The organism is Streptomyces sp. Ru72 (assembly GCF_002920635.1).
In the GTDB taxonomy this organism is placed as follows: domain Bacteria; phylum Actinomycetota; class Actinomycetes; order Streptomycetales; family Streptomycetaceae; genus Streptomyces.
In genome coordinates this window covers 1-46,434 of record NZ_PQSR01000063.1, presented here as the reverse complement: position 1 = coordinate 46,434, position 46,434 = coordinate 1, and the positions used below count along the sequence as shown (strand labels likewise).

Sequence of the window (46,434 nt, the reverse complement as noted above, 5' to 3'; positions counted from 1 at the left end):
CCGAAGCCCAAGCCCAACCAGCCCAGAGCCTCAACGTCCAACCCCGGCAAAAGCCCCTACGGCGCCACCGGCAGCCCCGCCGCTCTCCACGCCTGGAAGCCGCCCACCAGGTCGGTGGCGCGGTGCAGGCCCAGTTGGCGCAGGGACGCGGCGGCCAGGCTGGAGGCGTAGCCCTCGTTGCAGATGACCACGACGCGCAGGTCGTGTCCGGTGGCCTCGGGGAGGCGGTGGCTGCCCTGCGGGTCCAGGCGCCACTCCAGTTCGTTCCGTTCGACGACCAGCGCACCGGGGATGAGTCCGTCACGGTCCCGCAGAGCCGCATAGCGGATGTCCACGAGCAGGGCCTCGCCGGCCCGTGCGGCATCGTGGGCCTCCGCGGGCTCCACCCGGTCCAGATCCTCGCGGACCCGCTCCAGCAACTCGTCGATTCCCACGGGGTGTTCGGGTGCGGAACTCATCGCCAGTCCTCCGGGCGTTCGACCTGCTCCAGACGCAGCACCTGCCCCGTGCGACTGTAACGGCGGATCTGCGGCAGGGGTGGGTAGTAGGCGTGCACCGAGACGGCGTGTCGCTCGGTGGACTCGTTGAGCACCTCGTGCACATGGTGCCGGCCGAAGGAGCGGCCCTCACCGGCCGGCAGTCGCCGCTCCCGGTCGACGCCGTCGGTGAGTTCCAGGGTCTTCCAGCCGTCGGACGGCAGCCGGACCACGAGAGAGTTCTCCTTGAGCTCGCCCGAAGCGGTGACGAAGGCGCCGACCGACTCGGCGTGGTCGTGCCAGCCGGTGCCCGTGCCCGGCGGCCAGCCGATCAGCCAGGCCTCGCTGCCGCCGGGGCCCTCGAGCCGTACCCAGGTACGGCCCTCGGGGTCCAGTGGGAGTGAGGCGATCAGCTCGGTGTCGGCGGCCGTGCGGCGCGCGAAGTCGAAAAGTTCGGCCTGGGTGGGGGCCCCGGTCCGGGCGGAGTTCGCGGACAGGGGCACGGAAGGGGAGACAGACAAGGGGTACCGTCCTGAGGGTTCGCCGGGGCGCGCGGCGGCAGGGGCACTGCGCGCGGTGAGGGAAGCGAGATCAACAGGACGGGCGACACACGCAGCCCGCATAGCGGACGAGGTCCATATGGACCCTCCGCCACAGGCGCGCATACGTGTCGCTCATGGTCCGGAGTAGACCATGGCGGTGTCGACCGGTCAACTCACGGTCACCATGTGGACCTCATGGTGACCGTGAGTGCGGGCAACGGAGTTCCCCTCCGCGGCCACTAGCGTGCGTTCGCCGTCTCCTGTGTCTTCGCCGGGCCGCCCAGTGCCGCCTCGGCCGCCGCGTACAGGTCCGCGGGGCGCACCCCGGCGAGCGCCGTCACCAGATGGCCGTCCGGCCGGATCAGCAGGACGGTGTGGGCGGCGGCACCCGGGTAGCTCTCGGCGACCAGTAGTTCCGCGGGATGCGGCAGGGCCGTCACCGCCGCGGCGAGCCGGGGCATGATCCCGGCCGACACCCAGTGCTTGCGGTCCCATACGTCGGTGCCCGGCGCCACCAGCACCACCAGCAGGGATCCGCGGCCGAGCCGGTCGCGCAGCCGTACGGACGCCCCGTCCTCCGCGGTCACCCGCACGTCCACCACCTGCGCTCCGGGCTCCGTGCCCACGAACGCCGTCGACTCGCCGTCCGCTGCCGCGAGCGGTGAGGCGGCGTACGTCCCCGGCGTGCCCAGCGCGCCCCTCCCCAGGTGGCCGTCCGTGAGCAGCGCGTCATGGCCGCGGGCGGCCCCCGGTACGTAGGACCGCAGACCCCCGCCGCCGCGCAGCAGCGGCAGCGCCTGGTCGGCGGCGCGCAGCCGGGCCGCGACCACGGCGCGGCGCTCCGCCTGGTAGCTGTCGAGCAGGGCTTCGTGCGGCCCGTGGTGCCAGACCAGCGCCAGCTTCCAGGCGAGGTTGTCGACGTCCCGCAGGCTCTCCTCGAGGCCCTGTGTGCCGAGTGCGCCGAGCAGGTGCGCGGCGTCCCCGGCGAGGAAGACCCGGCCGGCGCGCCAGCGGCGGGCGAGCCGGTGGTGGACGGTGTGGACGCCGGTGTCCAGCAGGTCGTAGGCGGGCGTGGTGCCCCCGTTCCATCCGGCGAGGGTCTCCCGGATGCGGGTCACCAGCAGTTCGGGCGTGACCAGGTCCTTGCCCGGCGGCAGCAGCCAGTCCAGCCGCCACACCCCGTCGGGCAGGGGGCGCGCCGTGACCTCGCCGCCAGAGGGGCCGGACGTCCGCCACGGCGGCATGCGGTGCAGCAACGCCTCGCCGGGCCAGGGAAGTTCGGCGCGCAGGGCGGCCACGGCGTGCCGTTCCACCGCCGTCCTGCCGGGGAAGCGGATGTCGAGGAGCTTGCGTACCGTCGAGCGCGGCCCGTCGCAGCCGACCAGGTGGCTGCCGCGCCACCAGGTGTTCCGGGGGCCCCGGGTGTGCGCGGTGACGCCGGAGGGTTCCTGTTCGAGGGCGTCGAGGCGGCTCTCGACGGCGACCTTGACCAGTGGCTGCCCGGCGACGGCGGTGCGCAGGGCTCCGGTCAGCACATGCTGGGCGATGTGCAGCGGTGCCGGCCCTCCGGGTTCCTCCACCGTGCCCTTGCGGCCCTCGGCGGCCCCCTCGGGCGTGGGGCCGTATCCGCCGCCGCGCTCCAGCACCGTGCCGTCCGGCTCGAAGACGACCTTCCGGGTCAGCTGCTTGCGCCGCATCGACCGCCACCCGGTGAGGCGCAGCCCCGGCCCGGTGAGCGGCACGCCGGCCAGGCGCTCCATCAGGGCGGCCGTGTCCTCGCGCAGCACGACCGTGCGCGCGGCCCGTTGTTCGTCCTTGCCCGGGCCCTCGTCGAGGACCACGGACGGCACCTCCTGCCGCGCCAGAGCCAGCGCGAGCGAGAGCCCGACGGGCCCCGCTCCCACGATGATCACCGGGTCCACGGTGTGGCGCCCCCCGCCCTGCGTGGTGTGTGGGGGAACGTTGGGGAACAGGCAGGTGGAGCGGGGTGCACGATCACACACCGTATGCAACCCATTGCCGCAGCGCCCGTCAAGCGACGAGGGCAGTGGCGTGACGCCACTGCCCTCCGGGTCGTATGGGATTGAGGAGCCGTCAGGCGGCCGCGCCCGTCGACTCGGCCGCCCCGACCGCCGCCGGGGGCAGCACCGCGCCGGTCGACTTCTTGCCGCGCCGCAGCCGCTTCTCCAGCCAGCCGGCGAAGGTCGTCAGGGCGAAGTTGATGGCGATGTAGATGACGGCCACGATCGTGAAGCTGGCGATGGTGTTGGCGCCGTAGTAGGAGCTCATCGGCGAGACCGAGGCCAGCAGTTCGGGGAAGGTGAGGACCGCGCCGCCCAGCGCGGTGTCCTTCACGATCACCACGAGCTGGCTGACGATCGCCGGCAGCATCGCGGTGACCGCCTGCGGCAGCAGGATGAACCGCATCACCTGGTTCTTGCGCAGACCGATCGCCAGAGCCGCCTCTCCCTGGCCCTTCGGCAGGGCCAGGATGCCCGCCCGGACGATCTCCGCGAGGACGGAGGCGTTGTAGAGGACGAGGCCGGTGACCACCGCGTACAGCGGGCGGTCGTCCGAACTGACGTTTGTGTACTGGGAGAAGAGTGCGAGGCCGAAGATCATCAGGACGAGGACCGGGATGGCCCGGAAGAACTCCACCACGACCGCGACCGGGATCCGCACCCAGGCGTGGTCCGAGAGCCGTGCGATGCCCAGGACCGCGCCCAGTGGCAGGGAGATGAGCATCGCGAGGGCGGCGGCCTTCAGCGTGTTCTGCACCCCGGGCCAGATGTAGGTCGACCAGGCCTCCGTACCGCCGAAGAAGGGCTTCCACTTCTCCCAGTCGAGCTGGCCCTTGTCGTCGAGACTGGTGAACACCCACCAGCCGAGCCCGGCCACGGCGAGCAGGAACACCACCGTGTAGACGACGTTGCGCCGTTTGGCCCGGGGGCCCTGGGCGTCGTAGAGGACGGACGTCATCGCTTCACCGCCACCTTCTTGCCCACCCAGCCGAGGATCAGGCCGGTCGGCAGCGTCAGACACACGAACCCGAAGGCGATCACCGCGGAGATCAGCAGGAGCTGGGCCTCGTTCTCGATCATCTCCTTCATCAGCAGGGCCGCCTCGGTGACGCCGATCGCGGCCGCCACCGTGGTGTTCTTCGTGAGCGCGATCAGGACGTTCGTCAGCGGGCCGACGACGGAGCGGAAGGCCTGCGGCAGCACCACCAGCCTGAGCACCTGACCGAAGCTCAGCCCCAGCGCACGGGCCGCCTCCGCCTGCCCGACGGGCACGGTGTTGATGCCGGCCCTCAGCGCCTCGCACACGAACGCCGCGGTGTAGAGGATCAGACCGAGCACGGCGAGCCGGAAGTTGACGACCTTGAAGTCGGTCGCGCCGAGCTGTACCTGCAAGGTCTGGTTGAGACCGAGCGAGGTGAACAGGATGATCACCGTCAGCGGGATGTTCCGCACGATGTTCACGTAGGCGGTGCCGAAACCGCGCATCACCGGGACCGGACCGACCCGCATGGCGGCCAGCACGGTGCCCCAGATCAGGGAGCCGATCGCGGACAGGACGGCGAGCTGCACCGTCGTCCAGAACGCTCCCAGCACGTCGTAGTGATCAAGAAAGTCGAACATGAGGTCCCGCGCTTCCGCGTGTCGGACAGGCCCGGGTGCGCCGCTCCCCCGTAAACGGCGCACCCGTGGAGCCCTGCTTACTGGACGATGTTGCCGATCTTCGGCGCGGGCTCGTTCTTGTAGTTCGCGGGGCCGAAGTTCTTCTTCACGGCCGTGTCCCACGAACCGTCCGAGACCATCTTCTCCAGGGCGCTGTTGATCTTCGCCTTGAGATCGCTGCCCTTCTTGACCCCGATGCCGTAGTTCTCGTTGGTCATCTTGAAGCCGCCGAGCTTGAACTTGCCCTTGAAGGCGGCCTGCGAGGCGTAACCGGCGAGGATCGAGTCATCGGTGGTCAGCGCGTCGACGGCGCCGTTCTGCAGACCCGTCAGGCAGGCCGAGTACGTCGGGTACTGCAGCAGGTTGGCCTTCGGGGCGAGCTTGTCGTGGACGTTCTGCGCCGAGGTCGAGCCCGTCACCGAGCACAGCTTCTTGGAGTTCAGGTCCGAGGGCGACTTGATCGAGTTGTCGTCGGCGCGGAGCAGCACGTCCTGGTGGGCGAGCAGGTACGGGCCGGCGAAGTCGACCTTCGCCTGACGCTTCGGGGTGATCGAGTACGAGGCGACGATGAAGTCGACGTCGCCGCGCTGCAGCATGGTCTCGCGGTCGGCGCTCTTCGACTCGTGCCACTCGATCTGGTCGGCGTTGTAGCCGAGCTGCTTGGCGACGTACGTGGCGACGTCCACGTCGAAGCCGGAGTAGCCCTGCGGCGTCTTCTGGCCGATGCCCGGCTGGTCGAACTTGATGCCGACCTTGATCGTCTTGCCGCCGCCGGAGGACGAGCCCCCGTCGCTCTTCTTGTCCGACCCGCAGGCGGTGGCGGCGGTGGCGAGGGCGAGGGCGACGGCCGTGGCCGCGGTGACCTTGCGGAGCTTCATGGTGAACATCCTTTGCGTGGTGAAGAGAATGCGGACCGGGGACCGGCGCCCGGGAGGCGGGCCGTGCGCGGTGTCGGCGGTGGGACGCTCGGGGCGAGCGGACTTAAGGACGCGGACGGACGGTGCCCGGCGCGCGGCCTCAGTGGTGGAGGATCTTCGACAGGAAGTCCTTCGCGCGGTCGCTGCGCGGGGCGCTGAAGAACTGCTCCGGTGTGGCCTCTTCCACGATGCGCCCGTCCGCCATGAAGACCACCCGATTGGCGGCCGAACGGGCGAAGCCCATCTCATGGGTGACCACCACCATGGTCATGCCGTCCCGGGCGAGCTGCTGCATGACCTCCAGGACCTCGTTGATCATCTCGGGGTCCAGGGCCGAGGTCGGCTCGTCGAAGAGGATGACCTTGGGGTCCATGGCCAGCGCGCGGGCGATGGCGACACGCTGCTGCTGGCCGCCGGAGAGCTGAGCGGGGTACTTGTCCGCCTGGGTGCCGACGCCCACCCGGTCCAGCAGCGCGCGCGCCTTCTCCTCGGCCTTCTGCTTGTCGGTTCGGCGGACCTTGATCTGGCCCAGCATCACGTTCTCGAGCACCGTCTTGTGCGCGAAGAGGTTGAAGGACTGGAAGACCATGCCGACGTCGGCGCGCAGCCGGGCCAGCTCCTTGCCCTCCTGGGGCAGCGGCCTGCCGTCGATCAGGATCTCGCCCTCGTCGATGGTCTCCAGGCGGTTGATGGTGCGGCACAGGGTGGACTTGCCGGACCCGGAGGGGCCGATGACGACGACGACTTCACCACGCGCGATGGTCAGGTCGATGTCCTGGAGCACGTGCAACGCGCCGAAGTGCTTGTTGACGCTCCTCAGGACGACCAGTTCGTCGGTCGCGGCCACCGAGTCCTCGGCCACCGATACTTCGGTCATGTGCTCACTGGCTCCGTCCTCGCTCGGTTTCGCAGGACAGTAGTGAGACCGCACGACCAGCGTCATTACATCTGAGGGAGATCTGAGCATCACAATCCGATAGCGATCGGACACGAGTCGTAGCGAATCCGGCGGACCGCGTACCGGCTGGGTAACGGAAGCCGCCCGCGACCCGAAGCCTCTTGACGGCGTCCTCGTTCATCGGCGTGACTTCCTTGGTGCACGCGCGCGTGCCCACGTGTTCGGGTGGGTGACGACTTTCCGGTGCGGCGCGGGGGCGACGCCCTTGCGCACGCCGAGAGCGCACGGAGACCGTATGGCCGAACAGACCGTAGGGCCGAGAAACCGGAGGGGGCCGGCATGAGACTGCTTCTCGTCGAGGACGACAACCACGTCGCGGCCGCCCTGTCCGCGGTCCTGGCCCGGCACGGCTTCGAGGTCACGCACGCCCGCAGCGGCGAGGAGGCACTCCAGGCGCTGGTCCCCGAGGGCGCCGGCTTCGGCGTGGTCCTGCTCGACCTGGGCCTGCCCGACCAGGACGGCTACGAGGTCTGCGCCAAGATCCGCAAGCGCACCGGAACCCCGGTGATCATGGTGACCGCACGCTCGGACGTGCGGTCCCGGATCCACGGCCTGAACCTCGGCGCCGACGACTACGTGGTCAAGCCGTACGACACCGGGGAACTGCTCGCGCGCATCCACGCGGTCAGCCGCCGCACCCCGCACCTGGACGACACCGGCGCCACCGAGACCGCGCTGCGCCTCGGCCCCGTGCACATCGAGTTCCCCACCCGCCGCGTCAGCGTGGACGGCTCCGTCGTCCAGCTGACCCGCAAGGAGTTCGACCTGCTGGCCCTGCTGGCCCAGCGCCCCGGTGTGGTGTTCCGGCGTGAACAGATCATCAGCGAGGTGTGGCAGACCAGTTGGGAGGGGACCGGGCGCACCCTGGAGGTGCACGTCGCCTCCCTGCGCTCCAAGCTGCGCATGCCCGCGCTGATCGAGACCGTGCGCGGCGTCGGGTACCGGCTCGTCGCCCCGGCCGCGTAGCGGGTACGGGTGCGCACACGTCTCCTTCCGCTGCTCATCGTCCTGATGGCGGCCGTGCTGCTCGCGCTCGGTGTGCCGCTCGCGGTGAGCCTCGCGGCAGCACAGCAGCAGCGGGTCGTCGTCGACCGCATCGACGACACGGCGCGCTTCGCCGCCCTCGCACAGTTCGTCACCGACCGGCCCACCGGCTCCCGGACCGACGCCACGGACGAGCGCGGCGAGACCCTGGCCGGCGAACTGCGCATGTACTACAGCGTGTACGGCATCCGGGCCGGCGTCTTCTACCGCGACGACACACCCATGGCCAACGCGCCCGGGGACTGGTTCCTGCCCGAGAAGGGCGAGGGCCGCGACGCCTTCAACGAGGCCCTGCTCGGGCGGCGCAGCCACGATCCCGAGCAGGTCTGGCCCTGGCAGCGCAGCCGGCTCGTGGTCGCCTCGCCCGTCATCCGCGACGGTGACGTCGTCGCGGTGGTCGTCACCGACTCGCCCACCGGGCAGATGCGGTCGAGGATCCTGCACGGCTGGCTGTTCATCGGCGCCGGGGAGGTCGCCGCGATGCTGCTCGCCGTGGGCGCGGCGCTGCGGCTGACCGGATGGGTCCTCAGGCCGGTGCGGGTCCTGGACGCGACGACCCACGACATAGCGACCGGACGCCTGAAGTCCCGGGTCGCGGCGGCGGGCGGACCGCCGGAGCTGAGGCGGCTCGCCCGGTCGTTCAACGAGATGGCGGACAACGTCGAGCAGGTCCTCGAGCAGCAGCGCGCCTTCGTCGCCGACGCCTCCCACCAGTTGCGCAATCCGCTGGCCGCGCTGCTGCTGCGCATCGAACTGCTCGCGCTGGAACTGCCGGAGGGCAACGAGGAGATCGCCTCGGTGCGCACCGAGGGCAAGCGCCTCGCGCAGGTCCTGGACGATCTGCTCGACCTGGCGCTCGCCGAACACGCCGAGGCGGACCTGCGGCTCACCGACATCGGCGCGCTGACCGCCGAGCGGGTCGCGTCCTGGGGGCCCGCCGCCGAGGCCAAGGGCGTACGCCTGACCGGCACCTGCCCGGCCACCACGGCCTGGGCGGATCCCGTGACCCTGTCCAGTGCGCTGGACGCCGTCATCGACAACGCGGTGAAGTTCACGCCCGCGGGCCAGAGCGTGGGAGTGGAGGTCGCGGCCGCCGGCGACACCGCCACGGTGGTGGTCACCGACGGCGGCCCCGGCCTCAGCGACGAGGAACTCGCACGCGTCGGGGACCGCTTCTGGCGCAGCGCCGCCCACCAGAACATCAAGGGCTCGGGCCTCGGCCTGTCGATCACCCAGACGCTGCTGGCGGCGGGCGGGGGCTCGATCTCGTACGCGCATCACGAGCCGCACGGCCTCAGGGTGACGGTGTCGCTTCCGCGGACGGCGACGGGGGCGCGGCGCGCCGGGGCTTGAGGGATTTCGCGGCCGGGGCGGCACTGCCGGCCTGCCCGGTCCGGCGTTCGAGTACGAGGCCTTTCTGCGTTTGAGCACGAGGCCGTTCCGCACTCGAGTACGAGGCCGTTCAAGCCGAACGTGGCTCTGGGGCCAAGCCCCACGACGGCGAGCCGACCCAGGGGCGAGACTCTTGGCTGCCGGCGCCCCGAACTACGGCTTCACCGACCGGTAGTACCGCCGCGCGCCTTCGTGCAGTTCCAGCGGGTCCGTGTAGATCGCGGTGCGCAGGTCCACCAACTGTGCCGCGTGCACCTGTGCGCCGATCCGGTCGCGGCTGTCGATGACCACGCGGGTCAGCTCGTCGGTCAGGTCGGCGTTCATGTCCTGACGTGTCACCAGGAGGTTGGCGACGGCCACGGTCTGCACGGAGACGCCCTGCTGCGCCTCCGGATAGGCGTCGGCCGGCATCACAGCGGCCCGGTAGTAGCGGGACGCGCCGCCCTGCGCGTGCAGCTTCGCCACCAGGTCGCCGCCGATCGGCACCAGCCGGACCGGGAAATGCTGCGACAGATCCGTTATCGCGCTCGTGGGCAGCCCGCCCGACCAGAAGAACGCGTCGATCCGGTGCCGCCTCAGCAGCCCGGGCATCGTCCCGATGCCGTCGGACAGCGGCGTGATGTCCCTCTCGGGGTCCAGCCCGGCCGCCTTCAGCACATGCTCCGCGATCAGCCGCACCCCGGAGCCGCCCGGCCCGACGGCGACCGTGCGGCCCTTCAGGTCCGCCACCGACCGAACGGCGGACGACCGCGGCACCACCAGGTGCACATAGTCGTCGTACAGCCTTGCGCAGCCGCGCAGCCGGCCGGCGCCGGGCCCGTTCTGAAGCCGGTACGCCTCCACCGCGTCGGCCGCCGCGATCGTGAAGTCCACCTGCCCGGTGGCCACCCGGCGCACGTTCTCCTGCGACCCGTCGCTGTTCTGCAGCCGTACGTCCAACCGCGGCATGTCCCGCGCGATCGTCTGCCGCAGCAGGGTGCCGTACTTCTCGTAGACGCCGCTCGGGGTGCCGGTACTGAAGGTGACCGTGCCGTTCGGGGACTCCTCGCCGATCGGCAGCAGCCACCACAGCAGCAGCCCGAGGACCGCGCACACGGCCGCCGAGCCCAGCAGCGCGCGGCGTCTGCCGATACGGGGGAGTGCCTGAAGCATGCGCGCGATCCTGCCAGGCCGCGGCCCCTGTGACCAGGCCGGGACCGACGAGGGGAGGGCGCAGGACGGGTGCCGGCGAACGGTAGGGTCGGCGGATGCGTCCTTCCCCCGCCTCCCTCGTCCGTGAGTTCCACCTCGCCTTCGGTCTCGACGTGCGCTCCGAGCCGACGGAGGTCTCCGCGGAGCTGGCCGCGCACCGCGGTGAGCTGCTCGCCGAGGAGGCGGCGGAGGTCGCCGAGGTGTCCGTCACCGGCCCGCTCGACCGGCTGGCGCACGAGCTGGCCGACCTCGTGTACGTGGCGTACGGGACGGCCCTGGTGCACGGCATCGACCTCGACGCCGTCATCGCCGAGATCCACCGCGCCAACATGACGAAGATCGGCCCGGACGGCACGGTGTCGCGCCGGGCCGACGGCAAGGTCCTCAAGGGCGACCACTACCGCGCCCCTGACGTCTCGGCGGTCCTGCGCCGCCAGGGCTGGTCGCCCGCGGAGCGGTAGGGACAGCACCCCCCGGCGTCCGGCTCTGCGACCGGGGCCCGACGAGCCCGCCTAGACTGACCCCTTGCAAGGACGAGACGACCCCGGTGTGAACAGGAGGCCCACGGTGACGGCAGTCGGCGGTGGTTTCGAGGATCCGTCCGCCGAGGTGCTGTCCCAGGCGGCGGCCGCCTTCGGGCTGTTGGCCTCGTCCGCGCGGCTGCACATCGTGTGGGCGCTCGCGCAGGGCGAGAGCGATGTCACCGGGCTCGCCGAGCGGGTCGGCGGCGCTCTGCCCGCCGTGAGTCAGCACCTGACGAAGCTCAAGCTCGCCGGACTCGTCGGCTCGCGCCGTGAGGGCCGCCGCCAGGTGTACTTCGTCGACGACGCGGACGTCGTGACCGTGGTGCGCCTCCTGGTCGGCCGGCTGACCGACCGTGCCGCCCCGGCCGACGTCCCGGCACCCCGGCTCCGTGGCCTCTGAGACCGCCTCGGCGCCGGCACCCCAGCCCGGCCCGGACCCAGGTGCGGGCGGCCCCACGTCCCTTCAGGAGCTGCGCCGCCTGGAGAGCAGTCTGCGCGGGCTCACCGAGGCGGAGGCGGAGGCCCGGCTCGGTGAGGCCGGGGAGAACGTGCTCCCCGAGGCCCGTACGGCCTCCTGGGCCCGGCGCTTCGCCCGCGGGCTGCGCGACCCGTTCACCAGTGTGCTGCTCTGCCTCGGTCTGGTCTCGGCGACCGTCACCGCCTGGGGCACCGCCTGTGTGATCCTCTCCCTCGTCGTGGTCAGCTGCGTGCTGCGCGCCACCGGCGAGCACCGGGCCGACCGCTCCATGGCCGCGCTGCGCGATCTGGTCGCCACCACCGCGACCGTGGTGCGCCGACCGGAGGCGGACCGTCCGCCGCGCGAGCGCGAGATACCGGCCGCCGAACTGGTGCCGGGCGACGTGATCCGGCTGGCGCCCGGCGACCTCGTCCCCGCCGACGTACGGCTGCTGCGCGCCGGCGGTCTGACCGTGCACCAGGGGCCGCTCACCGGCGAGTCGGCGCCGGTCGCCAAGAGCGCGCCGGACGTCCCCGGCGCCTTCGGCGGCGGGCCCTTCGCCCAGCCCCACCTCTGCTTCCAGGGCAGCAGCGTGGCCTCCGGCAGCGGCACCGCGCTCGTCCTCCACACGGGCGCCCGGACCCGGTTCGCGCGGGCCCACGGCACGCCCGCCGCGCGCGGGGTGAGCGCCTTCGACCGGTCCGTGCACGGCATCTCCTGGGTGCTGATCCGGTTCATGCTGCTCACCCCGCCGCTGGTCCTCATGGCGAGCGCGGCGCTGCGCGGCCGTGGCCTGCAGACGCTGCCCTTCGCCGTCGCGGTCGCCGTCGGCCTCACCCCCGAGATGCTGCCGGTCATCGTCACCACCTGCCTGGCCCGCGGTGCCTCCCTGCTCGCCCGCAGCCACGGCGTGATCGTCAAGCGCCTGCCGGCTCTGCACGACCTCGGCGCCGTCGACGTGCTGTGCCTGGACAAGACCGGCACCCTCACCCAGGACCGGCCGGTGGTCGAACGCGCCCTGGACGGGGACGGCAAGGACGCGCCCGAGGTGCTGCACTGGGCGGCCGTCAGCGCCTGGTGGACCCTTCAGCTCGCCGACCTGCCCGCCCCCGACGCCCTGGACGAGGCGATCCTGGACGCGGCCGACGGCGCCTGGGAGGACTGCGAGGGCGTGGCCGCGCTGCCGTTCGACCCGGTCCGCCGCCGCGCCACCGCTGTGGTCCGCGGCGGCCTCGGCATGCACGTCCTCGTCGTCAAGGGCGCCGCCGAGGACGTACTGGAGCGCTGTGCGCTGGAGCCCGCCGAGCGTGAGCGCCTGCTGGCGCGGGCCGCGCGCGAGGCCGGCGACGGCCTCAGGGTGCTCGCGGTCGCCACCGCCGAACGTCCCGCTCGCACCCGTCCCTACACCGCCGCCGACGAACGCGACCTGGCCTTCCGCGGCTTCGTCACCTTCCGGGACGCCCTCGCCCCGACCGCCGCCCGCGCCCTCAAGGACCTCGCCGCCTGCGGCGTCAGCGTGCGGATCCTCACCGGCGACCACCCCGGCACCGCGGTCCGCGTCTGCCGTGACCTCGGCCTCCACCCCGGCCGGGTGCGGACCGCGGGCGCCCCGGACGACGCCGCCGCGACCGTCGTCGCCCGCTGCACCCCCGAGGACAAGGCCCGGATCGTCACCGACCTGCGCGCGGCCGGGCACACGGTGGGGTTCCTCGGCGACGGCGTCAACGACGTGCCCGCGCTGCACGCCGCCGACGTGGGCGTCGCCCCGCGCGACGCCGTCGACGTGGCCCGCGAGAGCGCGGACGTCGTCCTCGCCTACAAGGACCTCACCGCGATCGACCACGCCGTCGCCGCCGGCCGTCACGCCAGCGGCAACATCGCCTCGTATCTGCGCGTCACGCTCTCCTCGAACCTCGGCAACGTCGTCGCGATGCTCGCCGCGGGTCTGCTGCTGCCCTTCCTGCCGATGCTCCCGGCCCAGGTCCTCGCCCAGAACCTGTGCTTCGACGCGGCCCAGCTCGCCTTCGCCTACGACCGCCCCGCGGCTTCGGCCCTCGCCCGGCCCACCGTGCTGAGGCCGCGTGACTTCCTTCGCTTCATCACCGGCTTCGGACTGCTCAACGCGGTCGCCGACCTCGCCACCTTCGGCGTCCTGGCGTTCGCGCTGCACGGGCCGGACGCGCTCGACGACGACGCGGTGTTCCACTCGGCGTGGTTCACGGAGAACCTGCTCACCCAGGGCCTGGTGATGCTGCTGCTGAGGTCCGGCCGGCGTGTCGCGGAGGGACGCACGCCGGGCCCGCTCGGACGGGCCGCGGCCGCTCTGGCCGCCGTGGGGTTCCTGCTGCCGCTGTCCCCGCTGGGCTCCTTGCTCGGCCTGACCGCGCTGCCGTTGGCGTACTACCTCATGCTCGCCGCCGTCCTCGCCCTGTACGCGCTCGCCCTGTGGGCGGTCAAAGCGCGCTACGAACGACGGTCCGGCGCGCGGCGCTGACCGCCGGTCGGGTTCTGTCGGTTTCCGCGCGATTCGTCTTCGGCTCGGTTTCGCCGCCGCCTACGGGTTGTACAGTTGCGCAACGTAGCAACCAACATGGCACGGGCGAGCGGCGAGAGGCGTCCTCGGCCGACGCGAGGAAGGGCGGGCGCGTCATGCTCCGTAACGGACTGGAACCCTGGCACCTGCTGATCGTGGCGATCGTCGTCATCGTGCTGTTCGGCTCGAAGAAGCTCCCCGACACCGCTCGGGCGCTGGGCAAGTCGATGCGCATCCTGAAGAGCGAGGCGAAGGCGATGAAGGACGAGAACACGTCCGCGCCCGTCGCCTCCGCGGCCACTCCGGTGGAGCCGACGGCCGTCCGGACCTCCGCCGAGACGGCCACGGAGCGGCCGCCGGCCGCCGCCGGCTGAGGGCGCGCCCGTCAGGGGCTGGCGCTGTCGTAGCCGTAGGCCAGCGGCTCGCTGTTCACGCCCAGCTGGCGCCGGTAGACGTACAGCGCGTCCACGCGTACGCCGTCCGCCGCGGACTCGACCCGGCACGGGTACGTCACCTGCAGCACCGAGGGCCGGCCGGCCACCTGCATGCGCAGGCCGTCGGCCGGCCCTCCGGCGAGCACCGCCGTCTCCCACTTCGTCGCGACATGAAGATCCATGTCTGAACCTTAGAGTTGCGCAACCGCTGAAGTGTTGTGAGGTGCGCCACTGGTCCGGCCTCGAACGGCCGGCGTCGGACGCGTCGGCGGCTCGCCCGCGACCAGCTGTCGGCGTTGAGAGGGTGCAGCCAGTCGTCGCCGGAGCACAGCTCATGGCCCTTGAAGATGGTGCGCACATCCCCGAAGACGAAGCCGTGGGCGGCGGCCCGGTCGGCGAAGACGCTGTCCAGGACGTCCGCGGCCTCGTCGATCTTGGGGTGCTTGATCGGTGTCGCTGAAGCCGGCGTAGAAGACGTCGAGGGTGTACACGTGCGGGTAACGCAGCACGACCACCTCGGCGTTGGGCGCCTTGGCGCGGATCGCGTCATAGGTGGCGTCCAGGCGGGCGGGCAGCGCGTTCCGGGCGTGGCTCTCGGCCTGGTCGACGCGGTTGACGCAGTCGGAGTCCGAGCCGGACACACAGGTGGTGATGACGTCCGAGGAGCCCGCGTCATCGCCGCCCACGGTGAGTGAGACGAGTCCGGTGCCGGAGTTCAGCGGGCCGTTCGGTGTTCGCGGGGGTCTGGGACGCGGATGCCCGGTTCTTCGTCCGTGGCTCTGCGCCCCTGGGCAAGAAGTCGTGCACTCGGCGGCAACCCGCGGCGGGGCGTCCGCCCTAGCGTGAGTGCCTCGAGACATGCACCCGGTCATCCCGAAACGAGGAGCAACGCATGCCGTACATCACCGTGGGCCAGGAGAACTCCACCACCATCGACCTCTACTACGAGGACCACGGATCCGGACAGCCGGTCGTCCTCATCCACGGATTCCCGCTGGACGGCCACTCCTGGGAGCGGCAGAGTGCCGCGCTGCTCGACGCCGGCTACCGCGTGATCACCTACGACCGCCGTGGTTTCGGGCAGTCCAGCCAGCCGACGACCGGTTACGACTACGACACCTTCGCCGCCGACCTGAACACCGTGCTGGAGACCCTGGACGTGCGGGACGCCGTCCTCGTCGGGTTCTCGATGGGCACCGGTGAGGTCGCCCGGTACGTGTCCGCCTACGGTTCCGCCCGGGTCGCCAAGGTCGCCTTCCTGGCGTCGCTGGAGCCCTGCCTGCTCAAGACCGACGACAACCCGGACGGTGTCGCCCCGAAGGAGTTCTTCGACGGCGTCGTCGCGGCCGTCAAGGCGGACCGCTACGCGTACTACACGGCCTTCTACAAGGACTTCTACAACCTCGACGAGAACCTCGGCACCAGGATCAGCGAGGAGGCCGTCCGCAACAGCTGGAACGTCGCCGCGGGCGGCGGCTTCTTCGCCGCGGCCGCCGCGCCCTCGACCTGGTACACCGACTTCCGGGCCGACATCCCGGCCATCGATGTGCCGGCCCTGATCCTGCACGGCACGGGCGACCGCATCCTGCCCGTCGAGGGGACCGCGCGCCCGTTCCACAAGGCGCTCCCGTCCGCCGACTACGTCGAGATCGAGGGCGCCCCGCACGGCCTGCTGTGGACGCACGCCGAGGAGGTCAACCAGGCCCTCCTCGCCTTCCTGGCGAAGTGACCCGACGGCAGCCGGGCCGCCGTGACGAAGGCGGCCCGGCTCCCGCATGTCTGCGGCCGGTGTCCGACACCGCACACTCGGGGTCGGACGGAGCGCGGCCCGCCACGCCGGGCCGGAGAGGGCGCTGACGGGCAAGCCCCCCTGCACGCACAGGCAGCACGGCCGTCCGGCCGGTGCCTACATTTCTGGAACCCACACAGTTGCCGGAACGAAGAGGCCCCCATGCAGTTCGGAATTTTCTCGGTGGGGGACGTGACCCCTGATCCGACCAACGGCCGTACTCCCTCGGAGCACGAACGCATCAAGGCGATCGTCGCCATCGCGCTGAAGGCGGAGGAGGTCGGCCTGGACGTCTTCGCGACGGGCGAGCACCACAACCCGCCGTTCGTGCCGTCGTCCCCGACGACGATGCTCGGCTACATAGCCGCCCGCACCGAGAAGCTGATCCTGTCGACCGCCACGACGCTGATCACCACCAACGACCCGGTGAAGATCGCCGAGGACTACGCGATGCTCCAGCACCTGGCCGACGGCCGGGTCGACCTGATGATGGGGCGCGGCAACACCGGCCCGGTGTATCCGTGGTTCGGGCAGGACATCCGGGAGGGCATCAACCTCGCCAAGGAGAACTACGCCCTGCTGCGCCGGCTGTGGCGCGAGGACGTGGTGAACTGGGAGGGCAAGTTCCGCACGCCGTTGCAGGGCTTCACGTCCACGCCCCGGCCGCTGGACGACGTACCGCCGTTCGTCTGGCACGGCTCGATCCGCTCCCCGGAGATCGCCGAGCAGGCCGCCTTCTACGGCGACGGCTTCTTCCACAACAACATCTTCTGGCCCGCCGACCACACCAGGCGGATGGTCCAGCTCTACCGGCGGCGGTATGCCCACTACGGGCACGGCCGGCCCGAGGAGGCCATCGTCGGTCTCGGCGGGCAGGTGTTCATGCGGAAGAACTCGCAGGACGCCGTACGGGAGTTCCGGCCGTACTTCGACAACGCGCCGGTGTACGGGCACGGCCCGTCCCTCGAGGACTTCACCGAGCAGACCCCGCTGACGGTGGGCTCACCCCAGCAGGTCATCGAACGCACGCTGTCCTTCCGTGAGACAGTCGGCGACTACCAGCGGCAGCTGTTCCTGATGGACCACGCGGGACTGCCCCTGAAGACCGTGCTGGAGCAGCTCGACATCCTCGGTGAAGAGGTGGTGCCCGTGCTGCGCAAGGAGTTCGCGATCGGCCGCCCGGCCGACGTGCCGGACGCCCCCACCCACGCGTCCCTGCGTTCCGTCCAGGAGGTGTCCGCCGCATGAAACTCGTCGCCGTGTCCGCGGGGCTGAGCACCCCGTCGTCCACACGCCTGCTCGCCGACCGTCTCGCCGAGTCGGCCCGCGGTGAACTCGCCGCCCAGGGCCACGAGGTGGAGACGGAGGTGATCGAGTTGCGGGAACTGGCGGTCGCCGTCGCCAACAACCTCGTCACCGGCTTCCCGCCGCCCCAACTGGCCACCGCCATCGACGCGGTGGCGGGCGCCCACGGCCTGATCGCCGTGAGCCCCGTGTTCACCGCCTCCTACAGCGGGCTGTTCAAGTCCTTCTTCGACCTGATCGACCCGGACGCCCTCACCGGGAAGCCGGTCCTGATCGGGGCGACGGGAGGCACGGCCCGCCACTCCCTGGTCCTGGAGCACGCCCTGCGCCCGCTCTTCGCCTACCTGCGCGCGACCGTCGTCCCCACCGCGGTGTACGCGGCGTCCGAGGACTGGGGGTCCGGCGGTGACGAGTACACCGAGGGCCTGCCCGCGCGGATACGGCGGGCGGCCGGCGAGCTGGCCGCCCTGATGGCCGCCCGCCCCGCCGGGAAGACACCCGAGGACGACGTCACCGCGCTCGAACGGCAGCTCTCCGACCTGCGCTTCGACTGAGGCCGACCCGGGACGCGGTCCGCGGCCGTCGACGTCCCGTGCTCATCCGTCCGGCTGGAGCTTCTCCCGCAACTGGCCACGGGAGGTGATCCCCAGCTTCGGATAGATCCGGTACAGGTGTGCCGCGACGGTGCGGTGGGAGAGGTAGAGCTGCCGGCCTATCTCCCGGTTGGAGAGCCCCGTCGCGGCCAACTGCGCGATCTGCAGTTCCTGCGGCGTCAGCAGATCCCAGTCGGCGGGACCGCTCTGGGCACTCCCCTTGTTGGGCACACCCGCCTCGCCGGCGGAACGGAGTTCCTGGCAGGCCCGCTCGTACCACGGTTGGGTCCCCAGCGAGGCGAAGCACTCCCTGGCGATCCGCAGCGGTGCCCGGGACTCCATGACCCGGCGCCTGCGACGCAGCCATACGCCGTGGGCGAGCAGGAGGCGGGCCCGCGTGAAGGGATCACCGGAATGGTCCAGAGCGAGCGCCGACCGGAACGATTCCTCGGCGTCCTCGTCGTCGGCCAGGAGGGCGTGCGCGAACCCGAGGTTCGCCCGGATCATCCGCGCCGTGGTGGCCGCAGCCGCCGCGTCGAGCCGGCCGAGGACGCCACGCCCGGCGGCCCTGTCCTCGTCGCTCACGGCGGCCTCGGCGAGCACCGGGATGGCGACGGTCTGGAGATATGGATGGTGCGCGGGGTCCGCGGGGTCGAAGACCCGCCACACACAGGCGAACGCCTCCGCATGACGGCCGGCCGCGAGCCCGATCAGCCCTCGCGCGATCTGGATGAAGGCGAGGTTCGACGGGTTCGCCTGGGCGAGTGTCTGGCGTTCGGCCTGCTCGATGGCGCTCTGCGCCGTCTCCAGGTCACCGAGCACGGCCGAGAAGTGCGCTTTCGCGATGAGTGCACCGGTGAGCCAGCGGGCCTGGGCGGTCTCCTCCGCGAGCCGGATGGCCTCGGCCACGCTCGGCAGGCCCGACTCCCGGTCCACGATGTGCGCCGAGGCGAACGACAGCGACACCAGGGTCTGTGCCAGGAGCCCCAGCCGCCCCTGGGCCCGCAGACCGGCCGCCGCGTGCCGGAGGAAGCCCACCGCGTGGTCGTATCCGCCCATGGCCGTGGCCGCCGTACCGAGCGTGGCGGCGGCCGGGGCGTCGTAGCCGCCCTCGCTCTCCAGCCGCTCGAACCGCTGGATCACCGTCGCGCCACGCTCCAGTGGGGTCGCGAAGGCCAGGACGTACAGGAGATCGGGGTGCAGCTCCGGCACGGGCAGCCGCTCGGCTGCGGCCACCACACGCTCGCGCAGAGCAACCCCCGGGTCGAACCACCAGCACCGTCGAGCGGCGGCCCGCAGAAGCCGGAGCGCGAGTTCGGGATCACCGGCGGCCGCCTCCTCCGCCGTGGTGATGAGCAGGCGCAGACGCGGGACGCTGGTCGACACACCGACGTCGAGGCCCTCGCCCACCAGTACCGTGCGTGCCCGCTCCGGGACCTCGGCCGCAAGCGGGACCGCCGACTGCACAAGGGCCGCGGCCTGATTCGTCCTGCCGAGTTCGAGGGCCAGCTCCGCCGCCCTGACCAGGCGCTTTCCCATGCGCGACGCGTTCTCGCCGAGCGCGATGGACCGCTCGAGGGCCGCCAGGGCGACGGCCGGAGCGCCCCGTGCCTCCGCTCTGGCAGCCGTCCGGTCCAGTTCCACGGCGACGGATTCGTCCCGTCGGCCCGTGGCGGCGGCCCTGTGCCAGGTCCGGCGGTCGGACTGGCCGTCCAGGACCGCGGCCAGTGCGCCGTGCGCGGCGAGGCGTTCGGCGAGCGAGGCGGCCTGAAGCACCGCCGACCGCACGAGCGGGTGGCAGAAGCGGATCCGGTATTCGTCCGCCGTGACCAGGCCGATCTCCGCCGCGGGAGACAAGGATTCCGGCGATACGTCGGAGCCCGCCAGTACCGAAGCGGCCGCGAGGACCTCACCCAGCGCGCCGTCGTCGTCGGAGGCCGCGATGAGCAGCACGTTCCGCGTGTCTGACGGCAGGTCGAGCAGTCGGGAGGCGAAGGCGCGTTCCAGCCTTGAGGTGAGGGGAATGGCCGAGGAGGTCAGGGCCTCGGCCGAGGCTTCGTGCTCGCGCAGCGCGGCAGGCAGTTCGATGAGGGCCAGAGGGTTGCCCGCGGCCGCGTCGAGCACCCGGTGCCGGAGCGGGGGTTCCAGCCGCGGCTCCACGGTGTCCAGGAGCGCTGCGGCATCGATCGTGGTGAGGGGGTGGAGCCGGAACTCGCGCAGTGCGAGGGTGTCCAGGCATGTCGGGTGCCCGTCGCGGACGGCCAGGAGCATCCCCAAGGGCTCACGGCCGAGGCGGCGGGCGATGAACGCGAGAACGTCCAGGGTCGGCGGGTCGAGCCACTGCGCGTCGTCGACGACCAGCAGCACGGGTGCTTGGGCGGCCGCCTCGCCGAGCAGGTCGAGCGTAGCCAGGGCGATCATGAAGAGCTGTGGGGCATGCCCCGTGGGGGGCGCCTCGGTCAGTCCGAAGGCACCCAGCAGCGCCTCCGCCTGTACGGGAGGCAGACCCGGAACCCGGTCGAGCATCGTCCGCGTCAGCTCGTACAGCCCGGCGAAGGGCAGATGCGTCTCGGCCTCCACCCCGGACGCGCTGAGCACGGTGACACCCGAGCGCTCCGCCCGGTGCGCGGCCCATGACAGGAGCGCGGACTTACCGATGCCGGGAGCGCCGCGCACCACGAGCGCCCCGCCCTCCTCGGGCAGGCCGTCGACGAAGGCACCCAGAGCCGCCAGTTCGGTGGTCCTGCCGAACAGTTCGTGGTCCGACACCCGGTAACCCCCAGCAGCACGTCTGATCAGCGAAAACATTCTATGTGGGGCAAGGGGGCGGGGGCCGGGCGGGGAGGACCCCGTGTACGCCCAGCCCCTCGACCACAGTCAGTCCGCAGTCATTGTGCCGATGCCGTGAGCGGTGGGGCGATCGCAGCCTCGAGACAAAGTTGGTTTTTGATGCTTGAAAGGTCTGAACCATGACGGCAGGCGCGCCGCAAGTCGGCGAAGTCGGCTTCGCCGGCCATGTGCTCACCACGGCTACGGTGCCCACCCCGCAAAGACGGACGTACTGGCGTGAGGCCCTGTCCCGTACCTTCGGCGCTGTGGACATGTCGGTCCCCGACGAGGTGCACTCGGGCACGATCCGCACGGCGCCCCTGGGCCGGCTCCAGGTCACCACGGTGGACGGCGATCCGCTGGAGGCCCGGCGGACACGGCGGCTCATCGCCCGGGATGACGAGGACGAGTACGTGGTCGTGAAGCAGCTGACCAAAGGTGGCGCCCGACTGGAGCAGGACACCCGCGATGTGGCCCTGCGCGCCGGGGAGGTCTTCATCTACGACATGGCGCGCCCGGTCCGGCTGATCCTTCCCGAGCGCTTCCAGACCAAGTCGCTCGTGGTGCCGCGCCAGATCCTGGGCCTGACGGAGTCGGACCTGCGGCAGATCACGGCGTCTCCCCTCCGCTCCGGCACGGCACTCGGCGGACTGCTGTCCGTACTGGTGTCCCGGCTGGTGGACACCGCGGGATCGTACCGACCGCACACGGGCGAGCTGCTCGCCCGAAACGTCCTGGACCTGCTCACGGTCCTGGCCGACGAAAGACTCGGCAGGAACTCCGAGGAGGCGCCCGGCGGCGAGGCGACGCTGCGTTTGCGGATCCGGGAATTCATCGGCCGGAACCTTGCCGATCCGGACCTGACTCCGGAGGCCATCGCCCGCGCCCACCACATCTCCGTGCGCTACCTGCACAAGGTCTTCGAGGGCGAGGACACCACGGTCAGCCGCTTCGTCCAGAGCCGCCGCCTGGAGGCGTGCCGACAGGACCTGGTGCGCCGGGAGTCCGCACATCTGACCATCGTCGCGGTGGCCCAGCGGTGGGGTTTCACCAGTGCCGCCCATTTCAGCCGGGTGTTCCGGGCCGCCTACGGGATGTCTCCCAGTGAGTGGCGCGACAGCCGTAGACCGCAGTAGGCGCCCCTGCTGAGGTTCATCGATCCGGGGAAGTCCTCTCTGGGCCCTCACGGACAAAACTCCGTACGTTGCTCGACAAGAGACTTCCATTGACGGCTTTAGGGTCATTTGCGTAGACGCTGCCCCCCAAAAAAGAGAGCTGCTGATCGGGGTAAGACATGACTGAGCCGTTTTATGGTGCCGCCGATGGCACCCCGGTCACTCACGAGGTCGTGGTGCACGTCGTCGTAGCACAGGAACCGCCGGTGCCGCTGCCCGCCGAGCTGCGCTACGACCCGACGGACCCCTACGCCGTGTGCCTCGCCCTCGGAGGGGCGTCCACCGGCACGGTCGACTGGGTGTTCGCCCGCGACCTCCTGTCGGAGGGACTGAGCCGCCCGGCGGGTGTCGGAGACGTCCTGGTCATACCCCGGCACGAGGGTCACCGGCACTCGGTGCGCATAGTCGTCAGGTCCACCGCTGGAGCCGCCGCGCTGGACCTCGCGGCCTCGGCGGTCACCGCGTTCCTGGCGCACACCGACAGGGTCGTGCCACCGGGCACGGAGGGGCTCCACATCGACCTGGACCGCGTCGTGGCCGAACTCATGGCGGGAAGTGAGTGACGGGTCGCCCCGCAAGCCGGGCCGGGATCAAGCGGCATCGGTGATCGGGGATTCCAGGACCGACCACGTAATGCCTCCCATTCGGATCCGCGGACCTGCAGACCGAGGTGAAGGAATTTCCCATCTCCCGTTCCCGGCAACCGGGAGATGCCGTGGACGTTCTCGGGATCGCCGATCGGAATTCACCGCCCTGCTGGGTCGCCGCTTCCGGGCCGGCTCGACGGCGGCATGCTGCCTCTTTCATGTGCATGACGTGCCGCGTCGGCGGCCTCACGCCCTCACCGTCACCCTCACAAGCAGCCTGCTCAGAGGCATCAGTATGTTGACCGTCCTTTTCCGGCGGCAGCACGAAAGGGAGCGTCACCGGCCGTCCGCGCTGCCGCTGCCCGGGGGAGGGCGTGCCGGCGCCGGTCGGCCGGGGATTCCTCGAGGAAGCGACCGCCCCGCTCGCGTCGCAGCCCCCGTGGGCGGGCTGTCCCGCGAAGGGGCCAGGGAACGAAATCCTGCACCGTCCGGAATCCGGACCCGATCTTCCGCACCTTTGCTCCGTGCCCCGATCTAGCGGATTCACGCGATGTGCCGATCGACGCCCGTCGGCAGGGTGTCCATAGAGCACACCGGCTGAAGGGCGGAGATCATGTCGACGGATCCATCGACCCCGAATCCCAGGTGGCAGGTCTCCGACACCGTCTACACCACCGATTCGGTGCCCACCCACCAGAGACTGGCGTACTGGCGCGCCGCGCTCTCCCGGACGTTCGCCCCAGTTGCCGTCGCCGTCTCCGACGAGGTCTGCGCGGGGACCATCCGCACATCCCGGCTGGGCCATCTCCGGGTCGCCGCGGTGGACGGCGAGCCCATGTCGGCGCGGCGGACTCCGCAGCCGACCGCCCCGGACCAGGAGGAGCGCCTGGTCGTCACGCTCGTGGTCAGGGGTGTCGCCGTAGTCCTGCAGGACGGCCGCGAGGCGCACCTGCGCCCCGGGGACATCGTCCTCTGCGACACGGCACGGCCGCTACGGATCGAATTCCCGCATCCGTTCGAGACGAAATCCCTTGTCGTGCCACGGCGGCTGCTGGGCCTGGAGGAGTCCGACCTGCGACGGCTCACCGCGACGCCCATCCACGCCGACACGACGGCGGGCTCGCTGCTGGGGCCCTTTCTGGCGCAGCTCGTCGACAGCGCGGCGACATACCCGTCGGCCACCGGCGTGGCGCTGGCCCGCCACGTCGTCGACCTTCTCACCGTCCTGATCGAAGAGCGACTTCATCAGCAGGCGGGTGACGCGCCGAGCGCGGCCCGGGAGATGCTGGCGCGGATCCAGGTGTTCATCGACCGGCACCTCGCCGATCCGGACCTGACGCCGGAAGCCATAGCCCGAGCCCACCAGATCTCCGTTCGCTACCTGCACAAGCTGTTCCAGACCGAGGACGTCACGGTCAGCCGGTGGATCCAGCGCCGCCGGCTCCAGGAGTGCCGACGTGTCCTCGCCCGCCGGGAGGCGGCGGGCCGGACCATCGCCGCGGTGGCCCGCCAGTGGGGTTTCACCAGCCCCGCCCACTTCAGCCGGGTCTTCCGGGACGTCTACGGGATGTCCCCCGTCGAGTGGCGGGACTCCGCTGCGAGGACGCCTCGTGCGGTCGGCGTACCCGCGCCGTGACTCCGCCCGGCTCTCCCCGCGCTTGCGCTGCTCGCGTGGCCGACGTCACTCGCTCCCTCCACCGGGTGCGCTGAGTTGCCGTTTTTGCGATAGTGGGCCTTCCGGCTCGTAGTCCGCGCCTGCCGGAGCCGTCGCGACGGGACCGGCAGCCACGCCGAAGGTGCGGAGGTACCGGTCGGTGCGGGACGAGCCCGGCTTCGGCCGGCAGGTGCGGACTGGAGGGGCGTGCGTGGCGGGGTCAGGCGGATCGCTGTCCCGAAGCGGTCTGCGCGGCCGAGAGGCGGAACTCGAAGAGCTGCGGACACTGATCGCCTCGGTGGCCCGCACCGGAAGCGGCGCGCTGATCCTGATCCGGGGGGAACCGGGCATCGGCAAGACCACGCTGCTTCTGGAGACGGTGGACACGGCGAGGGCCGCGGGGTTCTCGGCCGGCCTCGGCAGGGCCGATGAACTGCATCACATCGTGCCGCTCTCGTCGTTGGCCGCCTGCGTTCTGCACGGTGATGAGCCGTTGCTGTCCGGCGACACCTTCGCCGATCTCGCGCGCCATCACGACCGGCGGATCTGGCTGGTGGAGCGCCTCGCGGAGGCGATCGAAGCCAGAGCCGCAAGCGTGCCGGTGCTGATCGCCCTGGACGACGTGCAGTGGGCCGACCCGCTCAGCCTGTTCGCCCTGAAGCAGCTTCCGGCCCGCCTGCGGAGCTCGCCGGTTCTGTGGCTGCTGTCGGTGCGGCAGGGCCCTCCCGGTCCGGCGGAGGAGATCGTCGCGGCCGCGAAGGGTGAACTCCCCACGGTGACCGTGCCGTTGGGCCCGCTTTCCGGTGCGGCCATCGGCCAACTGGCCGGCGACACGCTGGGGGCAGCCGTCGACGAGCGGGTGCGGGAGCTGCTCGACGGAGCCGGCGGGAACCCGTTTCTGGCGGTGGAGATGCTCGCCGGACTGCGGACCGCCGACGCCTCGGGTGAGTCCGTGCCCCCAGGGCTCGTGGTGGGTGTGCGCGGCAGACTCGGGTCCCTGCGGCCCGAAGCGCTCCGCTTCCTGCAGATGGGAGCGGTGCTGGGGCGCAGGTTCGGCTTCGAGGACGCCGCCGCGCTCCACGGCCGACCGTCCGCCACGTTGATCGGCGTGCTCGAGGAGGTGGTGCGCGCCGGACTCCTGGACGACGACGGCGACCAACTGGTCTTCCGGCACGATCTGCTGCGCCAGGCGGTCTACGTGGACATCCCGCCGTCGGCCCGGAAGGCTCTGCACCGGCAGGCCGCCCACCGCCTCGTCACCACGGGTCACCAGCCCATCGACGCGGTGTCGCACATCCTCAGGAGCGCACAGCCCGGGGACGAGGAAGCGGTGGCGCTGTTGCGGCGAGCCGCCGACGACGTACTGCCCGTCACGCCGGGCCTCGCGGCCGACCTGATGACGCGGGCCCTGGAGCTGGTACCGGCCACACGGCCGCTGAGGTTCGACGTGGGCGAGCAGGCGATCATGTGCCTGACGCGGGCCGGCCGGAATCGTGAGGCACTGTCGACCGGCGACCGGTTGCTGGCAGGCCGGCCACCCCTGGAGGCGATCGGGCGGCTGCAGGCCGTGCTCGGCGGGACGTTGTGGAACCTGGATCTCGCCGAGGAGCTGCGCCGCCGGGCCGAAACGGCCCTCGCCGTGGGGGGCGCCGCCCCGGAGGTGGAGGCCAGGCTGGCCGCCCTGCGTGCGCTGGCCCTGTCCCGGAGCCATGATCTCGCCGGAGCGCGTGAGGCCGGCGAGAACGCGCTGCGTGCGGCCATCGCGATCGGTGACCGGGAGGCGCACGTGCTGTCCCTGTTCGGGCTCGGCGAGATGGCGCTCAACGCGGGCGAGAACGCCGTCGCGCTGCAGCGCTTCACCGCGCTCAGCGCCGTGGACTCCGCGTTCCTTCCCGAAGAGATCGTGGCGTACCAGCACCTGGACGACTACGGGTCCGGTGAGCGGCTGCTTCTGCGGGCGGCGGACGATGCCGGGTCGTCCCGTGAGGCCATGCTGCTGTGGGCGCAGGCTCAGCAGCATCTGGGCCTCGGCAGGCTCGACGACGCCGAAGCCGACTTCGTGACCATGGAGCGCCTGGAGGACGAGGTACAGGTCCCCGTCCAGCAGGTGAACGCTCGCGTCATCCGCTCCCGGATCGCCCTGCTGCGCGGCGACCGGGAGGCGGCGCGGCAACACCTGGCGGCGGCACGGGAAAGGCTGGCGATCAAGCCGAACCCGGGCAACACGGCCGCGGTGCGCTTCCTGGAAGCGGTCCTCGCCGAGGACGAGGGGGACATCGGCCTCGCCGTCGACAAGATCCGGCAGGTGCAGCAGGAAGGCCCCTTCATGCGCTGGCGGCTGCTGCGCACCTGGGCCGACGCGGCGATACGCATGGCCCTGCGAGGCGCCGACCAAGGGCTCGCCGAGGATCTGGCCGCTCAGGCCGAAGCCCACGCCGAGCGCAATCCGGCCGTGCCCACCGCCGCGGGTGTCGCGGCGCAGGCCCTAGGGCTCCTGAAAAACGATCTCACCCTGCTGGAACGTTCCGTCGACCTGCTCGGGGCAAGCCCTCGCCCGCTGGTGCGGGCCGCCGCCTGCGCCGACCTCGGAAAGGCGTTGCTGGCAGCGGGCCGGAAACCGCAGGCAGTGGCCGTCCTGACGCAGGCCCATGCCACGTTCGCGGCGTCAGGCGCGCATGCCGCGGCGGCACGCGTGCATCGCGATCTCGAGGGTGCGGGTGCCGCCGGCCGCAGGGCGGCGAGCGGGCAGCGGCCCGTCCAGGGATGGGAGGCGCTGACGGCCTCGGAGAAGAAGGTCGCCCGCCTGATCGCCGAGGGCCACACCAACCGGTCGGCCGCCGACCTCCTCGTCGTCTCCCCGCACACGGTCAACACGCATCTGACGTCCGTCTTCCGGAAGCTGTCGGTCAACTCCCGGGTCCAACTCGCCAACATGGTGATGGCCTTGCGCGACGACTAGTGCTCTGACCGGGAACGTTTGCCCGGTTGGCGGCGGCGGGGCCGGAACCGGTCGACGTGATCCACCGGTTCGACCAGATCGGCCCGGCCTGCCTGGACCCTCGGTGGGCCGGAGGCCGTCCCCGCCTGCTCGGCCCCGACGACCCCGATGGTCACTGGCCGGCGCCGAAGCCGTCCTGAGACTCCACGCCCCGCTCGCCAACGGCGACTTCGACCGTTACTGGACCTTCCACCTCGACCAGGAACACCAGCGCAACCACCGGGCCCGCTACCGACTCGCTGCTTGATCCACGAGGTCAGTCCCTGCAATCTGCACGCGCCGCGCACTGTCCCCGGTCGAGCGCGAGCCGCCCGCAGGTGCGCCTTTCGCCCTTGAACAGCAGGCCCGCAGCCTGCCCGCAGCCGCGCGATGTCCGCAACCCCGGGCCCAGTGGCGCCCGCAGGAGCGCGCGCACAACCGGCAGACGCGTCACAAGTGCGCGCTTTACGCGTTCGGGTCCCAGTCGGCGAGCTGCTCCATCGGCTCGGTGTCGCCGGTGGTCTCCAGGCCGTCGAGCGGGATGCGCGCGTAGAAGTAGAGGACAAGTTCGCTCGCTGCGCCTCGCATCGCCATGTCGCCCGGCTCCGCGTCCGCGGAGAGGTCGTCGCAGCGGACGCCGTCGGCGTTGAGGGTCAGGCGCCAGGAGCGGCCCTCGGTCGTGTGCAGGTCGATGGTCGCCGGCTTGAACGGCCAGGGGACGGTCGTCGCTGCGACGGTCGTCAGGAACTCGTCGACGCCCTCGACCGCGACGTCCGTCGGCAGCGGCTGTGCGGCTCCCTGGGTGAGCTGGGCGTCGTAGGTGTGGACGGCGATCTCCTGGATCTGGTGCCGGGCCACGGCTCCGCTGGTCTCCGGGGCCTGCGAGCGGCCCCACCAGGTCCAGCAGCCGCGGTCCGGGCCGGCCTCGCGCATCGCGTCGAGCATGAGCTCGGTCGACTCGGCGAGCCAGGCGTCCAGGGCTTCGCGGTCGCGGGGCGCGGTCGGGGCGCCCTTCGGGTCCGTCTTCGCCGGGGGCTCAGCGCCCGGGCCCGCCGCGACGATGGCGGCTTGGCGGCGGCGGCCGTCGCCGAGGTGCTGCGCCAGTTCGCGCAGCGTCCAGTCCGGGCAGGTCGGGACCTGGACGTCAAGGTCGGGGGCGGAAGCGATCGCGGCGCGGAACGCGGCCGAGCGGTCTTCGATCAGCCGCAGGACCTCGGGGAACTCCAAGATGCTTTGCACGTCGGTTGTGTATCACGGCGCTTCGGCCGCCGGGTAGCGAATTTGTCGGACGAACGCGTCGACGGCCGGGGGAGCGCCGGCGCCGAAGCCGTCCTGAGACTCCGCGCCCTGCTCGCCAACGGCGACTTCGACCGCTACTGGACCTACCATCTGGGCCACGACACCAGCGCAACCACCGGGCCCGCTACCAACTCGCTGCTTGACCTACGAAGTCACTCCCAGCAATCCGCACCCCTGGTCGATGTCGGCGGCCTGAGTAGTGTGCGGTCCGGACGCGCCGGCGCCAGAGGAGTGAAACGAGAGCCAGTGCTCTTCCGGCGGCGGTTGATGCTCCGCGGGGTGTCGTCGCCGATCGAGTAGCACCGTGGAAGTGGGTCACGCCGTGGGTGCGCTTGCAGGTCGCCGCGAGCCGGTCGGACCGTCCTGCTCGGCCCAGCTGCAGCCCGCGGTGGGGCGGATGCCGAGCGGGTCGAACTCGTCGAACGCGAATGTCCGGTCGGGGAAGCGGTCCAGGACACGCTCGATCCGGGTCGAGTTCGGCGTGGTGGTCGGGGTCGGTGGGCTCCTTCCAGGTCTTGGTGCGTCGGGAGGTGACGCCGCGTCGGGCGAGCAGGCAGCGCAGGGCCTCGCGGCCGATGCGGATCACCCGGCCGTGCGCCTTGCGCAGGTAGGCGAGCAGTTTGCGGATGGACCAGCGGGTGAAGGGCTGGCCGAGCTTGGTCGGGCGGGTGGTGGCCGTCTGAACGAGGAAGTCCTCGTCGTCGGGGCTGAGCAGGCGGGGACGGAAACATTCCCGGTCAGAGCACTGGAGACGACTGAGCACGACTGGCGACGGAGGCGCCTGGAGACGGAGGTGCCGGGAGACGACTGGGCACGACTGGAGGCGCCCCGGAGCGGCGCTTTTGGTACGTTCACGCGATGCCCGCGCCGTCCGAGCGCGCTTTGCTGGGGGCCAGAATCACTCGGAGGCCACCTACGTGCAGCGACACACCCCCGCACCGCCGACCGTCGTGCTCGTGCACGGTGCGTTCACCGACGCCTCGTCCTGGGCGGGGGTCGTCAGCCTCCTCCACGCTGCCGGACTGACCGTGCGGGCCCTGGCGAACCCGCTGCGCGGCCTGGCGGAGGACGCCGCCTACATCCGCAGCGCGGTGCGCCAGATCGAGGTCCCGGTCGTGCTCGTCGGACACGGCTACGGCGGCGCGGTCATCACCGAGGCCGCCGCCGAAGCCGACAACACCGTGGCGTTGTGCTACGTCGCGGCGTTCGGCCTCGACGCCGGAGAGTGCCTTCTCGACATCACCGGCCGCTTCCCTCCCATGCCGTCGATCGACGCCACCTCGACCGCCGCTCTTCCCACCCGGCGCGGCGCCGGCCGGGAGAGCGAGCTGTACATCCGCAAGGAGCGGTTCCCGCAGGTGTACGCCGCAGACCTGCCGCACCGCGTCACCGACGTGCTGTCCGTGACGCAACGCCCGATCGCCCACAGCGCCCTGACCGGCAGATCGGGCCCGCCGGCATGGGCCTCCAAGCCGTCCTGGTACGCCATCGCGGCCGGCGACCGGATGCTCAACCCCACCGCTCAGCGCTTCATGGCGCAGCGCATGGCGGCCACCGAGTACGTACTGGACGCCTCGCACGCCGCGGTTCTCTCACAGCCCGGCGCGGTGGCCGCGATGATCCGGGAAGCCGCAGGACACAGCACCGCGCGCGACGACCGACGAGGGCCTCGGCATACCTTCTGATCAGGTGAATGAGGTAATGTCCCCGCTCGAACGGGAAGCCGCCGGAATGGACCTTCTCCTCGGCGACACGGACGCCCGGCCTTCTCCCGCAGGCTCACGCGGCCGAGTCGCCGGATGCCTTGGTTCGCCTCGGCCACGCGAGATCGAAACTCCGGCGACAGACGTCACTCGGAAGGCACCTCCATGGTTTCACCCGCCAGATCCTCGGCCCGGCGGATCACCGCCCTCTTCGGAACACTCGCCCTCGCTCTGGCTGCCACCGGGTGCACCGGCGGATCCGGATCCCGGTCCGCCACGGACAAGGTCACCTCCATCACCGCGCTCGACTACTACACCGACACGACCGAACACGCCCAATGGGGCGAGCGCCTCACCGCCTGTGGCAAGGCCGCCGGGGTAAGGGTCGAGCACAGAAGTGTTCCGGGGTCGTCGCTCATCCCCAAGGTCCTGCAGCAGGCGTCGTCGCGCACCCTTCCGGACCTGTTGATGCTGGACAACCCCGACGTACAGCAGATCGCACAGACCGGCGCGCTGATCTCCCTGGACCGGTACGGGATCGACTCCGGCGGCTTCGCCAAGGGCATCCTGTCGGCGGGCACCTACCAGGGGAAGGTGTACGGGCTGGCGCCCACCGTCAGCACGATCGCCCTCTTCTACAACAAGGACATGCTCGCCGAGGCCGGTGTCGCCGCACCGAAGACCTGGGACGAGCTGAAGGCGGCTGCGGCCAAACTGACCCGCTCCGGACGTTACGGCATGGCGGTCGACGCGAACGCCACCTTCGAGGGCACCTGGCAGTTCCTGCCCTTCCTGTGGTCCAACGGCGGGGACGAGAAGCAGCTGGACAGCCCGCAGGCCGCGCAGGCACTCCAGCTGTGGGTCGACCTGGTGAAGAGCGGATCGATGTCGAAGTCCGTGCTGAACTGGACCCAGGCCGATGTCCACGACCAGTTCGTCGCCGGGAAGACGGCCATGATGATCAACGGCCCGTGGCGGATCTCCGAGCTGAACAAGGACGAGAACCTGCACTGGGGTGTGGTCCCCCTCCCCGTCCGCCAGAAGGGGCAGACCCTCGTCACACCGCTCGGCGGTGAGGTGTGGACGGTCCCGCAGACCGCGTCCGAGGCCCGGCAGCAGAAGGCCGCCCGGGTACTCGCCTGCCTGAACGACTCCGCCAACATGATGGCCCTGGCCAAGCAGTACTTCACCGTGCCCTCCCGTCCGGCGGTGGCGTCCCGGTACGCCGAGCAGGTCCCGTCGATGGCCGCCTTCGTCCAAAGCGTGGAGAAGGCCCGAGCCCGAACCGGCGAACTCGGCGTCAAGTGGCCCAAGGCGGCGACCGGGATCTACACCGCCATCCAGGCCGCACTGACGGGCGAGCAGACACCCGCGGAAGCACTCCGGCATGCGCAGCAGATCGCGACCGGTTCCTGACGAGGGCGAGGCCGCGCACGGCAGGGCCCGGGCTGCGGCCCGGGCCCGCTTCTGGGAGCCGGTCGCCCAGTGGATGTTCATCGTGCCCGCGGTGGCGTACCTGCTGCTGTTCTTCGGCTACCCGATCGTCAAGAACGTCGTGATGAGCTTCCAGCAGTACACGACCACGACCTTCTACACCGGTGTCGCGCCGTTCGCGGGGCTGCAGAACTACGCGAAGATCCTGTCCTCGGACCTCTTCTCCGAGGCGTTGCTGACGACGGTCCTGTTCACCGCGGGTTCGATAGCCGGGCAGTTCGTGGTCGGCCTGGCCCTCGCCCTGTTCTTCCAGCGCCGGTTCCCGCTCGGCGGCGTACTGCGGTCGCTGTTGCTGCTGCCGTGGCTGCTGCCCCTGGTCGTCTCCGGGACGACATGGAGGTGGATGCTCGACACCGATGACGGCGTCGTCAACGAGGCGCTGCGCGGCCTGCACCTCATGTCGTCCGGCATACCCTGGCTCACCGGCACCTCGGAGGCGCTCCTGTCGGTGATCCTCATCAACATCTGGGTGGGCATTCCCTTCAACACCGCGATCCTGTACGGCGGCCTGCAGGACATCCCCGCGCATCTGTACGAGGCGGCGAAGCTGGACGGAGCGGGTCCGGTGGCCTCGTTCCGCCATGTCACCTGGCCACTGCTGCGCCCCGTGGTCGACGTCGTGCTGTTGCTGGGCGTGGTCTACACGGTCAAGGTGCTAGACCTCATCCTCATCGTGACCGGCGGAGGACCGGCAGACGCCACCCAGACCCTCGCCACCCGGTCCTACGAACTGTCCTTCCAGCAGTTCGAGTTCGGGCGCGGCGCCGCGATGAGCAACGTACTCGTCGCCGTCTCGCTCCTCTTCGCCTTCGTCCATCTGCGCGTCCGCCGGCGCGCCCAGTACGCCTGACAGGGGTCCCGTGAAGCGCGCACCGAGCCGTGGCCTGACGTCCACGATCGTCGGGATCGTCCTGCTCGCGGTGATGCTGTTCCCCGTCTACTGGATGGTGAACGCGTCCCTGCAGCCGGCGGGCACCCCACTGCGGGGAGGCTGGTTCCCCCTCCACCCGGACCTCGGCGGGTACGCCACAGCACTGCGCGATCAGGGACGCAACCTTCTCACCAGCCTCGTCGTGGCCCTCGGCAGCGTGGCGTTCAGCCTCGCGCTCGCCGCGCCGGCGGCCTACGCGCTGTCCCACCTCCCCGTCCGGGGGATCAACCTCGTGCTCTTCGGCGTCCTGATCACACAGATGGTGCCGGGCATCGCCGTGGCCAACGCGCTCTACGACGCCTACAACGACCTGGGACTCCTCAACTCCTCCCTCGGGCTGATCCTCGCCGACTCCACCGCCGGCGTCCCGTTCGCGATCATCATCCTGCGTTCGTTCATGCAGGGCATTCCCAGGGAGATCATCGAGGCCGCGCGCGTGGACGGCGCCGGGAGGCTGCGCACCTTCCGCTCCGTGGTGCTCCCGCTGAGCACCAACGCGCTGATCACCGCGGCGCTCTTCACCTTCCTCTTCGCCTGGAGCGACTTCCTCTTCGCCCTCACACTGACCACCACGGAGACCGTGCGGCCGATCACCCTCGGGATCTACGAGTACATCGGCGCGCACACGAACCAGTGGAACGCCATCATGGCCACCGCTGTGCTGGCATCCGCCCCGGCGGCCGTGCTGCTCGTCATCGCCCAGCGCCACCTCGCCGCCGGCGCCACGAGCGGGGCCGTCAAGTGAGGGAGGGTCCCGTCTCCGTCCGGTCCGTCGGAGCGGTGCGCTCCGGCCCACGGCCCGGACAGGGCTCTTCGAGGAGCGCCTACCCTTGTTCCATGACCAGCAGCAGCGACCGGAGCCCCGCAGTGGACGTTCACGCACCCAAGAGCTATGAGATCCGCACCTACGGGTGCCAGATGAACGTCCACGATTCCGAGCGATTGGCCGGGCTGCTCGAGGAGGCCGGGTACGTGCGCGCGCCCGAGGGGGCGGACGGCGACGCGGACGTGGTCGTCTTCAACACCTGCGCCGTGAGGGAGAACGCCGACAACCGGCTCTACGGCAACCTCGGCCGCCTCGCGCCGAAGAAGGCCGTCCGGCCCGGCATGCAGATCGCCGTCGGCGGCTGCCTGGCGCAGAAGGACCGCGACACCATCGTGAAGAAGGCGCCCTGGGTGGACGTCGTCTTCGGTACGCACAACATCGGCAAGCTGCCCGTTCTCCTGGAGCGCGCTCGCGTGCAGCAGGAGGCGCAGGTCGAGATCGCCGAGTCGCTGGAGGCGTTCCCGTCGACGCTGCCGACACGGCGTGAGAGCGCGTACGCGGCCTGGGTGTCGATCTCCGTGGGCTGCAACAACACCTGCACGTTCTGCATCGTCCCGGCGCTGCGCGGCAAGGAGAAGGACCGCCGGCCCGGCGACATCCTCGCCGAGGTCGAGGCCCTGGTCGCCGAGGGCGTCTCCGAGATCACGCTGCTCGGTCAGAACGTGAACGCCTACGGCTCCGACATCGGCGACCGTGAGGCCTTCAGCAAGCTGCTGCGTGCCTGCGGGAAGATCGACGGCCTGGAGCGCGTCCGCTTCACCTCGCCGCACCCGCGCGACTTCACCGACGACGTCATCGCGGCCATGGCCGAGACGCCGAACGTGATGCCGCAGCTGCACATGCCGCTGCAGTCCGGCTCGGACGCCGTGCTCAAGGCGATGCGCCGGTCCTACCGCCAGGAGCGCTACCTGGGGATCATCGAGAAGGTGCGCGCCGCCATCCCGCACGCCGCGATCACCACCGACATCATCGTCGGCTTCCCCGGGGAGAGCGAGGAGGACTTCGAGCAGACGCTGCACGTGGTGCGGGAGGCGCGGTTCGCGCAGGCGTTCACCTTCCAGTACTCCAAGCGGCCCGGCACCCCGGCCGCCGAGATGGAGAACCAGATCCCCAAGGAGGTCGTCCAGGCGCGCTACGAGCGGCTCGTCGCCCTCCAGGAGGAGATCTCCTGGGAGGAGAACAAGAAGCAGGTCGGCCGCACCCTGGAGCTGATGGTGGCCGAGGGCGAGGGGCGCAAGGACGGTGCCACCCACCGGCTGTCCGGCCGCGCCCCCGACAACCGCCTGGTCCACTTCACCAAGCCGGAGCAGGAGGTGCGCCCCGGTGACGTGGTGACCGTCGAGGTGACCTACGCCGCCCCGCACCACCTCCTCGCCGAGGGGCCCGTCCTCGACGTGCGCCGCACGCGCGCGGGCGACGCGTGGGCCAAGCGGAACGCGGCGCCGGCCGCCGAGCCGGCCGGCGTGATGCTGGGTCTGCCGAAGGTCGGCGTGCCGGCGCCCCTGCCCGTGGCCAGCGCCTGCGGCTGCGACTGACGCCACCGTCACCGCCGTACGCGGGGTCCGGCCCGGTTAGGCTGCGGATCATGCTTGTCGCCGCCGCCGTCTGTCCCTGTCCGCCCCTGCTCGTGCCCGAGGTCGCCGCGGGTGCGGCGCCCGAACTGGACGGCGCCCGTGCCGCCTGCAAGGACGCGCTGGGCGTGCTCGCCGCCGCCCGGCCCGACCGGCTCGTGGTCGTCGGGCCCGCGGGGGAGGGCGAGGAGGGCACCTACGCGGAGGGCGCGCGGGGTTCGTTCCGGGGCTTCGGCGTGGACGTCGACGTACGGCTCGGTGAGGGCGGCACGGCTCAGAAGCGTGAGCTGCCGCCGTCGCTCGCGGTCGCGGCGTGGCTGCTGGAACACGCGCGCTGGGCCGACGCGCCCGTGGAGGGGCTGGCGGTGCCGGAGCTCCTGGCACCCGAGCGGTGCGCCGAGGTCGGAGCCGGGCTCGCCGCCCGGGCCGAGCGGACGGCCCTGCTGATCATGGGCGACGCCAGCGCGTGCCGCTCGGTGAAGGCCCCGGGCTACCTGGACGAGCGTGCGGCCGGCTTCGACGCGGAGGTCGCGCGGGCGCTGGGCGCGGCGGACGTGACGGCACTGAGATCCCTCGACCCCGCCCTGGCCCGCGAACTGCAGGCCCGCGGCCGGGCCCCCTGGCAGATCCTCGCCGGCGCGGCGGAAGGCGTACGCTTGTCCGGCAGCCTGCTGTTCGACGAGGCGCCGTACGGCGTCGGGTACGTGGTGGCCGCCTGGTCGTAGCGGTCCGGTGAGCGCGGCCGCCGGGCTCGGGAAGCTCCTGCCCTGGTACCGCGACACGGCGGACGGCCGGGAGGCCGTGGCCCCCGCGGCCGTCCGCCGATCGGTGACGCGCTGTCCGGAGCGTGTTCAGGAGGCCGAAGGCGGCTGGGGTGTCTCCGGGGGTGCCGCTTCGCCGGTCGACGGGCCGGCGTCCCCGTGGGCGAGGCGCTCCACAGCGTGCTTCGCCTTGTCCGTGCCCGTGTGGATCTTGTCGCTGTACTTGCCCTTGGTCCGTTCGTCGATCATCTTCGCGGCCTTGTCGAGGCCGCGGTCGACCTTGTCCTCGTGCTGCTGCGCGAGGCCCGAGACCTTGGCTTTCAGGTTGTCCACGAGGCCCATGGTCCACCTTCCCTGGCTCAAGCGGTTACGTACGGGCGCCCTCGTCGGCCTCGCTGCCGGCGGCCTTCTCGGCGGACTGCTGCTTCGGGATCCCGACCCCGTCGTCGGGGGCGGCCTCCACGCTCCTCAGCGGCGGGCCCTCCGGCTTCCCGTCGGACTCGGCCGCACCCGCGTCCTTCACCTCGCCCGTCGTCCCCGCCTCGGCACCGTCCACCGCCTGTGCGGCGTCCGTCTCGGCCGACCGGCCCTCCTCCGTCGTCTTCGACCTCCGGAGAAGCCGTGCAAAAACGCCCATATCCACTCCATACGTTACTCGTGCGGGCGAAATACCGCGTAGCCCGGTGCGTCCCATTGCGTCGCCCCGGGTCACCCGTTCTCGAACCGGTGACCGGAACCACGCAACAGGCAACGACCCCCCACTCGGGGCGTCACGTAACTCGTTCGAGGCGGGGTCCGGAGGTTTGCGAGACTGTTGCGGTGAGTAGTGCAGCCCCCGCGCCGCGGGTCATCGCCGTCGTCGGTCCGACCGCGGCCGGAAAGTCCGATCTGGGAGTGTTCCTGGCCCAGCAGCTCGGAGGGGAGGTCGTCAACGCCGACTCCATGCAGCTCTACCGGGGGATGGACATCGGCACCGCCAAGCTGACGCCCGAGGAACGCGGCGGCGTCCCGCACCACCTGCTGGACATCTGGGACGTGACGGTCACGGCGTCCGTCGCCGAGTACCAGCGTCTCGCCCGCGCCCGTATCGACGCGCTGCTCGCCGAGGGCCGCTGGCCCGTCCTGGTGGGCGGCTCGGGGCTGTACGTGCGCGGTGCGGTCGACAACCTGGAGTTCCCCGGCACCGACCCCGAGGTGCGCGCCCGGCTCGAGGAGGAGCTCGCCCTGCGCGGCTCCGGGGCACTCCACGCGCGCCTGGCCGCCGCCGACCCGGAGGCCGCACGGGCGATCCTGCCCGGCAACGGCCGCCGGATCGTCCGGGCCCTGGAGGTCATCGAGATCACCGGCCGGCCCTTCACCGCCAATCTGCCGGGGCACGACTCGGTCTACGACACCGTCCAGATCGGCGTCGACGTCAGCCGGCCCGAGCTGGACGAGCGGATCGCGCGCCGGGTCGACCGGATGTGGGAGGCGGGGCTCGTGGACGAGGTGCGGGCGCTGGAGGCGCAGGGCTTGCGCGAGGGGCGTACGGCGTCGCGCGCGCTCGGATATCAGCAGGTGCTCACGGCGCTCGCGGGGGAGTGCACGCTGGAAGAGGCGCGTGCCGAGACCGTACGCGCCACCAAGCGCTTCGCGCGCCGTCAGGACTCCTGGTTCCGCCGTGACCCACGCGTGCACTGGCTCAGCGGCGCCGCGGACGACCTCGGGGAACTTCCGCGGCTCGCGCTGGCGTTGGTCGAACGACCGGTTACAGCCTGATCACGTGATGGCATCGGGACGCTCCGGCCGTCATCCGGGCCTCATGCGACATGCCATCATCGAGCTTCGATCGACCAAGTGAGTCCGAGTTGGGAGGGCGCGTGGTGATGGAGGCCGGCCCTCGCGACACCGCACAAGGCGCGCAGGCACGGGACCGCGCAGGACGAGGACCCACGGCTCAGTTCCGACGGTCCCGACGAGGAGCTGCCGGGCGGCGTGACCGCCGACGGTCCGGACCTGGACGAGCTGTCCACCGGGCCCGAGGTGGAGGTCGAGCTGCGTCCGCAGCGCCGGCTGCGGATCTGGCAGCTCGCCCCCATCGTGGGGCTGGCCGCGGTCGGCTCCCTGATGTTCGCCTTCCCGCTGGCGTTCGAGTTCGGCGACGGCGGCGCCGTGGTCGCCATGCTCGGGCTGCTGATCTGCTCGTGCGCGGCCGGCTGGGGCATGATGGCCGCGCGCCGCGTCGGTCACACGTGGCCCGGCCTGCCGCAGCGCGGGTCCGGACGACGCCCGGACTGGCGTGTCGTCCTCGGCTACGCCGTGGTGGTCGTCGCGGTCGTCGCACTGGCCGTGTGGCGCGTGGCCCGGCTGCGCTGACCACGCTCGCCGGACGCGGCTGACGCCGCTGTCGTACCGACCCCGTACGATCGAGGAATGAGCACGCGGATCGCCTTCCTCAAGGGTCACGGCACGGAGAACGACTTCGTGATCATCCCGGACCCCGAGAACGTCATCGACCTGCCCCCGGCCGCCGTCGCCGCCCTGTGCGACCGCCGCGCGGGCATCGGCGGCGACGGTCTGTTGCACGTCGTGCGCTCGGCCGCGCACCCCGAGGCCAAGGAGATGGCCGGGGAGGCGGAGTGGTTCATGGACTACCGCAACGGCGACGGCTCGGTCGCGGAGATGTGCGGCAACGGCGTACGGGTCTTCGCGCGCTACCTCCAGCGCGCCGGTCATGTGGCCGAGGGCGATCTCGCGATCGCCACGCGAGGGGGTGTCAAGACCGTCCATCTCGCGAAGGACGGCGACGTCACCGTCGGCATGGGCCGTGCCGTCCTGCCCGAGGGGGACGTCACGGTCAGCGTCGGCGAGCGCAGCTGGCCCGCGCGCAACGTGAACATGGGCAACCCGCACGCGGTCGCCTTCGTCGACGACCTCGCGCACGCGGGGAACCTGTTCACCCCGCCCCCCTTCAGCCCGGCCTCCGCCTACCCGGACGGGGTGAACGTCGAGTTCGTGGTCGACCGCGCTCCCCGCCACGTCGCGATGCGCGTCCACGAGCGCGGCTCCGGGGAGACCCGCTCGTGCGGCACGGGCGCGTGCGCGGTGGCCGTCGCCACGGCCCGCCGCGACGGAGCGGACCCGGCCGTGACGGGCATCCCCGCGTCGTACACCGTGGACGTCCCCGGCGGCACCCTGGTGATCACCGAGCGCCCGGACGGCGAGATCGAGATGACCGGCCCGGCGGTGATCGTCGCCGAGGGCGAGATCGACGCCGAGTGGCTCCGGACCGCGGCCCGCTGACGCGCGGCTCGACGGCGTCGTCGCGCGGACCGCAAGCCCCCAGGCGGACGGGCCGGGAGGAACCCCCCGGCCCCTGAGGCTGTCCGAACTCGGTCCCGTGCGCTGCCCTTTGAGGGGGCGAACGGGCAGCGCGCCGAAGCACGGCGTGGCACGCGGGCGGTGAGGCGGCGCACGGGTGGTGGCCGAAAAGGGCGCTCGGTATTGCCGCCGTACAGCTCCGGATCACAGCCCCGGCTGCTTCCGGTGCTCCGATCCCCAGCTCCGGGCCGGTGGAAACGCCGGAATCGACGGCCGGAGCGGATTCCCCTGGCGGAAACGCGTAAACCTTCAGGGCATCGCTCGAATGGGTGATCCGTTTCACGCTCGGCGAGAGCCGGTCGGGCAGGCGTGGTGGGCTCGATAGCATCAAGCACCGGCCGGGACGGGGGACCGTCGCGAGCCCCTGCGCCGCGAACGCCAGCAGGCACTCCGTCCGCCGGTCGACGCAGCCGGAGGTGCCCAATGAGTGCGGAGGCCACGAATCCTGCCGACCCCGCCCCTGTAACGCCCGGAGCCCACCGAAGGAAGAGCCGCGCCCGGCTCGACCTGCGCCGACTGGGCCGGGCCGCGCTGCTCGGCCCCGCCACCCGCGACCGGCTGCCCGACGCGATCGGCCACGTGGTCGAGGCCCACCGCGCCCACCACCCCGACGCCGACCTCGAACCGCTGCGCCGGGCCTACCTGTTGGCCGAGTCCTCGCACCGGGGACAGATGCGCAAGAGCGGCGAGCCGTACATCACCCATCCCCTCGCCGTGACGCTGATCCTCGCCGAACTGGGAGCCGAGACCACGACCTTGACGGCCTCGCTGCTCCACGACACCGTCGAGGACACCGATGTGACGCTCGAGCAGGTGCGCGAGGAGTTCGGAGAGGAGGTGCGCTACCTCGTCGACGGTGTCACCAAACTGGAGAAGGTCGACTACGGAGCGGCCGCCGAGCCCGAGACCTTCCGCAAGATGCTCGTCGCCGCCGGCAACGACGTCCGCGTGATGTCGATCAAACTCGCCGACCGGCTGCACAACATGCGCACGCTCGGCGTGATGCGCCGGGAGAAGCAGGAACGCATCGCGAGGGTCACCCGGGACGTGCTCATCCCGCTCGCCGAGCGTCTCGGCGTCCAGGCACTCAAGACCGAGCTGGAGGACCTCGTCTTCGCGGTCCTGCACCCCGAGGAGTACGAGCACACCAGGGAACTCATCGCCGAGAACGCGGCGCACGGCGACGATCCGCTCGCCGAGACGGCCGACCAGGTGCGCACGGTGCTGCGCGAGGCCGGGATCCCGGCCGAAGTCCTCATCCGGCCACGGCACTTCGTCTCCGTCCACCGCGTCTCCCGCAAGCGGGGCCGGCTGCGCGGCGCGGACTTCGGGCGCCTGCTGGTGCTCGTGAGCGAGGACGCCGACTGCTACGCGGTCCTCGGCGAACTGCACACCTGTATGACCCCGGTGGTCTCGGAGTTCAAGGACTTCATCGCCGTCCCCAAGTTCAACCTGTACCAGTCGCTGCACACCGCGGTCACGCGGGAGGACGGCGAGGTCGCCGAAGTCCTCATCCGCACCCACCAGATGCACAAGGTCGCCGAGGCCGGGGTGATCGCGCTCGGCAATCCCTACGCCCCCGCCTCCGACGATCCGGCCGACGGCGAGCGCGCCGACCCGACCCGGCCCGGCTGGCTCTCCCGGCTGCTTCAGTGGCAGCAGGCGGCGCCGGACACCGACACCTTCTGGTCGTCACTGCGCGAGGACCTCGCCCAGGACCGGGAGATCACCGTGTTCCGCCCCGACGGGGGCGCGCTCGGGCTTCCCGAGGGCGCCAGTTGTGTGGACGCGGCGTACGCGCAGTACGGGGAGGACGCGCACGCCTGTATCGGCGCCCGCGTCAACGGCCGGCTGGCGACGCTGAGCACGGTCCTGAAGGACGGCGACACCGTGCAGCTCCTCATGGGCCAGGACCCGGCCTCGGAGCCGTCCCGGGAGTGGCTGGAGCACGCCCGCACGCCGGCCGCGCGGATCGCGATCCAGCGATGGCTGGCGGCGCATCCGGTGTCCGCCGAGACCTCCGGTGGCGCGTCGGCGCCCGGCGCCCGGGACTCGCTGGACGGCACCGACGCGCACGCCACCGGTTTCGGGACCGCCGCACGACTGCCGGCGCTGCCCGCGCGCCCCACCACGGACGCGCCCGGCGTGCGCGCCGCCAACGCCGTGGTGGACCTGCCCGGCGCCTCCGTGCGGCTCGCGGGCTGCTGTACGCCGGTGCCGCCGGACGAGGTCACCGGCTTCGCCGTGCGCGGGGGCGCGGTGACCGTGCACCGCGTCGAGTGCGCCGCAGTGGAGCGCATGAAGAGCGCCGGGCGCGAGGAGGTCGGCGTGCGCTGGGGGGAGAGCACCGAGTGCAGGGTCACGCTGGTCGCGGAGTCCTTCGGCCGCCCGCACCTGCTGGCGGACCTCACCGAGGCCATCGCCCTGGAAGGCGTCGCCATCGTCTCGGCCACGGTCGAGCCCCCGAGCCAGCAGCGCGTGCGCCACACGTACACACTCCAGCTCCCGGACGCCTCCCATCTGCCGTCCCTGATGAGAGCGATGAGGAACGTGCCGGGCGTGTTCGACGTGAGCAGAGCTCAGCACCCGGCGACGGCCGTGCACTGACGCTGTCGCAGGGCTGCCTGTCCGGCCGTCGGCCGCCCGCGTACGGCCTTCGCCTGACGCCTCCGTTCGGCCCCCGCCGGACCCACAAGGCGGCCCCCGCGCGATCGGCCCTCCCCCCGGCTGAACCCGTTCGGGTGGGACCGATGCGCGTCGGACACGTCCGGGGAGCGCGCGCTGATAGCGGTGGTCCATGCCGCTCAGCCTTCGTTCCGTCACGCCACGTGTCCACCGTGTACAGGCGGCTCTGCTCGCCTGTGCCGTCTCCGGCTGTCTGATCGCCGCGAGCACCCCTTCGCCCGCCGTCCCCCTCGGCGTCGGCGACCGGCTCTACCCCACGCTCGGCAACCCCGGATACGACGTCCGGTCGTACGACCTCTCCTTCACCTACACCGGCGACAACAGCAAGCCGCTCGCCGCCGTCACCACCATCGACGCCCGCACCACCCAGCGGCTGGAGCGCGTCAACCTCGACTTCGCGCACGGCGCGGTCGAGTCCGTCGACGTCAACGGCCTGCCCGCGGACTTCACCGGCGCGGGGGAGGACCTGGTGATCACGCCGGGCGTCCCGCTCCCCAAGGGCAGCCTGCTGCGCATCACCGTGCGGCACACCAGCGACCCCGTCTCCGCCAAGGACCGGCAGGGCGGCTGGGTCCGCACCGACGACGGGCTCGCCATGGCCAACCAGGCCGACGCCGCCCACCTGGTCTTCCCGTGCAACGACCACCCTTCCGACAAGGCGATGTTCACGATCCACGTGACCGCGCCGGACGACTACACCGCCGTGGCGAACGGTGTCCCGGTGAGCACGCGGCGAAGCGGGAGAACCACCACCTGGACCTACCGCACCCGACACCCCATGGCCACGGAACTCGCCCAGGTGTCCATCGGCCGCAACGCCGTCCTGCACCGCACGGGACCCCACGGCCTCCCCGTCCGCGACGTGGTGCCTGCCGAGGACCAGGCGCAGCTCGAGCCCTGGCTGGAGAAGACGCCCGACCAGATCGCCTGGCTGGAGAAGAAGGTCGGCCCGTACCCCTTCGAGACCTACGGGGTGTTGATCGCCCGGGCCAAGACCGGCTTCGAGCTCGAGACGCAGACGCTGTCCCTCTTCGAGAAACACATTTTCACCGAGCCCGCCCTCCCCGCGTGGTACGTCGAGTCGATCATGGTGCACGAGCTGTCCCACCAGTGGTTCGGCGACAGCGTGAGCCCGCGCACCTGGTCCGACCTGTGGCTCAACGAGGGACACGCCACCTGGTACGAGGCCCTGTACGCGGAAGAGACGGCGAACCGGTCCCTCCAGGCGCGGATGAAGGCGGCGTACGCCCTCTCCGACGGCTGGCGCGCCTCCGACGGCCCGCCCGCCGCGCCCAGGGCCCCGAAGCCCGGCCAGAAGATCAGCATCTTCCGGCCCAACGTCTACGACGGAGCCGCCCTGGTGCTGTACGCCCTGCGCCAGGAGATCGGCGCCACCGCCTTCCAGCGCCTGGAGCGGGCCTGGGTGGCCCTGCACCACGACTCCACGGCGACCACGGCCGACTTCGAACGCCTGGCGTCGGACACCGCCGGACGCGATCTGAGCGCCTTCTTCCAGGGGTGGCTCTACGGCGGGAAGACCCCGCCCATGCCCGGCCACCCGGACTGGAAGAGCGAGCCGGCCCAGAGCGGCGAAGGCACCGAACAAGTCGGATGACGGGACCGGCCGCGCCGTGGGACCATCATCAGGTCGGCGGCGCGGCCCCCTCGGGGCGGGTGACCGGGGAATCTTCCGGGGCACTCGAGCGTTGTGACCGGTGACGACGTCTGTGACGGGCCCTGCACGGCCGCCACTTCGTCACCGCAACCGGATTCCCATCGACGTAAGGACCCAATGACCTCCTCTTCTTCCCCTTCCCAGGACGCCAAGCGCCTCGCACACGCCTACGCCGAAGGTCTTCGGGCCGATGCCCTGATGGAAGAGGACGTCGCCTGGAGCCACGAGATCGACGGAGAGCGGGACGGCGACCAGTTCGACCGCTCCGAGCGCGCGGCCCTGCGCCGTGTCGCGGGCCTGTCCACCGAGCTCGAGGACGTCACCGAGGTCGAGTACCGGCAGCTGCGCCTGGAGCGCGTGGTGCTCGTCGGGGTGTGGACGTCGGGGACCGCGCAGGACGCGGAGAACTCCCTCGCCGAGCTGGCCGCCCTCGCGGAGACCGCGGGTGCGCTCGTGCTCGACGGTGTGATCCAGCGCCGTGACACGCCCGACGCGGCCACCTACATCGGCTCCGGCAAGGCGAGCGAGCTGCGCGACATCGTCCTCGACGCGGGCGCGGACACCGTCATCTGCGACGGTGAGCTGAGCCCGGCCCAGCTGATCCACCTCGAGGACGTCGTCAAGGTCAAGGTCATCGACCGGACGGCCCTGATCCTGGACATCTTCGCCCAGCACGCGAAGTCCCGCGAGGGCAAGGCGCAGGTCGCGCTCGCCCAGATGCAGTACATGCTGCCGAGGCTGCGCGGCTGGGGTCAGTCGCTGTCCCGGCAGATGGGCGGCGGCAGCGGCGGCCTCGCGACCCGCGGCCCCGGTGAGACCAAGATCGAGACGGACCGGCGGCGGATCCGCGAGAAGATGGCCAAGATGCGCCGGGAGATCGCGGAGATGAAGACCGGCCGCGAGATCAAGCGCCAGGAGCGCAGGCGCCACAGGGTGCCCTCGGTCGCCATCGCGGGCTACACCAACGCCGGCAAGTCCTCGCTGCTCAACCGCCTCACCGGCGCGGGCGTCCTGGTCGAGAACGCGCTGTTCGCGACCCTCGACCCGACGGTGCGCCGGGCCCAGACCCCGAGCGGGCGGCTGTACACGCTGGCGGACACCGTCGGTTTCGTACGGCACCTGCCGCACCACCTGGTCGAGGCGTTCCGCTCCACGATGGAGGAGGTCGGTGACTCCGACCTGATCCTGCACGTGGTCGACGGTTCGCACCCGAACCCGGAGGAGCAGCTGGCCGCCGTGCGCGAGGTGATCACGGACGTCGGCGCCACCGGCGTACCCGAGATCGTCGTGATCAACAAGGCGGACGCGGCGGACCCGCTGGTGCTCCAGCGGCTGCTGCGGATCGAGAAGCGCGCCATCGCGGTCTCGGCCCGCACCGGCCAGGGCATCGAGGAACTGCTCGCGCTCATCGACGCCGAGCTGCCGAGGCCGTCGGTCGAGATCGAGGCCCTGGTGCCCTACACGCACGGCCGGCTGGTCGCGCGCGCCCACTCCGAGGGCGAGGTGATCTCCGAGGAGCACACCCCGGAGGGCACCGTGCTCAAGGCCCGGGTGCACGAGGAACTCGCGGCGGAACTGGCGCCGTACGCGCCGGCTCCCGCGCTCTGATCCACGGCCCAAGGGTTCGAAGCCCGCTCCTGCGACAGGGAGCGGGCTTCGTGTTCGTCACGGGTGTCCGGGGACGAACGGCGGCGAGGCGGGGCGCGTCACTGGTCCGCGAACTTCCTGCTGACCCCTTCGAAGACCCCCTTGGCCACCGTGCCCAGTCGCGGCCCGGCCAGCCAGCCGGAGGTCACCGGGCCGATCGAGGTGTTGGAGACCAGGGCGGGCTTGCCGTCCGCGCCCGTCTCCACCCAGCCTCCGCCGGACGCACCACCGGTCATGGTGCAGCCGATGCGGTACATCGTCGGGTCCGTCCGTCGGAGCGACAGCCGGCCCGGCTTGTCCTGGCACCGGTACAGCTTCTGGCCGTCGTACGGAGGCGCGGCCGGGTAGCCGGTCGCCGTGATGCTGTCGACCTTCGGAACAGCCGGCGCGTCGAAGTTCACCGGGAGCGCGGAACCGACGGTCTCCTCCAGGGACTTGCCGCCGTTGCCCTGCTCCGGCGTCACATGGATGACGGCGAAGTCGTACGACGCGCCCTGGCCGCCCGTCTCGCCGCCCTGCTCGATCCACTGCTCGGAGGTCTGCGCCCAGTCACCCCACCAGACACCGTACGGGGCGATCTGCTGCCGGGTCGCGTTCCTCAACTCGGCCGCCGAGAGCCCGGAGTCGTTGTACGCCGGCACGAAGGCGATGTTGCGGTACCAGCCGCCGTTCCTGCCCGCGTGCACGCAGTGCCCCGCCGTCCACACGAGGTTGGACTTCCCGGGGTGCGCCGGGTCTTCCACCACGGTCGCCGAGCAGACCATCGTGCCCTTGGGGGAGTCGAAGAACACCTTTCCCGCCGTGGGCGCGTTGTCGTGGTACGCGGCCGGCACCGCCTGCGCCTTCACCGGTGCCGGGGTCGGATCCGTGACGCCCTGGTCCCCCGAGAGGTCGTCGGAGCCGACCTTCTTGGCAGGGTCGTCGGCCCTGCGCATCCGGTCCGGGTTCCACAGCCCCTTGATGATCGGGTTGATGAAATCGTCGGCCTCGCGCAGCCAGTCGTCCTTGTTCCAGTTCTTCCAGGCGCCGTTCTTCCACTTGTCGATGTCGATCCCGTGCTGCTTGAGCTTCTGCTTGATGTCGTCCGGGATCTTGATCTTGCCGTCGCCCGCGGAGGACGCGGACGCGCTCGCCCCCGCATGCGCACCGCGGTCACCGCCCGAGTCGCACGCGGTCGCGGTCAGCGCCAGCGCCACGGCGAGGCCGGCCGCCGCCGGCACCGGGGAGTTCCTGCGGCGCGCACCGCGTTCCGAGCGGACGGCGAAGAGCGGTCGTATCGGTCGCATGGTGGAACTCCCCCTGGAAGGAACGGTGTCGGGCAGTGGCGTACCGCCGAGGACGACGGTAGGCAAAGGATGATCATCCGCTTCCGCTGAACGGCATCACACACTATGCGTTCGCTGTGGGGGAGTTCCCACGGAACGG

40 protein-coding genes and 3 pseudogenes are annotated in these 46,434 nt (G+C 71.4%); 26 read left to right on the top strand and 17 right to left on the bottom strand.

The window, feature by feature from the left end; genetic code table 11:
• Positions 1-56: 56 nt before the first annotated feature.
• The 8 genes from C3488_RS25680 to C3488_RS25650 all read right to left on the bottom strand — a co-directional run bounded on the left by C3488_RS25680 (position 57) and on the right by C3488_RS25650 (position 6,492).
• Positions 57-458, bottom strand: a complete 402-nt coding sequence (locus C3488_RS25680; RefSeq protein WP_103843253.1) for a rhodanese-like domain-containing protein — start codon at positions 456-458, stop codon at positions 57-59.
• A complete protein-coding gene (locus tag C3488_RS25675) occupies positions 455-997 on the bottom strand; it encodes a cysteine dioxygenase (RefSeq protein WP_181139193.1) in 543 nt (180 codons plus the stop codon). Before C3488_RS25675 ends, C3488_RS25680 begins: the two co-directional genes overlap by 4 nt.
• 70 nt (positions 998-1,067) lie before the next feature.
• Positions 1,068-1,154: a putative leader peptide gene (locus C3488_RS42710; protein WP_374955458.1), complete on the bottom strand. Its 87-nt coding sequence runs from the start codon at positions 1,152-1,154 to the stop codon at positions 1,068-1,070.
• A 103-nt stretch (positions 1,155-1,257) separates the two neighbouring features.
• A complete protein-coding gene (locus C3488_RS25670; protein ID WP_103843250.1) occupies positions 1,258-2,940 on the bottom strand; it encodes an FAD-dependent monooxygenase in 1,683 nt (560 codons plus the stop codon).
• Positions 2,941-3,112: 172 nt separating this feature from the next.
• On the bottom strand, positions 3,113-3,997 hold the full coding sequence (locus C3488_RS25665) for an amino acid ABC transporter permease (RefSeq protein WP_103843248.1): 885 nt from the start codon (positions 3,995-3,997) through the stop codon (positions 3,113-3,115).
• Positions 3,994-4,659, bottom strand: a complete 666-nt coding sequence (locus C3488_RS25660) for an amino acid ABC transporter permease (protein ID WP_103843246.1) — start codon at positions 4,657-4,659, stop codon at positions 3,994-3,996. Before C3488_RS25660 ends, C3488_RS25665 begins: the two co-directional genes overlap by 4 nt.
• A 77-nt stretch (positions 4,660-4,736) precedes the next feature.
• Complete coding sequence (locus C3488_RS25655) at positions 4,737-5,576, bottom strand: glutamate ABC transporter substrate-binding protein (protein WP_103843244.1); 840 nt, start codon at positions 5,574-5,576, stop codon at positions 4,737-4,739.
• A gap of 139 nt (positions 5,577-5,715) precedes the next feature.
• A complete protein-coding gene (locus C3488_RS25650) occupies positions 5,716-6,492 on the bottom strand; it encodes an amino acid ABC transporter ATP-binding protein (protein WP_103843242.1) in 777 nt (258 codons plus the stop codon).
• 360 nt (positions 6,493-6,852) lie between these two features.
• Here C3488_RS25650 and C3488_RS25645 point away from each other — a divergent pair, with 360 nt between their 5' ends.
• Together C3488_RS25645 and C3488_RS25640 are read left to right on the top strand one after the other, a co-directional pair.
• Positions 6,853-7,539, top strand: a complete 687-nt coding sequence (locus C3488_RS25645) for a response regulator transcription factor (RefSeq protein ID WP_103843240.1) — start codon at positions 6,853-6,855, stop codon at positions 7,537-7,539.
• A 9-nt stretch (positions 7,540-7,548) separates the two neighbouring features.
• Complete coding sequence (locus tag C3488_RS25640) at positions 7,549-8,970, top strand: HAMP domain-containing sensor histidine kinase (RefSeq protein ID WP_103843238.1); 1,422 nt, start codon at positions 7,549-7,551, stop codon at positions 8,968-8,970.
• A 192-nt stretch (positions 8,971-9,162) separates the two neighbouring features.
• On the opposite strand, the gene C3488_RS25635 is transcribed toward C3488_RS25640, so the two are convergent.
• Positions 9,163-10,161 (bottom strand): TAXI family TRAP transporter solute-binding subunit, encoded by a 999-nt coding sequence (locus tag C3488_RS25635; protein WP_103843236.1) that lies wholly within the window; start codon positions 10,159-10,161, stop codon positions 9,163-9,165.
• A gap of 95 nt (positions 10,162-10,256) precedes the next feature.
• Here C3488_RS25635 and C3488_RS25630 point away from each other — a divergent pair, with 95 nt between their 5' ends.
• The 4 genes from C3488_RS25630 to tatA all read left to right on the top strand — a co-directional run bounded on the left by C3488_RS25630 (position 10,257) and on the right by tatA (position 14,088).
• Entirely contained in the window at positions 10,257-10,661 is a 405-nt protein-coding gene (locus tag C3488_RS25630) for a MazG nucleotide pyrophosphohydrolase domain-containing protein (protein ID WP_103843234.1), read from the top strand.
• 106 nt (positions 10,662-10,767) lie between these two features.
• Positions 10,768-11,124, top strand: coding sequence for a metalloregulator ArsR/SmtB family transcription factor (locus C3488_RS25625; RefSeq protein WP_103843232.1), 357 nt, complete (start codon positions 10,768-10,770; stop codon positions 11,122-11,124).
• The gene (gene mgtA, locus C3488_RS25620; RefSeq protein WP_308460690.1) at positions 11,114-13,675 is read left to right on the top strand and encodes a magnesium-translocating P-type ATPase; all 2,562 of its coding nucleotides are present in this window, start codon (positions 11,114-11,116) and stop codon (positions 13,673-13,675) included. Before C3488_RS25625 ends, mgtA begins: the two co-directional genes overlap by 11 nt.
• A gap of 155 nt (positions 13,676-13,830) precedes the next feature.
• Positions 13,831-14,088 (top strand): Sec-independent protein translocase subunit TatA, encoded by a 258-nt coding sequence (gene tatA, locus C3488_RS25615; RefSeq protein WP_103843228.1) that lies wholly within the window; start codon positions 13,831-13,833, stop codon positions 14,086-14,088.
• Between the two features lie 11 nt (positions 14,089-14,099).
• On the opposite strand, the gene C3488_RS25610 is transcribed toward tatA, so the two are convergent.
• The gene (locus C3488_RS25610) at positions 14,100-14,330 is read right to left on the bottom strand and encodes a hypothetical protein (protein WP_103843226.1); all 231 of its coding nucleotides are present in this window, start codon (positions 14,328-14,330) and stop codon (positions 14,100-14,102) included.
• Between the two features lie 150 nt (positions 14,331-14,480).
• Entirely contained in the window at positions 14,481-14,834 is a 354-nt protein-coding gene (locus C3488_RS25605; RefSeq protein WP_181139192.1) for a hypothetical protein, read from the bottom strand.
• Between the two features lie 206 nt (positions 14,835-15,040).
• On the opposite strand from C3488_RS25605, the gene C3488_RS25600 reads away from it, so the two are divergent.
• The 3 genes from C3488_RS25600 (at position 15,041) to C3488_RS25590 (ending at position 17,796) form a co-directional block, all read left to right on the top strand.
• The gene (locus tag C3488_RS25600) at positions 15,041-15,877 is read left to right on the top strand and encodes an alpha/beta fold hydrolase (RefSeq protein ID WP_103843224.1); all 837 of its coding nucleotides are present in this window, start codon (positions 15,041-15,043) and stop codon (positions 15,875-15,877) included.
• Positions 15,878-16,099: 222 nt separating this feature from the next.
• Positions 16,100-17,185 (top strand): LLM class flavin-dependent oxidoreductase, encoded by a 1,086-nt coding sequence (locus C3488_RS25595; protein ID WP_103843222.1) that lies wholly within the window; start codon positions 16,100-16,102, stop codon positions 17,183-17,185.
• On the top strand, positions 17,182-17,796 hold the full coding sequence (locus tag C3488_RS25590; RefSeq protein ID WP_103843221.1) for an FMN reductase: 615 nt from the start codon (positions 17,182-17,184) through the stop codon (positions 17,794-17,796). The genes C3488_RS25595 and C3488_RS25590 overlap by 4 nt, the downstream gene beginning before the upstream one ends.
• 42 nt (positions 17,797-17,838) lie before the next feature.
• Here the strand turns inward: C3488_RS25590 and C3488_RS25585 are convergent, their stop codons facing one another.
• Positions 17,839-20,604 (bottom strand): AAA family ATPase, encoded by a 2,766-nt coding sequence (locus C3488_RS25585; protein ID WP_181139191.1) that lies wholly within the window; start codon positions 20,602-20,604, stop codon positions 17,839-17,841.
• 200 nt (positions 20,605-20,804) lie between these two features.
• Here C3488_RS25585 and C3488_RS25580 point away from each other — a divergent pair, with 200 nt between their 5' ends.
• From C3488_RS25580 to C3488_RS41790, 5 genes and pseudogenes are all read left to right on the top strand, one after another.
• Entirely contained in the window at positions 20,805-21,800 is a 996-nt protein-coding gene (locus tag C3488_RS25580; protein ID WP_103843218.1) for a helix-turn-helix domain-containing protein, read from the top strand.
• A gap of 158 nt (positions 21,801-21,958) precedes the next feature.
• Positions 21,959-22,402, top strand: a complete 444-nt coding sequence (locus C3488_RS25575) for an SsgA family sporulation/cell division regulator (RefSeq protein ID WP_103843216.1) — start codon at positions 21,959-21,961, stop codon at positions 22,400-22,402.
• Between the two features lie 637 nt (positions 22,403-23,039).
• Positions 23,040-24,062 (top strand): helix-turn-helix domain-containing protein, encoded by a 1,023-nt coding sequence (locus C3488_RS25570; protein ID WP_103843214.1) that lies wholly within the window; start codon positions 23,040-23,042, stop codon positions 24,060-24,062.
• A 229-nt stretch (positions 24,063-24,291) separates the two neighbouring features.
• Positions 24,292-27,039, top strand: a complete 2,748-nt coding sequence (locus C3488_RS25565) for a LuxR family transcriptional regulator (RefSeq protein ID WP_103843212.1) — start codon at positions 24,292-24,294, stop codon at positions 27,037-27,039.
• 26 nt (positions 27,040-27,065) lie between these two features.
• Positions 27,066-27,188: pseudogene (locus C3488_RS41790) on the top strand (helix-turn-helix domain-containing protein); the annotation flags it as partial.
• A gap of 334 nt (positions 27,189-27,522) precedes the next feature.
• Here the strand turns inward: C3488_RS41790 and C3488_RS25555 are convergent.
• A complete protein-coding gene (locus tag C3488_RS25555; protein WP_103843209.1) occupies positions 27,523-28,296 on the bottom strand; it encodes a maleylpyruvate isomerase family mycothiol-dependent enzyme in 774 nt (257 codons plus the stop codon).
• Positions 28,297-28,562: 266 nt separating this feature from the next.
• Positions 28,563-29,080 (bottom strand): annotated as a pseudogene (locus tag C3488_RS41785) (IS630 family transposase); the annotation flags it as partial.
• A 193-nt stretch (positions 29,081-29,273) separates the two neighbouring features.
• On the opposite strand from C3488_RS41785, the gene C3488_RS25545 reads away from it, so the two are divergent.
• The 6 genes from C3488_RS25545 (at position 29,274) to C3488_RS25520 (ending at position 35,606) form a co-directional block, all read left to right on the top strand.
• Positions 29,274-30,041 carry an alpha/beta hydrolase gene (locus tag C3488_RS25545; RefSeq protein ID WP_258053636.1) on the top strand — a complete coding sequence of 256 codons (768 nt, stop codon included), beginning with the start codon at positions 29,274-29,276 and terminating at the stop codon, positions 30,039-30,041.
• Between the two features lie 183 nt (positions 30,042-30,224).
• Positions 30,225-31,475, top strand: a complete 1,251-nt coding sequence (locus C3488_RS25540) for a sugar ABC transporter substrate-binding protein (RefSeq protein ID WP_181139190.1) — start codon at positions 30,225-30,227, stop codon at positions 31,473-31,475.
• A complete protein-coding gene (locus tag C3488_RS25535; protein WP_103843207.1) occupies positions 31,447-32,403 on the top strand; it encodes a carbohydrate ABC transporter permease in 957 nt (318 codons plus the stop codon). The genes C3488_RS25540 and C3488_RS25535 overlap by 29 nt, the downstream gene beginning before the upstream one ends.
• Before the next feature lie 10 nt (positions 32,404-32,413).
• Positions 32,414-33,229 (top strand): carbohydrate ABC transporter permease, encoded by an 816-nt coding sequence (locus C3488_RS25530; RefSeq protein ID WP_258053635.1) that lies wholly within the window; start codon positions 32,414-32,416, stop codon positions 33,227-33,229.
• A 92-nt stretch (positions 33,230-33,321) separates the two neighbouring features.
• Positions 33,322-34,845 carry a tRNA (N6-isopentenyl adenosine(37)-C2)-methylthiotransferase MiaB gene (gene miaB, locus C3488_RS25525; protein WP_103843205.1) on the top strand — a complete coding sequence of 508 codons (1,524 nt, stop codon included), beginning with the start codon at positions 33,322-33,324 and terminating at the stop codon, positions 34,843-34,845.
• Positions 34,846-34,895: 50 nt separating this feature from the next.
• Positions 34,896-35,606 (top strand): class III extradiol dioxygenase subunit B-like domain-containing protein, encoded by a 711-nt coding sequence (locus C3488_RS25520; protein WP_103843203.1) that lies wholly within the window; start codon positions 34,896-34,898, stop codon positions 35,604-35,606.
• Positions 35,607-35,732: 126 nt separating this feature from the next.
• Here the strand turns inward: C3488_RS25520 and C3488_RS25515 are convergent, their stop codons facing one another.
• Together C3488_RS25515 and C3488_RS25510 are read right to left on the bottom strand one after the other, a co-directional pair.
• Positions 35,733-35,984: an antitoxin gene (locus tag C3488_RS25515; RefSeq protein ID WP_103843201.1), complete on the bottom strand. Its 252-nt coding sequence runs from the start codon at positions 35,982-35,984 to the stop codon at positions 35,733-35,735.
• Positions 35,985-36,009: 25 nt separating this feature from the next.
• A complete protein-coding gene (locus C3488_RS25510; RefSeq protein ID WP_103843199.1) occupies positions 36,010-36,279 on the bottom strand; it encodes a hypothetical protein in 270 nt (89 codons plus the stop codon).
• 182 nt (positions 36,280-36,461) lie between these two features.
• On the opposite strand from C3488_RS25510, the gene miaA reads away from it, so the two are divergent.
• From miaA to hflX, 6 genes and pseudogenes are all read left to right on the top strand, one after another.
• Positions 36,462-37,400 (top strand): tRNA (adenosine(37)-N6)-dimethylallyltransferase MiaA, encoded by a 939-nt coding sequence (gene miaA, locus C3488_RS25505; RefSeq protein WP_103843197.1) that lies wholly within the window; start codon positions 36,462-36,464, stop codon positions 37,398-37,400.
• Positions 37,401-37,507: 107 nt separating this feature from the next.
• Positions 37,508-37,997, top strand: a pseudogene (locus tag C3488_RS25500) (hypothetical protein).
• Positions 37,998-38,054: 57 nt separating this feature from the next.
• Complete coding sequence (gene dapF, locus C3488_RS25495) at positions 38,055-38,924, top strand: diaminopimelate epimerase (RefSeq protein WP_103843195.1); 870 nt, start codon at positions 38,055-38,057, stop codon at positions 38,922-38,924.
• Between the two features lie 501 nt (positions 38,925-39,425).
• Positions 39,426-41,609, top strand: coding sequence for a bifunctional (p)ppGpp synthetase/guanosine-3',5'-bis(diphosphate) 3'-pyrophosphohydrolase (locus C3488_RS25490; protein WP_103843193.1), 2,184 nt, complete (start codon positions 39,426-39,428; stop codon positions 41,607-41,609).
• Between the two features lie 190 nt (positions 41,610-41,799).
• Positions 41,800-43,302, top strand: a complete 1,503-nt coding sequence (locus C3488_RS25485) for a M1 family metallopeptidase (protein WP_103843191.1) — start codon at positions 41,800-41,802, stop codon at positions 43,300-43,302.
• Positions 43,303-43,479: 177 nt separating this feature from the next.
• The gene (gene hflX, locus C3488_RS25480) at positions 43,480-44,970 is read left to right on the top strand and encodes a GTPase HflX (protein ID WP_103843189.1); all 1,491 of its coding nucleotides are present in this window, start codon (positions 43,480-43,482) and stop codon (positions 44,968-44,970) included.
• A gap of 98 nt (positions 44,971-45,068) precedes the next feature.
• Here hflX and C3488_RS25475 read toward each other — a convergent pair whose 3' ends face one another.
• Entirely contained in the window at positions 45,069-46,295 is a 1,227-nt protein-coding gene (locus C3488_RS25475; RefSeq protein WP_103843187.1) for a serine protease, read from the bottom strand.
• Between the last annotated feature and the right edge of the window lie 139 nt (positions 46,296-46,434).

Coding starts and splice junctions, on each gene's coding strand:
- C3488_RS25680 (WP_103843253.1), bottom strand. CDS start 458: ATGAGTTCCGCACCCGAACACCCCGTGGGAATCGACGAGTTGCTGGAG.
- C3488_RS42710 (WP_374955458.1), bottom strand. CDS start 1,154: ATGAGCGACACGTATGCGCGCCTGTGGCGGAGGGTCCATATGGACCTC.
- C3488_RS25665 (WP_103843248.1), bottom strand. CDS start 3,997: ATGACGTCCGTCCTCTACGACGCCCAGGGCCCCCGGGCCAAACGGCGC.
- C3488_RS25660 (WP_103843246.1), bottom strand. CDS start 4,659: ATGTTCGACTTTCTTGATCACTACGACGTGCTGGGAGCGTTCTGGACG.
- C3488_RS25655 (WP_103843244.1), bottom strand. CDS start 5,576: ATGAAGCTCCGCAAGGTCACCGCGGCCACGGCCGTCGCCCTCGCCCTC.
- C3488_RS25650 (WP_103843242.1), bottom strand. CDS start 6,492: ATGACCGAAGTATCGGTGGCCGAGGACTCGGTGGCCGCGACCGACGAA.
- C3488_RS25645 (WP_103843240.1), top strand. CDS start 6,853: ATGAGACTGCTTCTCGTCGAGGACGACAACCACGTCGCGGCCGCCCTG.
- C3488_RS25635 (WP_103843236.1), bottom strand. CDS start 10,161: ATGCTTCAGGCACTCCCCCGTATCGGCAGACGCCGCGCGCTGCTGGGC.
- C3488_RS25630 (WP_103843234.1), top strand. CDS start 10,257: ATGCGTCCTTCCCCCGCCTCCCTCGTCCGTGAGTTCCACCTCGCCTTC.
- tatA (WP_103843228.1), top strand. CDS start 13,831: ATGCTCCGTAACGGACTGGAACCCTGGCACCTGCTGATCGTGGCGATC.
- C3488_RS25610 (WP_103843226.1), bottom strand. CDS start 14,330: ATGGATCTTCATGTCGCGACGAAGTGGGAGACGGCGGTGCTCGCCGGA.
- C3488_RS25600 (WP_103843224.1), top strand. CDS start 15,041: ATGCCGTACATCACCGTGGGCCAGGAGAACTCCACCACCATCGACCTC.
- C3488_RS25595 (WP_103843222.1), top strand. CDS start 16,100: ATGCAGTTCGGAATTTTCTCGGTGGGGGACGTGACCCCTGATCCGACC.
- C3488_RS25590 (WP_103843221.1), top strand. CDS start 17,182: ATGAAACTCGTCGCCGTGTCCGCGGGGCTGAGCACCCCGTCGTCCACA.
- C3488_RS25580 (WP_103843218.1), top strand. CDS start 20,805: ATGACGGCAGGCGCGCCGCAAGTCGGCGAAGTCGGCTTCGCCGGCCAT.
- C3488_RS25575 (WP_103843216.1), top strand. CDS start 21,959: ATGACTGAGCCGTTTTATGGTGCCGCCGATGGCACCCCGGTCACTCAC.
- C3488_RS25570 (WP_103843214.1), top strand. CDS start 23,040: ATGTCGACGGATCCATCGACCCCGAATCCCAGGTGGCAGGTCTCCGAC.
- C3488_RS25540 (WP_181139190.1), top strand. CDS start 30,225: ATGGTTTCACCCGCCAGATCCTCGGCCCGGCGGATCACCGCCCTCTTC.
- C3488_RS25535 (WP_103843207.1), top strand. CDS start 31,447: ATGCGCAGCAGATCGCGACCGGTTCCTGACGAGGGCGAGGCCGCGCAC.
- miaB (WP_103843205.1), top strand. CDS start 33,322: ATGACCAGCAGCAGCGACCGGAGCCCCGCAGTGGACGTTCACGCACCC.
- C3488_RS25520 (WP_103843203.1), top strand. CDS start 34,896: ATGCTTGTCGCCGCCGCCGTCTGTCCCTGTCCGCCCCTGCTCGTGCCC.
- C3488_RS25515 (WP_103843201.1), bottom strand. CDS start 35,984: ATGGGCCTCGTGGACAACCTGAAAGCCAAGGTCTCGGGCCTCGCGCAG.
- C3488_RS25510 (WP_103843199.1), bottom strand. CDS start 36,279: ATGGGCGTTTTTGCACGGCTTCTCCGGAGGTCGAAGACGACGGAGGAG.
- dapF (WP_103843195.1), top strand. CDS start 38,055: ATGAGCACGCGGATCGCCTTCCTCAAGGGTCACGGCACGGAGAACGAC.
- C3488_RS25490 (WP_103843193.1), top strand. CDS start 39,426: ATGAGTGCGGAGGCCACGAATCCTGCCGACCCCGCCCCTGTAACGCCC.
- C3488_RS25485 (WP_103843191.1), top strand. CDS start 41,800: ATGCCGCTCAGCCTTCGTTCCGTCACGCCACGTGTCCACCGTGTACAG.
- hflX (WP_103843189.1), top strand. CDS start 43,480: ATGACCTCCTCTTCTTCCCCTTCCCAGGACGCCAAGCGCCTCGCACAC.
- C3488_RS25475 (WP_103843187.1), bottom strand. CDS start 46,295: ATGCGACCGATACGACCGCTCTTCGCCGTCCGCTCGGAACGCGGTGCG.